Consider the following 57,671-nt stretch of genomic DNA (forward strand, 5'->3'; position numbering starts at 1 on the left):
ATTGCGCAGGTGATGCGCCGACGGCACTGACGGACGACTCAGGCGAGTCCACGCCAGAACGTCTCCAGCCACCCGGTCAGCTCGCGGGCCGGGCCCAGCGAATCGGCCGGCGCCCCCGGGACCGCGTCGCCGCGATCGCTGCCGGCAGCTCCTCCATTTCTCGGACCACGGTGGCCAGCCCGCCCGCCTCGAGCTTCTCGGCGAACGGCAGCTGGTGCTCGTCGACATGCTCGCCGAGCCGGGAGCGACGGGGGACCATCACCGGATGCTTGCCCTGCTCGATGCACAGCAAGGTCGATCCGGCGCCGGCGTGGGTGACGGCCACGGACGCGCGCCGTATCTGCTCGCATACGTCACCGAAGGACAAAAAACGTTCGAACCGGGCGTGCCGCGGCTCATAGCCGCAGGTTCCGAGCTGCACGAAGAAGTCCTCCCCGGCCGTGCCCGCCCGGGCCAGCTCGTCGACCGCACGCGCCAGCCGGTCGAACGGATGCACCTCCATGCCCATGATCACGAAGATCACACGATCCTCCCGTGGTATTCCGCGCCGGGGATGCGGTCGACCAACTCGGGCCATTGCACCAGAAATCGGGAAGCGAAAGGCTTTACCATCCGGGCGGTGAGGGAGAGTTCGGTGATGCGGGTGATCGACTCCACGAAGACAGTCGGGATCCGCAGCAGCCAGGCCAGCCAGAGGAAGGGGGCGGCCACGCCCGATCCGGTGGTCAGGATCATCGCGGGCCGGTGGCGGATCAGAAGTCGCAGCGCCAGCACCAGATTGCGCAACAGATTCGGGACGTTGCGGACGGTAGGGTGCGCCGCCCAGTAAATCTCTTCCTCGTCGCGCAGCAGGTACCGGGCGTCGGCGGTCCCGAAACTCACCCAACACCGATCCTTGTCCTGCCAGAAGTCGCGCAGGCAAAACATTTCGTAGATATGCCCGCCGGAGGACGCGATGAGGAGCAGGCGGGCCATGTCCTCCCCATCTCACGCACTCGCGACCAGACCTCGGCCGCACGACGAAAACTTTCACTCCCCGCCCCGCGGTGGATGGGCGAGGCGGCAGCTCAATGGTAATGAAGCCGCCCTCTCCCCAATCGCGTTCTCGCATATACCAACGAAACTCGGCCGGCGCGGGCCGATGTCGCGGCCGGTGGCCTCCGTCGGGCGACGGCAATGAGATCGACGAGATCGCCGAAATCCACGGCCCGCCGATGCTAACGTCATCAACGTTGCGTTGAGCGCCGCCAAGCAGGCGGTCTCACTGCGTACGAGGACAGGGATGCCCGGTATGTCTCGATAGCCGTCGGCTGCGCGGCGGCCGTGGTGCATCCACGCACACGGGCGCCGATCACCCGAGCAAAGCAAGGTCGATTCCTCCTGCCCAGCCGGCTCGACACCTTCGCTGCACACGTCGCGACCGAAGAGTGAAAGGCGCACACAATGATTCGAACGGCGCTGGTCGGTCTCGGAAAAATGGGGCTGTCGCATCTCGCGATCCTGCGCACGCACCCGGACCTCGACGTGGTGGGTATCTGTGATTCGGCCGGCTATGTCCGCGATGTCCTCGCCAAATACACCGGCCTGGACTGTTACGACGACTTCGACCGGATGCTGGCGGCCACCCGGGCCGAAGCGGTGGTGGTCGCCGTCCCGTCGCGGCTGCACGCGCCAATCGTCGAAAAGGCGCTGACGGCCGGGGCACACGTCTTCTGCGAGAAGCCGTTCGTGCTCGACGTGACGGACGGCGAGCGGCTGGTAACCCTGGCGGAGACGCGTCGGCTCGTTACCCAGGTCGGCTATCACTGCCGGTTCATCGGTTCTTTCCAGGAGGCGGCGCGGATCGTGGCTTCCGGCGCGCTGGGACGCATCCACCATGTCCGCGCCGAAGCGTACGGCCCGGTCGTGCTCCGGGCAAAGGGAAGCACATGGCGCGGCGTGAAGGCCGAGGGCGGCGGCGCCCTCTACGACTACGCTTGCCACGCCATCGATCTGATGAACTTCGTGGCCGGCGTGCCGCATTCGGTCGACGGGGTGGTCCGCCACAGCGTTTTCTCGCGGGACGTCGACGATGAGGTCTACTGCACCATGCGATATCCCGGCGGCGCGACCGGCCAGCTCTGCGTGAACTGGAGCGACGAAAGCTTCCGCAAGATGTCGACGAAGGTGTCGGTGTGGGGAACCAACGGCCGCATCACAGCCGACCGCCAGGAGTGCCAGATCTACCTTCGCGAGGCACACCCTCAGCTTCCCGGGTTCGGCAAAGGTTGGACCATCCGATACACGACCGACCTCACCGAGGAGGTGTGGTATTACCTGCGCGGCGAGGAGTATTCGGCGCAGATCGACTACTTCGCCAACAGCGTGAAACAGAACCGGGTGGACGGCCAGAACACATTTCGCTCGGCGCTGGACGTCGACCGCGTGGTCGACATGATCACCGGTAGCACGGGCACCACGGTCTCCGTGGCGCCGCCCCGGGGTGCGGCGAACGGATCCCCGCGCGGCGCATTCCGGCGTGAGATCGTCGCGCGCATCAAGAGACTCGCCACCCCGAAGGCATCGTGACCATGGACCGCGTGCTTTTCGGAGACAACCAGTTCTTCGGCGTCAATCACATGTCCGAGGACAAGGCACGGGCACAGGCGATACGGTTCCAGCATCTCCCCGCTGTGCTCGCGACCCTGGACGACGCCTATCGGGAGGGCATCCGCACGTTCGTCTGCACCACCCACGATCGGGTTGGTGAGATCTGTGACCACTTCCGCGCCAACCGAACCGAATACCCCGACTATGTCTTCTACCCGTGCATGCCGTACGCGCACAAGTATGCCAATGCCGTGACCGAGTTCGGCATCGTGGAGGCGCTCCGGAAGTTCTTGCCGGACAACGGGGCCGTGAGATCGATGTTCAAGGGCGGCGTCGCGATCGCCGGCAAGGACGTCGAGCCCTTGATGCAGCTCTTGGTCGATGCCGAGATGAAGATGTTCGCCGGAGTGTCGACGCCCGTCATCTTCATCCAGAACGTGGTCACCGATCTGCTGCTCGGGCTCGGAATGGACGAGGCCTTCCGGCTGTTCTCCGACCACGTCAGGCTCAAGTACAACGCCGAGCCGGGTTTCATCACGATGAACCTGCCCAGACTCCTCGATGCGCTCGACAGGCAGGGCATCGAAAACCCGATCGTCTGCGCTAATTTCAACAAGATCGGATTCCGGATGTGCGGGGGCGTCGAGCTTTACGAGCAAACCGTCCGCGAGCGGCAGTGCCGGCTGATCGCGATGTCCGTACTCGCCTCGGGTGCGATACCGCCACGGGAGGCGATCGAGTACGTCTGCAGGCAGCCGCAGATCCAGTCGATCGTGTTCGGCGCGTCCAGCCGCACCAACATCGCGCAGACGAAGTCGCTCATCGACGACATGTGGCAGGCTGCGACGTGATTCCTCAGGGGTAGCACCAGGGAAGAGTCAGGGCATGTCGGTGTGCGCCCCGAACTCGGATTGGCTGCACGGCTTTCGCGCGTCGGCGAGCCGCCGGGCAAGCCGTACGCCCAACGCGATCCCGACCAGCGTCGGGTTGGCCTGACTGGACGTCGGCAGCACCGACGTGCTCGCAACGTAGAGCCCGCGCACCCCGTGGACCTGTAGCTGCGGGTCCACGACGCCGTCCTGCGGCGAGTTCGACATCCGGGTGGTTCCCGCCTGATGGAAGCCGGTCCGCTTCGTCATGAACGCCCGCACCGCGCCCTCGACGTCGTCGGTCAGCCACTCCACGTGGCCCACGCCGTGGCGACGAAGGTGCTCGTCGATCGCGACGATCGCCCTGCGCACGCTCTGATAATCGGCCTCCGAGAAGTGCATGTGGGTGCGAATCCTCCTCATGCCCAACGTGTCCCGCTCGTCGGTCAACTCGACGCGGCTCTCCCAGTGCGGAAGATGCTCGCCGTGGTACTGGAGTAGGTAGCGATTGTCGGCGCTCTTGATGAAGAAACCCGGCGCCTTCCTGCCCCTGCGGAGAAACCGGGCATAGCAGAACGCGATCGCGAACCGGACAGAGGGGATCAGGTCGCGCACGATATTGCGCAGGTGCGCGACGATTCGCGGCGATCCGTCCGTCTTGGTGTGTGCCTCACGAATGGCCCCGGCCAAAAGGAACCGGCCGACCGGCGAGATGAGAGTCAGATAGACCCCCGACAGTATCCCACTTCCGTGACCCGGGTCGCTGATCGGCGGATTCACCAGCCAGACTGCGGCGTTCGGCATTCCCGCTGCACGGAGCAGATGCGGATCGAAGGTGAAGCGCCGGCGAATGTACACGCCGTCGTTGTCCCGTTCGTACGCGTAGAGGACCTTGTCCGTGGTGAATTGCACGCGCGCCACCCGGCTTTCGACGTGCGCCATATACCACCGTCCCAGGTGGCCGCCGGCATTCCCCAGCCCGCCGGGGTGATGGCGGTCCGACGCCAGCAGCAGTCGGGTGGCCTCCAGACCGCCCGTCGCGACGACGTAGTCCGTCGCGATCACTCTCCCCCGCCGCCCGTCGAGCGTCTTGACCACGAGGTGATCGACGCGGTCACCGGTCGGCGCGGCCACGATCTCGGTGCACGTGAGGCCCGTCCACAATGTGAGCCCGGGCGTGCCGCGCAATGCCGCACGGTATTCGCGCCCGAAATGCGTTGGCAAGGCCCAGCGCTCGAGGTCTGTGGTGCGCACCTGGCCGTCGGGAAGCCCATCGATCATCTCGCGGTGCGCGATTTCGGGGATATCGCGCGCATTGAAGGCCGCGTGGCCGCAGACAGCCCAGTCACAGGCCCTCTGCAGATACGGCTCGACATCGTCATGCCCGATAGGCCAGGGGGCCTGCGCGGTGATCGGCCGACTCTCGAAGTCGATGGGGTCGAACTTGACGCAGCGCCCGCCCCACAACGCCGAGGTTCCACCGACCTGCCGGCGGACCGTGAGCTCACTGCGCGAATGGAAGTAGTCGTCCTGGCGCGAATCGAAACTCGCCAACGCCTGCGTCGCCTGGTCCGAGCGTTCAAGGCCACTTTCGATGAGTGTCACCTGCACGCCCGCGGCCGCAAGCTCGAGCGCTGTCGCGATGCCGATCGGGCCGGCCCCGACGATCACCACGTCGCCCTCGATCGTCATGTCGGACGCGAAGTCCTTTGCGCCGAGGATCACGCGGCAGACCCCTCTCGAAACTCCTTGACGAGCGCGAGGAACCGCGTCACGGTTTCCGCGTCCGGCGGCGACGACACGGCGGATGCGGCCGCCGCAACCCGGTGTGGCCGGGTGCTGCTGTAAAGAATCGCCCGGCAACCCGTTGCGGTGGCGGATGATCCGAGGATCAGCGTGGCAAGCACGCCGGGAGCGAGGGGGTCGGTCTGCAGGGCTTCGCGCCAACGCCGCGCCAACACCGGATCCGCCCGCAGCGCAGCCGAGACTTTTCGGTACGGCCCGCTCAGCACGCCGAACGCGAGGTCGGCGGTTCGCGGTGCCGGATCGAGGAGATCGCTGCGCAGCTGATTGACCCCTTCGGGCGCAAAGGCTTCGGAGAAATCCGCGTCGAGCCCCTCGTCCTGCGAGACGCCCCACGCTCGAATCTTTCCCTGCCGGCGGGCGCGTTCGAAGAACTCGCGGAGTTCATCGCCGGCCACCGTGTCGCCGGGTCGCGGGGCGTGTACGAACAGGATGTCGACGTAGTCGACGCCGAGCGCGGCGAGGCTTTGGTCGAGGCTGCGTGCAGCGCCCGCCGCGTCGTACAGCCGGACGGCCGCGGAGGGCGCCTGGCGTCGCTTCACGGTGCGGCGGAGCGCGGGCGCCTTCCGAAGCAATGCCCTGGCTGGGCTTTGGAACCGCGCGAGGCGCCGAGCCGCGCCGCCGACATCGATGCCGAACTTGGTGGCGATGGTCACGCTGTCGCGATCGACCGTGCGTAAAAACGCCCCCAGCTCTGCCTCTGCCCTGCCCAGCCCGTACATCCGCGCGATGTCGAAATGGGTGATACCGCCGGCCATCGCGCTGGCCAGCACGGCCATCCGCTCCTTGCGGGAGGGCGATCGCATCAAGGCCGCGCACCCGAAACCGATTGCACTGACCGACAATTGCGGCCCGTTGAGTTCAACTTGCCGCAATGCCACAGCCCTCATAGATCTGGCGCAGCCGCGCATCGATGACCTCGGGGCTCCGGGTGGCCGCGACGTGCTGCCGACCTCGTAGCCCATCACGCTCGGCCAGGGCCGGGTCGCGTAGGTAGCGCCCGATCGCCGCGGCCAAAGCCGGCACGTCGTCGAGCGGAACGAGCATGCTCGGGTCCGGTGTGATCTGCGCCGTACCGCCGACGGCCGTCGCCACAAACGGTCGCGCACCGGCGAGGGCCTCGGTCAGGATCATCGGCATCCCCTCCGCCGACGACGGCAGCGCAACCACTCGAACCGATCGAATTAACTCACGCACGGCGTCGGGATGTACCGGGCCTTCGACGGTCAGCCGTTCCGTCGGTGGCGGCGTGTAGTCGTCGATGGGACCGACTATGCGACAACGTCCTTCGATGCCCTCGGCGAGCAGTAGTCGCCACGCCGCGACGAGCCTGTCCACGCCTTTCCGATGCCCGACGGCGCCGGCAAACAGCACCACCGGCGGCGTCGAGCCGGCCCCGGGAGCCTCTCGATCGATCATGATCGGGTTCGCCACGATGGTGGTCGGTATCGTGGGCGCCACCTCGGCAACGGCGGCGGAGGCTTCGGCCGACAAGGTGATCACGTGGTCTGTGAGCTGCAGCGTGGCGCCCACGAACCGAGGATGCGATTGGGCGAACTCAGGAAAGTCGGAGCCGTGGACGGTGGCGATCACCCGCAGACCGCGCGCTCTGGCCAGTCGGATCAACGATCCTTCCCGCAACCACGCTCCGCCGTTGGAGATATGAAAGTGTGCAATGGTCGTTCCCGCGACCCGGGCCAGCACCAATCCCGCACGCGCGGTGAGCAATAGGCTCTTCAGATGGCGACGCGGCCCTGCCCACGTCGAAAGGACCCGGATTTCGTCGGCGCCGATGTTGTGATCGCGGATGATCCGGATCACCGACTGCGTCCCGCCGATGCTGTACACATCGGGCCCCACGTGGATCACCGCGAGCTTGTCCGGCCGCCCGCTCGGTGGGCGAGCCCGATCAGCTGGAGGCGGCGGCACCGACATTGACATGAGCTGTTGGGCCTAACTCGAGAGTGGGCGCCGGAACGGGGTCGACGTCGTCCTGATTTCCGTCACCGCTTCTGCGTCGCAGGCCGGCGAATCCCATCGCCGCGCCCAGAGCCAGGCCCAGCCCCAGGGCGTCCATCGGCATCTCCGGCAACGGCCAAACGGCAGAAATCGCAAGCAGTCCGGCGGCGACCGCCGCGCTGATCTTCGCCGCCGCCGGCGCGCAGCGCAGCGCCAGGATCACCGGCGTCAGCGCGAACAGCGCGAACACCGCCATGCCCACAGCCCCGGCTTTGGCCAACCACCACAGGTAGAAGTTGTGGGAATAGGCGGGATAGAGGTACAGATGGAACTCGTCATCCCCGGTCGGCGGCTGATACACGTATCCCAGGCCATGGCCGAATACCGGGGCGGCTGCGATGGTCTCCTTGAGCAGGTTGATTTCTCGCAGCCGTTCCAGCGCCGAATCATCCACGGCGAGTGCGGTTGACGTCACCCCGCCGAGCACCCGCTGATTGAAGGCGACGAACTGGTCGCTGAGCCATGCCCCGGTCTTCGAGCGCTGCAACAAAAACAACGACCCGGGCACAGTCACCGCGATCAAGGCCATGCCGACCGCGGCGGTCGTGATCGTGCGGCGCACCGCCGCCCAGCTCAAGCTGCCGAGCAGCGCTACGGCGGCCGCCACTCCCATGGAGATCAGCGTGTTGCGGGAGAAGGACAGCAGCGAAATGCTCAACGCCGGCGGTCCCAGCGCGAGATACATTGCGGGCCTGACGCGCGCGACGATCGGGGCGGCGACCAGGGCGGACAAGATGGCGGTCGCCGGAGTCTGGGTGGTCAAAATGATTCGGACGGCCTGACCGGCACCCGTCGTGCCTTCCAGACTTTCCGCCCGGCCGGCCAGCCGGATGGCGAACAGCGAGCTCACAATTGCCATGCCGGCCGAAAACCACAGAATCACGATCATGACCCGGATCGCGAACTTGACGTGGCCGCCGTAGACGACCAACAACGCCAGGACGAATCCGATGGCCATTTCGAGCATGGCAGACGATTCACGCATCACCACCAGAGCGGCGTGTCCGGTTTCGAATCCGGTGATCGTGGACCACAAAACCGTGAGCACCAAGATGCCCGGCAACCAGAAGTCGCGCGCTCGCGGTCTCAAGGATGGGATCAGGTAGCAGATCGCGAGAAGCGCGGCCACGTGGTAGGCGTAAACCGTCACGGGGCCAAAGACTTTCCCGACATGCAAGCCTTCCGGCAGCGCCGCGAAGGCCCCGAACAGCGTAACCGCGACCATCCCTTCGGGTTTCACCCAGTAGACGACCACGCAGAACAACGCGGCGGTCAGCAGCACACCCTCGGTGGTTCGGCGCACCGAGAGCACGCCGAACGCAAAGCACCCGAACACGAATATCGCCAGCAGCGTTCCCTCCACCGCCAGGCGATGACGAGCCCGCAGGTAGAGATTCACGCCGACCCGCTCGCCTTTGACCGGTAGGCGCGGTCCGCCGCTCTGATGTGCAACGACTGACGCGCGTCGATCAGCACGGTGCCGACAACCTGTGCACCGGCCGCGCGCAGGGCCGTCAGCGCGTCGGTGAGTTCGTCGGCGGTGGTGCGGCGCGCCCGCACCACCAACACCGTGGCGTTGACGGCGCCGGCCAGCAGGCCGGCGTCGGCGGTCGCGAGGACCGGCGGCCCGTCCACCACGATTCGGTCAAAGCGCGACGACAACTCCTGCAGGACCCGGTCCACCACTTCCGGCAAATACGCGCTGACAGGTAAACTCTCGCGGCGCGCGGACCTGGACGCAAGAACGAACAGCCTCGAAATGGGGGTTGGTTTTACGGCATCGCCGGCGATCTCGGGGTTGGCCAGCGCGTTACCCAATCCCTCACCCGATTCGACCCGCAGTAATCCGGCGACGACGTGGCGGCGACTGTCGCCCTCGACAAGCAGTGTGTCCTCGCCCATTTCGGCGAGGGCGAGCGCAAGGTTCATCGCCGTGGTTGTCGTGCCTTCGCCGCCGAACGGTCCGGCCACCAGGACCCGGCGGGCTTCCGGTCCCATCGCCCTGAGCAACCTGGTGCGCATTCCCCGGATGGCGTCGTCGGATGCGGCATCGGTGCCGAACCGCGGAACCTTGCCGCGCTTTCCGGGCAGCTCCGCCAAAGTCGGCACCCCGGAGACTCCCTCCAGCTTCTCCCGGGTGCGAATGGTGCGGTCGCCGGCCTCGCGGGTCAGCGCGACCGCGATGGCAAGTAGCACACCGGCGATGAACCCGATCGCCATGTTCCGCGCCGGCACCGGCGACACCGGAACGCGCGGTACCCGCGGCGCCTCGACCACGGTCGCCCGGGCTACCGGCAACGGCTTGCCCGTCGGGCCGAGCGCGGCACCCGGCAGGTCCGAGGGCTGGCCCGGCGGAGTGGTTGTCTCGGTCACCTCGGGGCGCGGTCCGGCAGTCACCGGGGCGCCGACACCGGTCGGAACCGAAGTAGGACTGATTGTCGGAAGGATCGCGCTGAACTGATTGGCCATGGCACCCGCCAGCGCGGCAGCGCGCGCAGGATCGGTGTCCTTGACGCTGATGGTGAAAAGCTCCGATTTCGGAGTGTATTTCACTTGGGTCTGGCTCAGCACATCGTCAGCGCTGGCCGAAAGCTGGAGCTGACGGATTGCGCGCTCAGCCACGATGTGTCCGCCGGCGATTTGGGCGTACGACGACAACCGTTCTTGTGCAGCCTCCGTGCCGCTGTATAGCTCATTCAGGTCGGTCGCGCCCGAGAACGAGATGAGGACCGTGGCCGACGACTGGTAGTGCTTGGTCTGCAACGCAGTAACGAACGCGGCGCCGATTGTGCAGGCCAGCAGCGCGGTAATCGCCAGCTTCCAGTGCGTGCCGAGAATCCGGACGAAGGTACGGAAATCCATCGGCTCATAACCTTTCTAGAAGCTCATGACGCGAATCGCGTCATACAGATTCCCAGCACCGGCCGCGCTCATCCATTGCAGATTATGCAGCATCATCACGCGGGAATTGCCGAAATCGCCACTCCTGCCCTGCCGCGTGGTCAGCCGCTAGCCAAGCCTTGCCCAGCGAACCGGTACGCCCCGCGTGCCCGCATCACGGGGCACGGGTGGGCGCATCCCGCGGGAGGTCGAGTGTCGCAATCGGATAGCACCCGGAGCCGTCACGGCCCGCGCGGGCCAGCCGCATGGGCGGATAGTTGACCACATTCGACGCGCCCGGCTTGTGCTGGTGCCAGTCCACCGACGCGCACAGCGTGTAGTGCCCCGGCGCCAAGCCGGCCAGGTCGACGTGAACCGACTCGGTCGTCGAACTCGGGACGGGTTCGTTACGCGAGCCGTCTCCGAGTTGTCCCTGAACCAACGACTTCAGCGCCACCGTCGCGGGAATCGAACGGATCACCGTCCCCGAGAAATCGACAAGCCGGTAGCCGGGGACCCAGTTCTCGGTTGCCGCGGCGGCGCCAAAATTCGTCCAGGTGACGGTCAGCGTCGCATTCCCGTCGCGCACCGATGTCGATCCCTGTCCCGCATCGGCCGAATATCGGTATCCGGCCACGACGTTGGCCTGCGCCCACAGCAGGTATAACGCCGGATCCATCGGAGCGGTGGAACTGACCGCCGGAAAGTTGTAGCTCGATGTCATCGACACGTGGTACTTGACGACGTCGTGCAGGCCTTTTTCGTAATAGGCCCGCGGATCGGTACCGTCGGGCAGCTGGCACCATTCGGTGATCACCAGCGCCGACGCCATCCGGCTTTTCAGCGCGCCCACCAGCGGATCTTTTGACTGCACGTAGTGCGAGCCGTCCTTCTCCGCCCATGCAGGCAGCGGCGGCTGAACTCCGAGGCAATCCGCGCGGATACCCACTGGCGCGGACAGCTTCTTCGTGACGTCGTCGGCGAGCAACTGGCGAACGATTTCCGGGTTCAGGGCCGTCGTCACCAATTGTGTATGAGGAAAGGCATTTACGGTCGCCGTCACCAGCTGCCGAATGGATTCGGCGGTGATGCTCTGGTCGCGGAATTGGCTGTAGTACCCGAGTTTCGCGATGCTGTCGTCAGGTGCCGGTCCCGGCGCGCCCAATGTGTCACGCAGATACGAGATGTGGTTTTCGCTGAAATCGCCGTAACCGGAGAACTCGAATACGCTCAGCCGCTCGTCGCCGTCATACCGGCGGCCCAGCGCACCCAACAGCTGACCGAAGGCGTTCAGGTAGTTCGGGTCATTCCAGTTTGGAACGACCTGCGTCACTCCCGGTGTCCACCAATAGTGTTGCGGACCTGTGTAATTGGTGGCCGCGGAGCGAAGCCAGTCGGGCATGGCGATGTTGGTGTTGTTCGCATAGGTGTTGTCGCAGCAGGAATTGTAGGCGACCACGCGAAGCGTCAGCCGCATGTTGCGAGAGGCCAGTTTCGACAACGCGTCATCGATCACGCTGAAATCGAACTTGCGATCGTCTGGAGCGTCCGGTGGCAGCGTGCTCGGATCGGTGGGCTGCAACTGCCGCCACGGCACACGCAGACTGGCGTCATACGACGCCGGCCACGCCGGATACCGCTGCTGCGCGCGATTGCCTTGCGGGAACAGTGGTTGCAGGAGATCTTCGTACTGTCCGCGCAGCGGATTGGATACGTCCTGTACGGACAACGGTATGGCAGGGCTGACGATCGCGGTCAACGGCGCAGCGTCGCCGCCATGACTGCACCCGCTCAGCACCAGCGCCACGCACGCGCCAACGACGAAGATGTTTCGGTGTCGAATTGTCCGGACCATAATCTCTTGTGCTAAATGACGTTCGACGACAACGGCTCGCGGTAGGCGAGAAGCGACACCGACATGCATCGGCCTGGACACACCGTCTCCATCAAACGCATCGACTGCTGCCTCTCTGGTGATTCGCGTTTCGCTACCGTCGTTGACCCGTTGGTTGACGTCACGTTGTCGTGCGGGATGTCGAGGGTTACCACAGGCTATAGCCCGGGCTGCGACACCACAGGCAAATGCCGGGGCCTGTCCCGGAGTCCGTTACCGCGCGCGCAGGTCACCTCGGTGAGCGGCACCGTCGATTAAGCTGGTGGCTCCGCGATTCGGGCAGGAGATCACCCCAGATGGCTGTCGCACGCTCGCTGAAACGTTTTCTCGCGCCCGCGGCAACGACGCTCGCACCGCGCCTGTTCTGGCGTCGGAAGTTCCGCATCCTGCAACGCCTGGGGCAATCGCGCCCGGACATCCGGTTGGTGGCGTCGTTGTGTGATCCACGGCTGATCTCCGTGGACATCGGGGCAGATCTCGGTGAGTTCACGATCGCGATGTTGGCCTCGTCGCGCTCGGTGATCGCCTTCGAACCGCGGCCGGCCCAGGCCCGCGACCTGACAACCATGTTCGGCGTCGTCGGCGCCGCCGTCCGAGTGGAAGCCGTGGCGTTGTCGGACGAACCGGGCGTGACGGCCATGCGGGTGGTTGCGTCCGAACCGGGCCGCAGCACGATCGAGGCCGGCAACAAGCTGGGCGATGTGGACGGCGGCAACATCGAAAGCATCGACGTGCCAGTCAGACGCCTCGACGATCTGCACCTGACAGACATCGGCCTGATCAAGATCGACGTTGAGGGCCATGAACTCGCCGTGTTGCGCGGTGCCACAGAAACTCTCGCACGTCACCGCCCGGCGGTCGTGGTGGAGGCCGAGGAACGTCATCATCCCGATTCCATCGCGCAGATCACCCGGCTGCTGCATGGACTGGGCTACGCAGGTTACTTCGATCTGGATGGCGTCCGGCGGCCGATACGAGAATTCGACCCGGCACGGCATCAAGATCCGGCCAACGTCGGCAGCCAGGAGGACGGTTGGGCCGGCCGCGGCGTCTACGTCAACAATTTCGTCTTCTTGCCCGAGAACGCCTAGGCGGCGACGACCACCGTTGCGATGCTAGAGCGAACCCAGCGACGATGACTCGCGATCGGCCAGAAACGGCATCGGCATCCAGCGCGCGGACAGCAACGCCTCCATCGCATCCCCGGCGATCGGGCGCGACAGCAGGAAGCCCTGCGCCCGGTGGCAGCCGTGTTGCATCAAAGTCAGTGCGGCAGCGGGAGTCTCGACGCCCTCGGCGACCACTTCCAGGCCGAACGCCTCGGCCAGCCCGATGATCGCGCGGACTATGGCCAGGTCACCGGCGTTGGTACCCACGTCGCGGACGAACCCGGCATCAATCTTGAGCATGTCCACCGGAAGGGACTTCAGGTGGGACAGAACGGCATAACCGGTGCCGAAGTCGTCGATCGCGATCTGCACGCCCACATCCTTGAGCTCCGCCAACGTCTTTCGCGTGGTATCGATGTCGTGCACCACCGCGCGCTCGGTGATCTCCAGGCACACCGACTCGGCTTCGATGCCGAACTCGGCGATGGTGTCGGCGACGCTCTCCACGAAACCGCGGCTGATCAGCTGAATGGGCGAGACGTTGATGCGCAGCATGGCGCCCTGCCCGACACCGTTGGCCCGCCACCCGCTGAACTCGGCGCACGCGGTGCGCATCACCCACCGGCCCAAATCCGCGGCCAGGTTGGTCGATTCGGCGACACCGATGAACGCGTCGGGCAACAGCAGCCCCCACACCGGATGACGCCACCGCACCAGCGCCTCGGCGCCGACGATGGCGCCCGTCCACAGGTCGACCTCGGGCAGGTAGTGCAGGATCAGGCCTTCGCTGTCGATGTCGCCCTGCAGGTGCAGCTCGATGTCGTTGCGGAAGGCCCGTTTCAGGGACATGTCGTCGGTGGACACCGCGGTCTGGTTACCACCGGCGCGCTTGGCCGTCAGCACGGCCTCGTCGGCTCGCCGGAGCAGGTCGGCGCAGTTGTCGGTGCCCGGCGTGCCCACCGCCAGCCCGATGCTGACCGTCCGGCTGATCACGTGGCCGCCGATGGTGAGGCGGTCGCACAACATCGCCGACAGGCGACGCGCGAATGCCTCGGCGTCGTCGGAGGACATCGGCCGGTGCGGGATGACCACGAACTCGTCGCCGCCGAGGCGGGCGATCATGCTCTGGCTTCCCGCGCACTCCTCGAGGCGTTGCGCGAACATCCTGATGAACCAGTCGCCCGCGGTGTGGCCGAGGTAGTCGTTGATCGGCTTGAGGCGGTCGAGGTCGAGGTAGAAGACCGCGACTGGCCCGGGGCTGCCGGCCGCGAGGCGCTCGGTCAGATGCGCGACCAGCGCGCGGCGGTTGTAGACGCCGGTCAGGTCGTCGTGCTCGGCGAGATAGCGGAGCCGCTCCTCGGCGGCGATGCGGGCCTGCAGCTGAGCGAACAGGGCGGCGACCGCCTCGAGGGTGTTGATCTCGTCCTGTTTCCACTTGCGGGCGCCGAACTTGACGAAGCCGAGCACACCCGTGGTCGCGTCGCCGGACACCAGCGGCGCGACGGCCAGCGACGGCGACACCGGTGTCTTGCCCTGGTTCAGCGAGCGGCGAATCCAGCGGTTGGGCTGATCCGGCCGCGTCACCACCGGCTTGCGCTCGCGCTCGCACCGGGCGAGCACCGACTCGGCGCCGTGTAGGTCGAGATCGGCCACCGGATCCGGATCAGCGTCGTCGGTGCGCCGCGGCCACTCGGCCACCAGCACCGAGGCCGGGGCGTCCTGGGCGTGGTGTCGCAGGAAGCTGGCGTTTACATCGAACTGTTCGACGAGCTGCGCGAGGACCTTTTCGCTGACCTGGGTCGCGGTGGACGCCGTGGCCTCCATCAACTGGGTGGCGACGGAGGTGACCACCAGGTCCAGGCTGCGCGGCACGGGTCCTCCGATACGGGCACCTACGGCGACCCTTCCGATCACCCATCGAAGGGGTCCGATAGTTCGCTCGGTTGCTAGCTGGTCGAACGTCGAACCGCGCGGCGACGCGGCCGAAATCCGTCTGGAAACGGTATCACGCACGGCCCCGGGGATCAGGCGTTACGACAAGGCGCCGGCCGGCGCCGCGACGCGACCGCTCACTGAGCGTTTGCTGAGGCCGCGTCGCTCGGAATGTCAAGCGTGGCAATCGGGTACAGCCCGGAGCCGTCGCGGCCGTCCCGCGCCAGGGCCATCGGGGCGTAGTTCACCACGTGCGAGGCGCCCGGGATGTGCTGTTGCCAGTCGACCGAGGCGCGCAGCGTGTAGTGGCCGGGCGCCAGGCCGGAGACGTCCACGTGCACCGACTCGCTGGCCGACTCCGCGACCGGCTCCTCGCGCGACTGGCTGGATTCGTCGTGGACCAACGTCTTGAGGTTGACGGTCGCAGGCAGGCTGCGAACCACCGCGCCCGAGAAGTCCACCAGCTTGTAGCCGGGCGCCCAGCGCTCGGTGGCCGCCGCCGAGCCGTAGTTGGTCCAGTCCACCGAGATCGTCGCGACTTTGCCCTGGATCGACTGCGATCCGGGCTTCGCCTCCACCGAATACCGGTAGCCGGCGGAGGTGTTGGCCTGGCTCCACAGCTGAAACAGCTTGGGGTCCATCGCCGACGTCGCATCGCGGTCCGGGAAGTCGGCGCTCGACGTCATCGACACGTGATACCGGATGACGTCGTGCAGGCCCTTCTCGTAATACGACCGGGCATCGGCTCCGCTCGGCAATCGGCACCACTGACTGATCACCAGCGCGGTCATCAGCCGCTGCTTGATCGCGTTGACCACCGCGTCGTTGGACCGCACGTAGTGCGAGTCGTTGGCCTCGGCCCATTCCGGCAGTGGCGACTGCACGCCGAGGCAGTCGGCGCGGATGCCGACCGGGGCCGCCAATTTCTTGCTGACGTCGTCGGCGAACAGCTGGCGGACGATCTCCGGGTTCTGCGGAGCCACCACCAGCTGGGTGTGCGGGAAGGCGTTGGTGTTGGCCGCGACCAGCTGCGCGATGGAGGCCTTGGTGATGCTCTGGTCGCGGAATTGGCTGTAATAGCCCAGCTTTGCCGCGCTGTCGTCGGGGGTGGGCCCCGGCGCGCTCAGCGAATCACGCAGGTATGGAAGCTGGTTCTGCCCGAAGTCCCCGTACCCGGAGAACTCGAACACGGCCAGGCGCTCGTCGCCGTCGTAGCGGCGGCCGAGCGCGGCCAGCAGCTGGCCGACGCCGGTGAGGTAGTCGGGGTCGTTGAAGTTCGGCACCACCTGGGTGACGCCTGGGGCGGAACCGTTCGGCGGCGCCGGGTAGCTGGCGGCCGACGGGCGCAGCCAGTCCGGGATCGCGATGTTCGTGTTGTCGGCGTAGGAGTCGTTGCAGCAGGACTTGTAGACGTACACGCCCAGGGTGAGGCGCATGTTGCGGCTGCCGAGCTTGGCCAGCGCGTCGTCGATGGCGCTGAAATCGAACTTGCGGTCATCAGGTGCGTCCGGGGGCAGCGTGCGCGGGTCGACGGGCTGCAACTGCCGCCACGAGACCCGCAGGCTGGCGTCGTACGACGCCGGCCAGGCGGAGTATCGCTGCTGCGCCGAATTACCTTGCGGGAAAAGCGGATTCAGCATCTCTTCGTACTGGCCCCGCAGCGGGTTGGGGATCTCCTGCGCGGTGGCCGGGATGGCCGGGCTGACCATCGCCGACAGCGGCCCGGGGTCGCTCTTACCGCCGCAGCCGCTCAGCAGCACCGCCGCGCACACGACAGCGGCCAGCGCGCGCTTCCTCGATGAGCACACCATGCGACGTCAGATCGCGCCCGACGACAGCGGCCCGCGCCGGGTCCGCGACCGTGCCGACGCCGGTGCGGCGCCCGGCCCGGCCAAAGCGGTCATCGTCGTCAAGGTTGCTTCTCCCAATACACACCGATGCGCCCCGAAGTGGCCCCATATTTCGCGCGTTCCAGTGGTGCGTGCAGGCGGCCCGGGGCAGGCCACGAATTGGCGTAGCGCAGCGTATCACGCGCGTTTCGGAACGGCTTCGCCGCAGCTCAGCGGGGGTAGACGCGGCAAATCGGCCCGCGGCGGCCGGCGCCACGCAGTGAGACGGGTCACAATTGCCGGCGAGCATGTCACGCTCGGCGGGTCTGCGGTGTCTCAAGGGCACAGGTCCTGACGAAAAGGAGACAGCCATGAAGGCCCCCGAAAGAACCCACGTCGTTGTTGTCGGCGCCGGATACGCCGGAACGCTGGCGGCCAACCGTCTGCGCCAGCGCCCGGACATCGACATCACGGTGGTGAACCCGCGACCGGTCTTCGTCGAGCGAATCCGCCTGCACCAGTTGGTTGCCGACACCGGCGCGGCGACCGCCGACTACGCGACGCTGCTCGGCGAGGGGATCCAGCTGGTGGTCGACTCCGTCGATCACATCGACACCGCCGCACGGCGGGTCGCGCTGGCCTCCGGCGCCGAGCTGACCTACGACTACCTGATTTACGCCGTGGGAAGCACCGGCGCCACGGCCTCGACAGTGCCCGGCTACGCCGAGTTCGCGCATTCGGTCTCCGACCTGGAAAGCGCGCAGCGGCTGCACTACGCGCTCACCGACCTGCCGCTGCCCGCGGCCATCACCGTGGTCGGCGGCGGGCTGACCGGCATCGAGACGGCCGCCGAGCTCGCCGAGGGCGGGCGCCCGGTGACACTGGTCTGCGGCCCGGTGCTCGGTCCGTCGCTGAGCAAGCGGGGCCGGCGCTCGGTGGCCAAGCGGCTGCGGCGACTGGGCGTCAACGTGCTGGAGTCCGTGGCGGTGGCCGAGGTGCGCTGGGACGAGGTGGTGCTGACCGACGGCGTGGTGCTGCCCAGTGCGGCGACCATCTGGACGGCCGGATTCGCCGTGCCGGATTTGGCGGCGCGCAGCGGGCTGCACACCGACCCGATGGGCCGGCTGCTCACCGACGAGACCCTCACCAGCATCGACGACGAGCGCGTCGTCGCCGCGGGTGACGCCGCCGCGCCGTCCGGCCAGCCGTTGCGGATGAGCTGCCAGGCCGCCGGCCCGATGGGCGCCCAGGCAGCCAACACCGTGCTCGCCCGCATCGCCGGCGACACCCCCGCGGCGCTGAGCCAGGCGTTCGTCGGGCAGTGCATCAGCCTGGGCCGCACGCACGCCACGTTCCAGATGGCCCGCACGGACGACACCCCGGTGAACATGTACCTGGGCGGCCGGGCGGCGGCTTCGCTCAAGGAAACGATCTGCAAGGGCACGGTGTGGTCGATCCGGCGGGAGGCGGCCAAGCCCGGTTCGTATCGCTGGATCAAGGGCGGCAAGCGGCCCGCGCAGTCCCCGGTCGACGAGGAGGTCGCCGCGCGATGACGCAGGCGCCGACCGGCAGCGAGCACGCCGAACGGTTCACCCTGCTGCGGCCACTGCTGTTCACCATCGCCTACGAGATGCTGGGCTCGGCCACCGAGGCCGACGACGTCTTGCAGGACAGCTATCTGCGGTGGGCGGCGGTCGACTTGGCGACGGTGCGCGACACCAAGTCGTATCTGGCCCAGCTGGTCACCCGTCAGGCGCTGAACTCGCTGCGGGCCGGCGCCCGCCGGCGCGAGGATTACGTGGGGCCGTGGCTGCCCGAGCCGCTGCTGCTCGAGGAGCAGGACCCCTCGGCCGATGTCGTTCTGGCGGAATCGATTTCGATGGCGATGCTGGTGTTGCTGGAGACGTTGAGCCCCGACGAGCGGGCGGTGTTCGTGCTGCGCGAGGTGTTCGGGTTCGACTACGCCGAGATCGCCGAGGCGGTGGGCAGGCCGGCGCCCACCGTGCGGCAGGTCGCGCACCGGGCCCGCGAGCACGTGCGGGCCCGGCGCAAGCGTTTCGACGCGGTGGACCCGGAACGCAACGCCGAGATCACCGCGCAGTTTCTGGCCACCGCGGCCGGCGGCGACGTGGAAGCGTTGATGACGATGCTCGCCCCGGACGCCACGTGGACGGCCGACAGCGGCGGCGTGGTGAGCGCCGCCCGCCGGCCGGTGGTCGGGGCCGAGAAGGTGGCCCGGGCGATCGCCGGGCTGATGCGCCGGGCGGCGGCCACGGGCGCGATGCGGGTGGACATGGTGACCTGCAACAGCGCCCCGGCGGTGCTGCTCTACCTCGGCGAACGGCTCGAGGGTGTGATCACGCTGGAGATCGCCGGGGACAAGATCACCAATTTCTATGTGATGCGCAACCCGCAGAAGCTGGCCGCACTGGCCAGCGCGCGCGACATCAGCCGCGGTTGAGCCCCGCGGCACCGCGGGTGCGAAACGCCGCCGCTCTGTCAAGCTAGGGCTGTGCGAATCGAGCCGCTCGGCGATCTTGGCGCCGCACCCCGGGTGCTGGGCGCTGTGGGTGACGCCACCCGCCGGCTCGGGCTGCCGCCGCCGGCCGCGCTCACCGGCGAGTGGTTCGGCGCCCTGGCGGTGATCGCGCCGAGCCTGTCGGTGCGCCCGGTGCACGCCGACGACGTGTTCGCGGTCGAGGCACCGCGGACGCCGGAGCCCCACGCGGTGGGCGGCGGCTGGATCGGTTACCTGTCCTACCCCGACCCCGGCGCCGGGGCGCCGCCCAACCGGATCCCCGAGGCCGCCGGCGGCTGGACCGACTGCGTCCTGCGCCGCGACCGCGACGGGCACTGGTGGTACGAGAGCCTGTCCGGCGCCCCGATGCCGGGGTGGCTCGCCACCGCGCTGGCCGCACCGCCGGCCGCGCCGCGCGAATGCCACATCGATTGGGGCGTCGCCGACCGGGCGGCGCATCGCGAGGGTGTGCTGGCCTGCCTGGAAGCGATCCGCGCCGGCGAGGTCTACCAGGCCTGCGTGTGCACGCAGTTCACCGGGACGGTCAGCGGCGCACCGCTCGACTTCTTCGTCGACGGCGTCGCGCGCACCTCCCCGGCCCGGGCGGCCTACGTCGCCGGAACCTGGGGTGCGGTGGCGTCGCTGTCGCCCGAGCTCTACCTGCGACGGCGCGGCACGGTCGTCACGTCCAGCCCGATCAAGGGCACGTTGCCGCTCGACGCCTGGCCGGCGGCGCTGCGGGCGTCGGCCAAAGACGTCGCCGAGAACATCATGATCGTCGACCTGGTCCGCAACGACCTCGGCCGGGTGGCGATCACCGGCACGGTGACCGTGCCCGAATTGCTGGTGGTGCGCCGCGCCCCGGGCGTGTGGCACCTGGTGTCCACGGTGTCCGCGAAGGTCCCCACCGACCTTCCGACGTCGGCGCTGCTGGACGCCACCTTCCCGCCGGCCTCGGTCACCGGGACACCCAAACACCGTGCCCGCCAACTGCTCTCGCAGTGGGAACCCAACAGTCGTGGAATATATTGCGGCACCATCGGATTGGCCTCCCCCGTGGCCGGCTGTGAGCTGAACGTCGCGATCCGCACCGTCGAATTCGACGCCGCGGGCGCCGCGGTGCTGGGCGTCGGCGGCGGCATCACCGCGGATTCCGACCCGGACGCCGAGTGGGCGGAATGCCTGCACAAGGCATCCCCGATCGTCGGGCTGCCGTCCATCGCCGCCGCGCCCCGGGCCGGCTGAGCGACGGGCCTCAGCCGCGTCGGGACTGCAGCACCGCCTCGTAGAGCTGGCGCGAGCGCACCCCCGGGTGGGCGGCGGCCACCTGCCCGCAGGCGTCCTTGCTGCGGGCGCCGGCCGCGACCAGCTCCTCGACCTCGGCGACCAGCGACGGCAGGTCGGCGCTCGGGGTGGCGCCGGCCAGCACCACGGTGATCTCACCGAGCACACCGTCGGCCGCCCAATCCGCCAGCTCGTCGAGCGACCCGCGCACCACCTCCTCGTGCACCTTGGTCAGCTCCCGGCAGACGGCCGCCCGGCGGGTGCCGCCGAGCCGCTCGACGGCGTCCTGCAGGCAGGCGGACAACCGGCGCGGCGATTCGAAGAACACGCAGGTTCGCCGCTCGTCGGCCAGCGAATCCAGCCAGGTCCGCCGCGCCGCCTTCTTGCGCGGCGCGAATCCCTCGAAGCAGAACCTCTCGGCCGGCAGGCCGGACAGGGCCAGCGCGGTCGTCACCGCCGAGGGCCCCGGCAGGCATCCCACCGGCAGGCCGGCCTCCACGCAGGCCGTCACCAGCCGATAGCCGGGATCGCTGATCAGCGGCATGCCGGCGTCGCTGACCACCAGCACCGTCGCGCCCGCGCGGATCGCCTCGATCACCGACTCCACCCGGGCGTTCTCGACCTGGTCGAACACGCTGATCACCCGACCGGTGATGCGCACCTCGAGGGCTTTGGCCAGGGTGCGCACCCGGCGGGTGTCCTCGGCGGCCACCACATCGGCTCGGGCCAGGGCGTCCAGCAGGCGGGGGGAGGCATCCGACGGCTGGCCCAGAGGGGTCGCGCCCAGCAACAGGCGGCCGGTGGTCATGACCGACAGCCTACGATCGACACCGATGACTGCCCCGCCCCGCGAATCCCCCTTGAGCACGGAGGGTGCCGACCAGGAGCGCGTGGTGCCCGTCGTCAGCCCGGGGCCGCTGGTGCCGGTGGCCGATTTCGGCCCGACCGATCAGGTCCGCGGCTGGGTGGTGACCGGGGTGATCGCGCTCGTGGCGGCGGTGACCCGGTTCCTGAACCTGGGCTCACCCACCGACGGCGGCACCCCGGTCTTCGACGAGAAGCACTACGCGCCGCAGGCCTGGCAGGTGCTGCACAACCACGGCGTGGAAGACAACCCCGGGTTCGGCCTGGTGGTCCACCCACCGGTCGGCAAGCAGCTGATCGCCCTCGGCGAGGCGATCTTCGGCTACAGCGGCATCGGCTGGCGGTTTACCGGCGCGCTGCTCGGCGTGGTGATGGTGGCGCTGGTGATGCGGATCGTCCGGCGGATCAGCCGCTCGACGCTGGTCGGCGCGATCGCCGGGGTGCTGGTGATCTGCGACGGCGTCAGCTTCGTCGCGTCACGGACCGCGTTGCTCGACGGGATACTCACCTTCTTCGTGGTCGCGGCGTTCGGTGCGCTGATCGTCGACCGCGACCAGGTTCGCCAACGGATGCACATCGCGCTGGCCGACGGCCGCGCCGCCGACACCGTGTGGGGCCCGCGGCTGGGCGTGCGGTGGTGGCGTTTCGGCGCCGGGATCCTGCTCGGGTTGGCTTGCGGCACAAAGTGGTCCGGCCTGTACTTCGTGCTGTTCTTCGGGGCCATGTCGCTGGCGTTCGACGTGGCCGCGCGCCGCCAGTACCAGGTCACCCGGCCCTGGCTGGGAACGTTGCGGCGCGACCTCGCCCCGACCGTGTATGCGCTGGCCGTCATGCCGGTGCTGGTCTATCTGGCCAGCTACGCACCGTGGTTCGCCTCCGAGACCGCCATCGACCGGCACGAGGTGGGGCAGACCATCGGCCCGCATTCGCTGGTGCCGCTGCCCGACGCGATCCGATCGCTGTGGCACTACACCGCCAAGGCGTTCCAATTCCACGCCGGCTTAACGAATTCCGCCGGCAACTACCACCCGTGGGAATCGAAACCGTGGAGCTGGCCGATGTCGCTGCGGCCGGTGTTGTACGCCATCGACGAACAGAACGTCCCCGGGTGCGGCGCCCAATCGTGTGTCAAGGCCGAGATGCTGGTGGGCACCCCGGCGATGTGGTGGCTGGCCGTGCCGGTCCTGGTTTTCGCGTTGTGGCGCATGCTGGTACGCCGCGACTGGCGTTATGCCGCGGTGCTGGTGGGCTACTGCGCCGGCTGGCTGCCCTGGTTCGCGGACATCGATCGGCAGATGTACTTCTTCTACGCGGCGACCATGGCGCCGTTCCTGGTGATGGCCATCGCGCTGATTTGCGGCGACATCCTGTACACCCCGGGCGCGCCGCCCCGACGGCTGCGGCTGCAGGCGAATTCGGAGCGGCGCACGCTGAGCCTGATCGCGGTGTCCTGTTACGTGGCCCTGGTGGTGACCAACTTCGCGTGGCTGTTCCCGGTGCTGACCGGCCTGCCGATTTCGCAGCAGACGTGGAACATGGAGATCTGGTTGCCCAGCTGGCGCTAGCTTGCTACGCCAGCAGGTCGCGGGCGACGGGGCAGGACATGCACCGGGGCCCGCCGCGGCCGGTGCCCAGTTCGGATCCGGCGATGGTGAGCACCTCGATGCCGGCGTCCTGCAGGCGCATGTTGGTCTGCACGTTGCGCTCATAGGCGACCACCACCCCGGGGGCGAGCGCCAGGGTGTTGTTGCCGTCGTCCCACTGCTCGCGCTCGGCGACGACGGGATCGAGCCCGGTATCGATGACCCGCAGCTTGTCGATCTCCATCGCCTTGGCAGCCGCCTCCAAAAACGGGGCCTCGTCGCTGATCGCGACTCCGTCCGGGGTGCGCGCAATGGTGAACGCCGACAAGGAATCGACGATGTTGGCGTACATCACCACCGTGTCGGTGTCGACCATCGTGCACACCGTGTCCAGGTGCATCTGGGCGCGCCGCTGGGCGATCGGCACCGCGAGCACCGTGTCCGCCAAGTCGTCGTCAAACAGGCTGCGGGCCAACGCTTCCGCGCCGGCCGGCGTGGTCCGCTCCCCCACCCCGACGGCGACCACCCCGGGCGCCAGCAGCAGCACGTCACCGCCCTCGACGGGCGCGGTCCGCGACTCGTAGGCACGCCGCACGCCGGTGAACCGCGGGTGGTGGGCGTAGATGAGATCGGTCAGCGACGCCTCGCGGATGCGGGCACGCAACGCCAGCGTCGGAATCACCACCCGCTGGCCGATCCAGATGGACGAGTCGCGGGTGAAGACGAGGTTCGGCAGCGGATCGATGACGAAATCGCCGCCGTGGTGCATGCGTAGCACCAGCGACACATCGGTCCGGGTATCGGAGGGCAACTCGTTGAACGTCATGCCCGCCATCAGCACCTGGGCCAGCCGCGACGGCTCCAGCCCACGCAGGTAGCCCGAAAGTTCTTGCGCCAACGGCACTCCCAGCCGTCGTGCGTCGACGGCGGCGGCGACGCCCTGCATCCGCGCGGCCCCGCTGTGCGTCAGCGCCTCGGTGAGCAGGTCCGACAACAGCAGCACCTCGATGCCGCGGGACCGCAGCAGGGCGGAGAACTGGTCGTGCTCGTCCTGCGCGCGGGCGACCCACGGCAGGCCGTCGAACAGCAACTGGTCGACGTTGCGCGGGTTGAGGCGGAGCAGCTCGGCCCCGGGCCGGTGCAGGATGACCACGCGCAGCGCGGCGACCTCGGAATTGGTGCCCAGCTCGACAACACCCACAGCTCAACCGTAGCGGCGCCGGGCCGCGCGGTCCCGCCACACGCCCGTCGCGCGCCCCACGCGATCGAACGGATGTGCGATAAACTCGCGTCCGTGGAGATCGCGGTTCAAGGCTCCCTGTTCCAGCACACCGAGCGCAGGCAGCTCGGTGACGGCGCGTTCATCGAGATCCGCGCCGGCTGGCTCACCGACGCCGATGACCTGCTGGACGCCCTGCTGTCGACGGTGCCCTGGCGCGAGGAGCGCCGACAGATGTACGACCGGGTCGTCGACGTGCCGCGGCTGGTGAGCTTTCACGACCTCACGGTGGACGACCCGCCGCACCCGGAGCTGGCCCGGCTCCGGCGCCGGCTCAACGACATCTACGCCGGCGAGCTCGGTGAGCCGTTCACCACGGTCGGGTTGTGTTGCTATCGCGACGGCTCGGATAGCGTGGCCTGGCACGGCGACACCATCGGCCGCAGCAGTTCCGAGGACACCATGGTGGCGATCGTCAGCCTGGGCGCCACCCGCTCGTTCGCGATGCGCCGCCGCGGCGGCGGACCGTCGCTGCGGCTGCCGCAGGCGCACGGCGACCTGCTGGTGATGGGCGGCTCGTGCCAACGCACCTGGGAACATGCGGTGCCCAAGACGACGGCATCCGTCGGCCCCCGGGTCAGCATCCAGTTCCGCCCCCGCGGCGTGCGTTAGGCGGGCCGATGCCATCAAGCCCAGCGGCGGTCGCCGAGCCTCAGGTGCGCACCGCCGACACGGCCTTGACGAGCAGGTCGCGCGCCCGCTGGGTGTCAATCGCCGCGACGGGCTGGTTGGGCAGCACCAACGGGTTGGCGATCACGATCACCTGGTAGTCGCCGAATGCGGCCGAATAGTCGTACAGCTCACCGGTCCGCGGACCGCCCGGTGTCAGGGCCTGCATGACGCGGTGCACGCCCAGCGTGCGGGTGCTCTCGATCTGCGGCACGTCGACCACCTGAACACCACCCCGCATCTGCGGCCCGGTGAACGTCACCTTGTTGCAGTCCTTGCCGGGGTCGTTGAACGGCAACGCTTTTGAGGTCTCCAGCGCGATCACCACGAACCGGTTGCCGCGACCCTCGGCGGTGACCGCGGACATGTTGCCCTTCAGGTCCGCCGGCATGTCCGGTCCGGCCGCCACTTTCGCGCAGTTCGCCGGGTCGAAGGTCAACCCGTCGGGCAGTTTGCGGCCCGCCAGCAGCTTGGGGTCGATTCCCCGTTCGCTGATGTCGCTGACCTTGAACTCGGGTCCGAAGCTGGACTTCACATCGACGACTTTGTCGATGTCGACCTTTGCCGAGTGAGTGGCCGAAGAGCAGCCGGCCAGGACGCAGACGGCCACGACCGCGAGCAACATCTTGGACATCGTGGCCAATCTACCCAAGCGGCTGGCTCAGCCGCGCAACGTGGACACCGTTTTGGCGAGCAGATCCGCGGCGAATTGCGGCGGCAGCACCGGAAGCGCCGAACCCGGATCGGTGGTCAGCGTGGTGAATGCGTAGTAGTCGCCCAGGTAAGCGGTGAATGTGTAAGTGCGCGAATCTATTTCGGTACCCGATTCGACGGAGGACTTCACGTCGGCCACCATGCCGACGGTGTCGACACCCTCGACGTGCGGCGCGTCGGTGAGGTGGACGTGCACGACGGTGCGCCCGGCGGTCTCCGACCACTGCGAACAGGAGGCCACCAGGTCGTCCGGGAAATCCACCGGCTCAGGCAAAGCCACCACCACCGCATCGACGATGCCGCCGCTCCCCGACCCCGACACGCCCTGCGCCGACTGGTCGCGCCCGTTGCCGGGGTCGGCCAGGGCCCCGCATTTGGCGGGCCTGGCCTGCAGGTCGTCCCCCAGGCTCCAGATCACCCTAGGTGAGGCCGCGCTGGGAATCCCGGTGGTCACCTCGTAACCGGGCGGCAGGTCGCGAACGACCCGTTTGATGTTGGCGGGGTTGACGGCAACGGCGCGCGCCGGAGCGGATTTCGTGGTTTTGGCCGATGGTGCGTGTGCGGGCGAGTGACCGCACGCGGCGATGACCACCGTGAGCACGGCGGCCAGCGACGGGCCAATCCGGAACGGCCGCATGAGGAGTTGATAACACATCATGCGGGCATATCTGCGGAACCGCAGCCCGCACACGAGCACCGGCCGGGAAAGGCACAGGCGATTCCCCAACGTGCTAGCGCATGCGCCAGCGGATTTTGCCGTCGCCTGATGGTGCGGAGACCGGCCGTCTCCCTTGGAAGCGTCCGTGAAGAAGGCCGGCCCCGTCTCAGCCGACCGCCGCGATCACCTGCCGGGCCACCCGCTTGATCTGCTCGGCCTCCTCGCGTCTCAGGTGGCGCGGCTTGGGCACGTCGATCACGGTGGTGATCACGCCGATGTCTTCGCGCTGCCAGACGGCGCCGTAGCGGTCCATGATCGCGCGCATCGGCCCGTTGTCGGAAAGCATTCGGGCGGAGAACCTTTCGACGCCGTCCACCTCGGCGGCGATGGACAGCGCGCCGATCAGGAAGGTACCGATGCCGCGGCCCTGATAGGCGTCGGCGACGGTGAAGGCGATCTCGGCGACCGTCGGGTCGTTCGCGTCGCGCACGAAGCGCGCGTCGGCCACCGGGTCGCTGCCGTCGGTGACCACCCACACGAAGTGATCGACGTAGTCGACCTCCGACAGGTAGTGCATCAGCGCCGGGGTGGGCAGCCGCGGGGTCATGAAGCGGCGATACAAGGTGTCGCTGGAGAAGTAGACGTGTCCGTGCACGGTGCGCTCGCTGTCGCCGGGCAGCACCGGGCGCAACAACAGCAGCGTGCCGTCACGCACCCGGATCGGGATCGGCGTGATGAACGCGGCGAGGCGCTGGCGCACGGTGCGCAGCAGCCGCGGCGTGATGTCGGGGATGGTCACCAAGCTGGCGAAGGCCCTGGTGTCACCGATCCAACCGGTCAGCGGTTCGGCGGTGGTCACCGTCGCGGTCCGCGGAATGTCACGCAGCAGGGCGATCTCGCCGACGATCATGCCCGGAAACGCATGCTCGACGATCGCCACGCCGTCGTCACCCACGTGGGTGATCTCGGCGGTGCCCGAGGAGATCAGCAGGAACGAGACGGCCTGCTCGCCCTGCCGCATCAGCACCTTGCCGGCCGCGGCGCGCAGTGGCTGCAGGCGGCCGGCCAGCGGGGCGAGGTCTTCGGCGGGACATCCCTTGAAGATGTCCATCGTGGCCAGCTCGTCCACCCGCGCGCCGGTCAGTCCGGCCACCGCTATAGACCGCCGCCCGCAGCATCGCGACACCGATCTGCGCGTCGCGGTGATGCCATGACCTGCCCGCCTGCTTGTCGTCGTCTACCGCGCCGGCCCGAACACCCCGGATGCGGTCGGATGTTGCCAGGTTATGAGCAGGGTTGCGGCTGGGGCAAGGATGGACTAGGTCACGCCGGTTCGACCAGCGTCAGGAGCCGCACAGCGGCACTCGTCGCCACCTGGGCGCCGAGGGTCACAGGGCGCCGGGCTAGTGCACCGCCTGCGCGTTCAGAATCAAGTCGGCGGCCGCGGCAAGGTCGTCGACGACGAAGTCGACGTCGCCGCAGGCCCGGCCACCCGGGCGGAGCAGGATTGTCGCCGCCCCCGCCGCCCGGCCCGCCATCATGTCGATGTCGCTGTCGCCGACCATCACCGACTCGGCCAGGCCGAAGCCGTGCTCGCGCGCGGCGCGCACCAGCATGCCGGCCAGCGGCTTGCGACACTCGCAGCTGTCCGCCGCGTGCGGGCAGTGATAGGCGGCATCGAGCCGCGCGCCTTTGCAGGCCAGCAGTTCACCCAGGCGCCGCTGGATCAACGCGAAATGCGCTGGGTCGGCGCCCTTTTCCGATAGCCAGCGCTGGTTGGTCACCAGCACGGTCCGCAGGCCCGCGGCGTTCAGTGTGGCCAGCGCGGCGGCGGCGCCGGGCAACAGCACCAGCTCGTCGGGTGTTCGGATGTATTCGCCCTCGGCGGCCTTGACGTTGATCGTGCCGTCCCGGTCCAGGAACACGGCGCGCACGGTGCGCAGGTCGGGGGCGGCCATCGTCGATTCAGGACGGCCTGGAAAACAATGCCGCTTCGACCATTTCGCAGATGGAGTGGCCCAGGTGCAGGCATGCCTCCTGGATCCGTCCGGTGTCGTGGCTGGGCACCCGGATGCAGATGTCGGCGACGCCGGCCACCTTGCCGCCGTGCGCGCCGGTGAGCGTCACGGTCGTCATCCCCGCCTGGCCGGCCGCCTCGAGCGCGCGGACGACGTTGGGAGAGTTGCCCGATGTGGTCAGCCCCACCACCACGTCGCCGGGCGCCCCGCGGCGAGGACCAGACGGGCGAACACCTCGTCGTAGGAGTAGTCGTTGCCGATCGCCGTGATCGCCGCGGTGGCGTCGGGAAGGCTGATCGCCGCCAGGCCGGGGCGGTCAAAAGCGAAGCGGCCCATCAGCTCGGCCGCCAGGTGGCCGGCGTCTTGCGCGGAGCCGCCGTTGCCGAAGAAGATCACCTTGCCGCCGGCGCGCAGCGAGCCGATGATCACGCGGGCCACCTCGACGGCCTGCGCGGCGAAATCACCCTGCTGCATTTGTTGCTTGACCGCGATGGTCTCGGCAAGCCGCTGCTGCACCAGCTCCACGCTCGGTGCCACGACATCGGACTCGGTTAGGCCTGCCATGTCGTCAATCCCTTGCTCTCGAACGCGAATTCGGTGATCGTGGCGCCGGCGCCCTCGAGGGCTTCGATGAGTCGGTGCTTTTTGGCGAAGTCACAGAACAACAGGATGTATCCCCCACCACCGGCCCCGGTGAGCTTGCCGCCCAGCGCCCCGTTCTTCCTGGCGAGCTCGTACAGGTCGTCGATGCGCTCGTTGGTGATGTAGGGCGACATGCGCTTCTTCTGATTCCACGCCTCGCCGAGCAGCGCGCCGAAGTCGTTCAGCTTGCCCGTCAGCAGCGCCGCCTTCATCGCGACCGCCAGATCTTTCTGGGCCCGCAGGCCCGCCAGGGTGTCGTCGGAACCCGTTGTGGCGCGCCGGGTTTGGTCCTCGATCACGCGCGCGGAGTCGCGGGTGATGCCGGTATAACACAGCAGCAGGCTGAGCTCGAGTTCGAAGGCCGTCTCGTCGCGGATCCGCAGGGGATTGACGATCACCCGGTCGCTGAACTCGATGAAGTTGAATCCGCCGAACGTCGCGGCGTACATGTCCTGCAGGCCGCCCGCGATGCCCAGGTCGTCGCGTTCGATGGCGCACGCCAGCTGGGCGGTCTCGTACTCGCCCATCGGCACCCGGTAGTGCTCGGCGAGCAGGCCGGTGAGCGCGACCATCATCGTCGACGACGAGCCCAGCCCCGAGCCGGGTGGGGCGCTGGATCGCAGCACCAGGTCGTAGCCGTCCGTGCCGTCGCGCCCGAACCTGCGCACCGCGGCCTTGATCAGGTCGAGGCTGCCGTCGTAAAGGATTTCGCTGTCCAGCGTCATCTCGTGCGTGGTCTTGAAATCCACCGACTCGATGCTGACCCGGCGATCGGTGCGCGGCGCGAGCGATCCCTGGGCGTAGCGGTCGATGGTGGCCGACAGGACGCAGCCGCCTTCGGTCGTCGGGAACGGCGGGACGTCGGTGCCGCCTCCGGCGAACGAGATCCGCAGCGGCGCTCGTGCGCGAATTCGTGGGCGCGTCACGGGGATTCGCTGTGTTCCGGTAGCGAATCTGGAGAGACCACACGCGCCACGTGCTAATCCCATCGTTCGGCGTCCTGAAGCGCCGCCAGCCTAACAGGCTGACCAGCGCTGTCGCCGGGTTTTCAGGCGATCCTTTGACTCGGCTGCAGCACGAAATCGGCCACGATCGTGGCCATGTCGTCGAGTGCGCGGCGAGCGATGACCTCGTAGCCGTGGGTGCTCAGGGTGGGCAGGCACAGCAGGCCGGCGCGGGCGGTCAGCCCGTACGCCTTGGCGTGCGAGGCGTCGGATTCGAAGGCGCCCAGCGCGGCCGGCTGCGGCGACAGCTCGCGGTCGGTCGCGATTTTCAGCAGCCGGTCGGCGACTTCCTTGTCGTAGACGCAGAGCGCGTCGCTGTAACCGATGATCGGACCGCCGGTGACGCTGGTGTTGTATTCGCGTTCGGTGGGGCCGACCTCGAGGGCCAGGGTGAGGTCGCCGGGCAGGTGAGAGCTGGCATAGCTGCCGCCGACGCCGCCGATCTCTTCGTTCGTGGTGAACACCAGGTACACGTCGTCGGCGGGCCGCTGCCCGCGCTCGTGCAGCAGGCGCGCGGCCCGCAGCAGAGCGGTCACCGCGGCACGGTCGTCGAGGAAGTAAGCGCCAACGTAGTCGCCGATCTCGACCAAATCCCTCTTGCTGCGCTCCACACACACCCGGGTGCCCGCGTGCACTCCCGCCGCGCTCAGCTCCTCGGTGCTGCGTCCGGTGAAGACGTAGACGTGCTGCCAGTCCAGCGCACGGTCACCCTGATCGGGCTTGGTCTCCCAGATCCGCGGGCTCTCCTTGGTGGTGTGCTCGGAGCCGAGAGTCAGTACCGCGGTGAGGGTTTCGTTGTCACCGAGCACAGCGACCGGGCCCAGGCCGAAGTTGCCCGGATACATTGTCCCGAGCTGCGTCAGATGCAGTGTGCCATCGGATTCCACGCGCTTGACGACCATGGATATCTCGTCCATGTGCGCCATCACCCGGGTTGCGGTACCGGGGTCGGACGTCGTCCGGTGGCGATGATCGTGCGTGCCGGCATCGGCGGCCGAGGGATCGGCGGCGAAGTAGCCGATCAGGTTGCCGGCGTCGTCGGTCCACATGTCGTCGGCCAGGGGCTGCAGTTCGCGGGCGATGACCGCGCGGACCGCGTCCTCCTGGCCGGGCGGCCCGTAGGTCCCAACTAGTTCTTGCAGCAACTCGTCGGTGGAGTCGCGGTCGGGGTGCGCCATGAGATCCTCTCCGTCGGTGGGTTCAGAGGATCAGTACCCGCGATAGCCTGCGCCTATCGCAACGGTATGAAAACGTCGTCAAGCCAGCGCGACGCCCAGTTCTTGCGCGAACACCTTGATCATGTGCTGGACGGCGATTTCGTTGCGTCCGATGATCATGTGGTCGTGCTGGCCGTGCCGGACGCCCTCGCCGCACTGGGGCAGCATCGCGAAGTCCTCGTCGCGCACGGCGGCGTGCACCCCGTCGAAGACCGTGTCGTAGGCCGTTCTCATCTCGTCGTTGGTGGCCGGGATGCGGCCCATCCAGCTGTGCCGGACCGTGCAGCGGGTCGGTTCACCGGCGGGCAGCATGTCGATGATCTCCACACCGACCGGGCTGTTGGCCAGGATGAGGTTCGGATACACCCAATAGATCACGCCCATGTTCGTCGAGGGGTCGAGCGACGCGGAGGGGTCGGTGTCCGCGTCGGTGATCCAGGTGAACGGGAACCCGATGCGGTGGTGCTTGCCGAATTCGTCGTAGACCATCGTGTTGGCCAGGGTGTTCTGCCCGATGAGGCTCTCACCGTGCACGTAGGGGAAGTGGTAACCCTCGGCGAACGCTTCCAGGGCGCCCTTCCACGACACCTCGGACGTGAATTCGCGTTGCGTGTGATAGCCGTACGATTCGTAGTTCCACAGCGCCAGCTCGGTACCGAAGTCGCCGAGGTGCGCGTCGAGGTCGATGGTCGCGTCGGCGGTCAGCACCGCCCAGATGAAGCCGTGCCGCTCCTCGGAGGGCAGCTCCACCAGGCCGTACGCCTTGAAGTCCATCGAATCGAAGCCCGCCCTGCCGGGGACGCTGAACAGTTCGCCGGTGTTGCGGTAGGTCCAGGCGTGATACGGGCAGACGAACCGTGAGGCGTTGCCCGAGCCGCAGGCCGGCATCGCCCCGCGGTGCCGGCAGTAGTTGAGCAACACGTGGCTGGCGCCGGTGCGGTCGCGGGTGACCAACAGCGAATCGCCCAGCACCGAGCGCACCACGTAGTCGTTCTTGTTGGCCACCTGCGCCGACGGGACGATCGCCAGCGGCACCCGGCGCAGGATCTGCGATTCCTCGATCTCGGTGATCTTGGGGTCGCGGTAGTAGTGCAGCGGCACCCGCAGTTCGCGTTCGGCCAGGTCGGTCGTCTTGTCCCGGGCGTGACGCAGGCCCCGCCGCGTCAACGCCTCGTCGGTGCCGCTCACCGGCTTGTCGATCGTCGTCACCCTGGTCTCCTTCGCCTCGCCGCCTCGGACCATACAATCACTATCATTTGTATTGTCAAGATGGGCGCCCGGGGTGTGCGACGATCACGCCATGCGCCGGCACGGCTGGTCGGGTGACATCCCGGCCGACGACGATGAGGCGATCGCGCGCATCCTGCGCGCGACGCGCAGCGCCATCGACGCGCGCGGAACCGTGAGCGTCTCGGAGGTCGCGTCGACGCTCGGCGTGACACGGCAGACGATCTACCGGTACTTCCCCACCCACGAGGCACTGCTTGGCGCGACGGCACTGTCCGCCGTCGACGGGTTCCTGGATCGCCTTGCGGCGCATCTTGGTTCGATCACCGACCCGACCGAGGCGGTGGTCGAGGGCATCGCCTACACCTTCGAACAACTCGCGCACGACAAATACCTCGGCCTGGTGTTCCAGCCCGGCAAGGCCAGCGCCTTCACCGCGGGCGTCACCTCCGACATGGCCATCTCGTTCGGCCGGTCGATCCTGCGGCGATTCGACGTCGATTGGGCCGCAGCGGGATTCGCCGAGCGCAGGTTCGACGAACTGGTCGAGATCATGCTGCGGACCCTGCAGTCGCTCATCGTCGACCCCGGCCGGCCGCCGCGCAGCGCCCCGCAGCTGCGACGGTTCCTGGACGACTGGATCGCGCCGTCGGTGCGCGCCCACGCCGCGGTCGAGCGCTGATCGGCAGGGGGCGGCGGCAATCATGGCCTCCGTCAACGGCTTACGGCGCGGCTAGCTCGCCGACCCAGGAAACGATTCAGCTGCCGGATGACTTCGTACGCTACTATCTACGTATGAACGCAGGTAATAGTTCTCTGGGCCCGCTCCCTGGAGACTCCACCCATGCTCACCGTGGCCATGGGCATTCGCATGACCATGACCATGACCACGGCCATCCGGCGGGCGTTCGCGGGGCCATCAAAGAAATGTTCGCGCCACACTCGCACGACGCCGCCGACAGTGTCGACAGCGCGCTGGAATCCAGTGCGGCAGGCATTCGCGCCGTCAAAATCAGTCTGCTGGTGTTGGGCGTTACGGCGATCGCGCAGGTCGTCATCGTGATCGCCTCCGGATCGATCGCGCTGGCCGCCGACACGATTCACAATTTCTCCGACGCCCTGACCGCCGTGCCCCTGTGGATCGCGTTCGCACTCGGCACCAAGGCCCCCACCCGTCGCTACACCTACGGGTTCGGCCGCATTGAGGACCTTGCCGGGTTGTTCGTCGTCGCAATGATCACGTTGTCGGCCGTCATCGCGGGTTACGAAGCCATCCAGAGACTCATCCGCCCCCAGCCCATCGATCACGTCGGCTGGGTCGCTCTCGCCGGTCTGGCCGGATTCATCGGAAACGAATGGGTGGCGTTCTATCGCATCCGAGTAGGACGGCGCATCGGCTCAGCCGCCCTGACCGCCGACGGTCTGCACGCCCGCACCGACGGGTTCACCTCGCTGGCCGTGCTGGTCGGAGCCGGCGGCGTCGCACTCGGGGTCCCGCTGGCCGACCCGATCGTCGGCCTGGTCATCACCGTGGCAATCGTGGCCGTGTTGCGCACGGCCGTGCGCGACGTGTTTCGCCGCCTCATCGACGGCGTCGACCCCCGATTCGTTGACACCGCCGAAGCCGCCTTGGCCGCCCGACCGGGGGTGCGATCGGTGCACAGCGTCCGCATGCGCTGGATCGGCCACCGCCTGCACGCCGACGCCGAACTCGACATCGACCCCGCCCTCAGCCTGGCCGACGCGCACCGCATCGCCCACGACGCCGAGCACGACCTGATTCACGCCGTCCCAAAACTCACCACCGCGATAATCCACGCGTATCCGGCCCATGACGGCAACGCCGCAGAAGAGCATTGGCGCGCAGCCGAATCCGCACACCATCCGCACGAGCACCAGTGACGCCGCAAGGTCGCCAGCGGGTTTCAGCTCACGGCGTCCGGGTCCACCAACGAGACGAGCAGGTGCGACGGCGTCGGCCCGCCCTGGTGCAGTTGGTAGCGCCCGCCGGCCAAGGCCCGGCGGGCCGGCTTGCTGGGCACCAGATGCGGAAAGTCGTAGGTGGTGATCGTCAGGCGCAGCCGGTGGCCGGCCTCGATCAGCGCGGCCGTCGGAAAGATCTCCACGTCGTAGCGGGTCAGCTCGCCCGGCACGACGGGCTGCGCGGCCGAACGGGTGCTGAGGTGTTGCGGCCGCAACACGGTGCCGTCGGGCAGGTACCAGGTGCGGTCGGGATCCAGCTTGCGGTGCGAGCCCAGCAGCGCGCCCTGGGTCAACGGGCGGCTGGCCCCGTCGGGCGCGACGGCGTCGAGGTGGGCGACCCACACGGTCTCGGTGGTGGTGGCCGTGGCGTGGAGGGTCAGCGCGATCGGCCCGGCCACCAGCTTGGCCGCGTCGAACGGCTCGGTGGTGTAGGTCAGCGCGCCTCGTTGCAGGCGCCGGTTGTCCTGGTCGTAGCGAATGGCGCGGCCGCGTTGGGAGAACATAAAGCTGTTCAGGCCCAGCGACCATTGCTCCAGGCTGCGACCGGACAGGGGTCCGCGCGGCACGTAGGTCAATGGCGCCGCGGTGGTGTGCGGCGAGGCGTCCGAACTCAGCCGGCCCGGGTCGGACAGGTAGTAGCGGGTGGGCGTCTCCTCGGCGAGCGGATAGTTGTCGGCGCGATACCACCGCGGGCCGCCGATCGCCTGGAACGTCAACGGCTTTCCCGAAATGGCCGCGGCGGCATCGTCTTTGAGCCAGTGGTCGAACCAGCGCAACTGCAGGGCCTGCAGGTGCAGCCCGCCGTGGTTCGACACGTGATACCACGGGCCCATCATCAAGCGGATCCGGTCCGACACCGGCTGACCGGGTTCCATCGGTGCGTCCTCCGGCCGGCCGGCGGCCGCGTTCTGCAGCGCCGCGTAGTTCAGTGGCGCCCCGCGCTGGAACGCGTCGTGCCATCCGCCGACGAGAAAGGTCGCGACGCCGTTGGCGGCGATTCGGGACAGCACCAACCCCGGGCTCATCGCGTCCCAGAACGCGCCGTCGTAGGCGGTTTCGCCGCCGGCGACAACCTCGGCGATCAGGGGCCGGAAGTAGCGTCGCTGGTCGCGCCCGCGCTGCCGCACCGCGGCGAGGCCACCGGAGCGCGGCCGGGCGTGGCCGCCGCGGGCGAGCAGCTCCAGCGTCGGGTTGACCACGTTGAGCAGCGTGTAGACGGACCCGTATCCGCGGACCGCGTGCAGGTGCGGCACGCCGCCCATGGTGGCGGCGTCTCGGTAGAAATCGCGCGCCGCCATCACCGGGAAGATGGCTTTGAGCGGCGAGTCGGGGCCCACCGCGGCCGCGGTGAATAGCTGGTTGATCGCCAGGTAGGACAAACCGACCATGCCGACGCGACCGTTGGCCCTGGGCAGCGTGGACGCCCACTGCACCAACTCCACGCCGTCCCGCGTCTGCCGCTCGCCGCACATCTCGAAGGAACCGCCCGAGGATCCGGTCCCGCGAACGTCGACCATCACCTCGATGTAGCCGCGCTTGATCAGATAGGGAGCCGCGCCGCCGCCGATCTGCGCGGCGGGCGGGGGCGCCTTCTTGCCGTAGGGAGTGATCGACAGCAGCACCGGGAACGGACCCGCCGCGGGCCGGCCGGTCTCGGGCACCGTGGGGTAGTGGATATCGGCGCGCAGCTCCACACCGTCGGTCATCGGCACCGCGACGTTGTGTTCCACGCCCACGCCATACAGCGCCGGGGGCGGCGTCCACTCCGGCGTGAAGGGCGACGGAATGGTCTTGCGGACACGGCGCGCGGCTTTGCGCCTGGATCGCAGGCGGGTCATCGATTTCACCATCGGCAATGCTCCCCCTGAAGCCCGCGGCGGCGTCGCCGCGAATCACTGAAGAGAATTTAGAGCACCGCGCTCAGTGGGGCTAAGGGGTGTCGAGGGCCCCAGCCCGCATGTCGTCAGACTGCCTCGTCCTCGACGTCTGCCCCGAAATGGGTGATGCTCGGACGCAGATGTCGCAGTAGCTCCTCACGGGAGAACTGCAAGCGATCAGCCTCCACCAGGAAATCAGGCTGCGCGGCTGAGGATTCGTAGACCAATCGGGTGTTGTTCGGTGTACTCCGCTCGCGCACACCCCTGCGCTTCTTCAAGCGCATCAGTTCGGGATGCATTTTCTTCCGCTGCGACGGAGCGACCAGCCCACCACGATTGACGACCCTCATGCCGAGTTGGTCGGCGACCTCACAAACCTGAGAAGTCTTCAACCGGTAGCGGAAGGCGATTTGCGAGATCGTGTACCACCCCCGTGGCATCCGCCAGACCCAGCCGGCGACGGTGATCACCGTCAACACGATCGCGAGGGTCGCTTCAGCGCGGAACAGTTTTCCGGAGAACACGATTGCCGCGATCACGACTAGCGGCATGACGACGAGAGCTGAGACGAAGACAATGTGATGCGGGCTCACGCCGCCTCCTTGCGTTCCATCGCGAGCATGTCCAACGGTCTCAGAACCGACCTGCGGTGAAACCGCGACACGCCGTAGCGTCACCGGCTCGAGACCTGCTCCGGCACGTCCCGGGTGCGCGGACGACGGCTTCGGATCCGTGGCGCCAAGGGGAATCGACCCCGACGGCGATCAGCAGATACGGCGAGTCACGGGGTGTACTGCGGGCAGTAGTACTCAATTGCAAGGTCCACGAACGCGGCGGCGTTGCGGAATTCCGCTACGCGGCCTGTACCTGCAATCGCTTCGGTCGCTCTTCCGTTCTTCCGGTCGGTGCAGACGCCGTCCGCAGTCTGGATCGGATCTACATCCAGGGGCACCACGACGTTGTTGTCGCGGAGCGCGACGAGGAAGCTGTCATCGTTTGGCGACCCGCTGGCGTGGCCGGGTATGCAAACGGCCACCGTGCAGCACGCGATGGGGGCGATTAGGTATTTCTTCATGAACGGTTCCCTTCGCCTCCGCGTGCCGCGAAACCGAAACTCCATTCCGCATGCCTTTTTATGTTAAGCGCGAATACGCTCTGAGTTCCGCGAACACATTTTCTGCGGCACGGATTGGTCGGCAGACTAATGGCCGGTTCAATCCAGCACTACCGTGGTCCCGCGTCCCGGCACGTGGGTGATCGACCGGCGGTGTATCGGCTCGGATTTGACGTCGACGGGGCGCACCCGGGTGGTGCTGAACAGCGCGCCGAGCACGATCCGCATCTCGCATTCGGCGAAAGTCGCACCCAGACAACGTCGCACGCCCCCGCCGAAGGGAATCCACGTGTACGTTCCTGCCCGGTTCTCGAGAAATCGCTCGGGACGAAACCGCTCCGGGTCGGGATAGACGTCGGGACGCCGGTGCATGAGGTAGATCGAGGGCGCGACCTTCACCCCGGCGGGCAACGAGAACCCGTCGAGCTCCATCGGTTCCGTGAGCCGTCTGCTGACCAGGGCGAGCACCGGCCGCATCCGCAGCGTCTCCTTGACCACCGCGTCGACATAGCTCTGGCCGTCGCCGGAGTGCGTCTCTGCGATGAGCCGCGAATGCACATCCGGATGACGGATGATCCGCTCGACCGCCCAGGCCAGTCCCGATGCCGTCGTTTCGTGGCCCGCCAGGAGCAACGTGACGAGTTCGTCGCGAATCTCTTTGTCGCTCATCGGGTTACCGTCTTCGTGCTCGGCCTTCAGCAGCATCGACAAGACGTCGGTGCGGTCATCCAGATCAGCTTGGCGTCGGCGAGTGGTGATCTCGTCGTGGAGCAGCCGATCCACTTCGGCCAGGAATCGGTTGGTGAGCGCGGTCCTCAGCTTCTGGGGGCCGAGGACCAAGAGAAACATCTGCGCGACGGCGTGGGTGGTGAGAGCGAGCATCCGCTGCAGCGCCTGGCGTAGCCGGTCCATTTTTTCCCCGCGCTCGAGGCCGAACACGAGATGCAGGATGACTTCGAGGGTCAACGCCTGCATGCGAGGGTGCAGCCGAATCGGCACCCCACGGGGCCAGCCGGCCATCTCGGCCTCGACGATGGCGGTCATCGTGCTCATGTAGTTCTGCAAGTGGTTGCCGCGAAAGGCGGGCATGAGGAGCCGGCGCTGTTCTTTGTGCGCGTCGCGGTCGAGCAGGAGAACCGAGTTCCGGCCCACCACGGGCAGCAGGATGCGGTTGGCCTCCCCGGCGAGGGCCAGTTCGGGAGACGCGGTGAAGATCTGCCGCACCGCGTCGGGATGCGAGACCATCACGATGGGTCCTTCACGGAGCAACTTCATGGTGAACGTGTCGCCGTATCGGGCTGCGGCGCGTTCCATGAATTCCCACGGCCTTGCTATCCACTCGGCGGTTTGGACCGCGATGGGTTGTCGAGGACCGGGCGGCAGGGTGTCGGGAGCCATCTATTACCCCCATCGGGGACGACGCGTGATGGGTCGCTGTGAGCACTGCAACTTTATGTGCTGGGACTGCGGACCACCAGTCCCCTCGATGCGGCCTAGACAACGCCTGACCTGTTCAAATTCTGTGGAGCTAAGGGGAATCGAACCCCTGACCTACTCGATGCGAACGAGTCGCGCTACCAACTGCGCCATAGCCCCTGACCGCTAGCAGGCTACCAGCCGCGGCACCAACTACCGAACTGCCGGCACTATTCGCCGACGGCGCGGGGCAGGTCCCGCGGCCAACCGAAGGTCCGCATCGCCATCGCGTAATCCAGGTGCTCGAAGACGGGGTCTTCGTCGTCGATCTCCAGGACCACCGCGCCGGGGCGGCGCAGGCGCGACGGGACCACGTCGTAGTCGCGGTCGTAGGCGTTCTCCACGCCGAGCCGCGCCCGCGCCATCCGCTTCATCCGACGGTTGCGCACCTTCTCCTCGATGCGGGTCTGGCGCCGCAGGTAACCCAGGTACATGAGGGTGATCGCGGTGGCGGTGCCGCACACCCACCACGCGGTCGGCGAGATCTTGAAGGCCGCGGTGGCCGAGCCGACCAGCACGAACGCCATTACCAGCAGGACCTTCTTGCGGAAGGCGTACTTGCGGGCGCTGACCGCGGCGGCGGTCTTGTTGTCGAACCGGCGCCGCCGCGAGGCGTTGCGCGGCATCGGCGCCGGCGCCTCCTCGTCGGCGTCGTCAGCCTCGGCGGCGGGCTCCAGACCGGACGAGTCCTCGACGTACTCGTAGCCGTCCTCGTCCTCGGCCTCGTCGTCGCGCTTGGCGACGGCCTCGGTGTCCGCCTCGTCCTCTTCGACCGGCTCGATGCCGGCGGTCTCCGGCTCGGCGGCAGAACCGCTGGCCCCCGCCGGAAGTACGTGGGAATCCTCGACGACGTCGACGTCGAGGTAGTCGGGCTCGGTGGGCTCGGCGGGATCGGCAGTGGCCATCCTCATCACGACCGGACGCCGGCGGCTCAGCTCGTCGGTGTCGGCGTCGTCGTCCGCCTCGTGGTCGCGGTCCTCATCCTCGGCGAGGTCGCGCTCCTCGTCGAGGTCGGTGTCGGCCGACTCTTCCGGCGGTGTCCAGTCGGGGTCGCTGCGGTGCCCGGCGGCCGGTCCGCTGCGCTTGATCAGCCGGGAGTTGCCCCCGCCGTTGAGCACCCGGGTCGCCAGCGCCACGTCGCTGGTGCGCCGCACGGCGTCGCGCTTGCTGACAAGCATCGGCACCAAGACGAACAGCCACAACACCACGAGCGATATCCACAACAATGACTGCGGGATGCTTGGCATGATGACCTGCTCTCTTCGGTGTCCATCCCCCGCGAAGCCCATTGGTGGCCAACGCGGCCGGGTCGTACTGACCAGGACAATTACACACCTGTAATTTGCCTCTCACAAGCACCACGAGTCACTCGTGTCGCGCCAGTCCCAGAATGGCAACGATTCGGACTCCCCCGCGAGCCCTCGGAGACCCCTGCACGAGACGGCGAAAGCGCCTCGGCAGACGAGCGCGGTCAGACCCAGCTGGCGTTACCCGCGCGGACCAGCGCCGATGCCACCGATCCGTCCACCTCCTCGACGGTGATGGCCATCAGCAGGTGGTCACGCCAGGCCCTGTCGACTTCCAGGTAGCGCTGCAGCAGCCCCTCCTGACGAAAGCCGACTTTGGCCAGCACGGCCCGGCTCGCGGCGTTTTCCGGGCGCACGGTGGCCTCGACCCGGTGCAGCATCACCGGACCGAAACAGTGATCCAGCCCCAGCGCCAGCGCCGCGGTGGCCACGCCGCCGCCGGTGGCCGACCGCGGCACCCAGTAGCCGATCCACGCCGACCGCAGTGCGCCGTGGGTGACATTGCCGATGGTCAGCTGCCCGCAGAACCGGCCGTCGAGCTCGATGACGTAGGGCAGCATCCGGCCCTGCCGCGCCTCGGCGCGCAGACCGGAACACAACGCCGGCCACGCCGCCACCGCATGACGGGTCGTCCAATCGCCCTCGGAGCTGGGCTCCCACGGTTCGAGATGCGCACGATCGGTCAACCGGATCCGGCTCCACTGCGCGCCATCGCGCAGCCGCACCGCCCGCAACCGCACGACGCCAGCCGGAACCCGTAGTGGCCCAACGCTCATGGGCCAACCAGGATGACGGGAATTGGCGCGCAACAGATTCACCGCGAATGAAGCCGTTTCGCTCAGCCGCGCTGAGCCAGGAAGGCGACGTCGACGATCTCGCCGGTGCGGATCTGCTCCGCGCCGCTGGGCACCACGACCAGACAGTTCGCCTCGGCCAGGGTGGCCAGCAGGTGCGAAGACACCCCCGGGGCCCCGCCGAGCGCCTGCACCAAGTACTCCCCGCTCTCCTGGTCGCGCATCAGCTGGCCACGCAGGAAGCCCTTGCGCCCGGCCACCGACGTGATGGGCGACAGCGTCCGCGCCTGCACGATGCGGCGCATCGGCTGACGCTTGCCCAGCGACAACCGGATCAACGGGCGGACCATCACCTCGAAGACCACCAGCGCGCTCACCGGGTTGGCCGGCAGCAGGAAGGTCGGCACCCCTTCGCGGCCCAGCTGCCCGAAGCCCTGGATGGATCCTGGATGCATGGCGACCCGCACGACCTCTAGGTCGCCGAGCTCGGCGAGCACCTGGCGCACCGCCTCGGCCGCGGCGCCGCCGACCGCACCGGCGATCACGATCACCTCGGCGCGATTGATCTGGCCCTCGACGATCTCGCGGAGCTCGCGGGGCCCGCCGCTGACGATCCCGACGCGGTTCACCTCCGCACCGGCATCGCGGGCCGCTGCCGCCAGCGCATAGGAGTTGACGTCGTAGACCTGCCCGTTGCCGGGGGTGCGCGAGATGTCGACCAGCTCGCCGCCCAGCGCCATGATCGTCACCCGGGGCCGCGGGTGCACCAGCACCCGCTCGCGGCCGACCGCGGCCAGCAACCCGACCTGCGCCGCACCGATCACCGTCCCGGACCGCACCGCGACGTCGCCGGGCTGGACGTCGTCACCGGCGCGGCGCACGTAGGCGCCCGACGGGGCGCCGCGCAGGATCCGCACCCGCTGCGTCCCGCCGTCGGTCCACCGCAACGGCAGGACCGCGTCGGCCAGGGTCGGCAGCGGCGCGCCGGTCTGCACGCGCACGGCCTGGCGCGGCTGCAACCGGCTCGGCGTGCGCGACCCCGCCTCGACCATGCCCATCACCGGCAGCACCAGGCCCTCGCGCCCGTCGCCCTCGCCCGACTCGTCGAACGGCCCCGGCAGAGCTTCGCTGCCCACCTCGCCGACACCGAGAACGTCGACGCTGCGCACCGCGTAGCCGTCGATCGCGGCCTGGTCGAAGCCGGGCATCGGGCGCTCGGTCACCACTTCCTCGGCACACAACAACCCCTGCGCCTCGGCGATCGCCACACGTATCGGCCGCGGCGCCACCGCGGCGGCCGTGATCCGGGCCTGCTGCTCTTCCACCGAACGCACAGCGCGCCTCTCTGCCCTCAAACCCGACGAGCGCCGCGCGTACGGCGACCCGCTCACTGCGCAGGCGGGGGCATCCCCGCCCGGGACCGCTACGCGTTGCGCCGGCCCGCCGTCGTCCGCCGGCCGGGTCAGCGCCCGGCTACTGCTCGGCCAGGCCTAATCGCGCCACCAACCACTGCCGCAAATCCGGGCCGTAGTCGTCACGATCCAATGCAAAGTCAACCGCAGCCTTGAGGTAGCCGCCAGGATTTCCCAAGTCGTGTCGAGATCCGCGGTGCACGACCACGTGCACCGGGTGGCCCTCCGCGATCAGCAACGCGATGCCGTCGGTGAGCTGCACTTCGCCGCCGGCCCCACGCTCGATGCGGCGCAACGCATCGAAGATCGCCCGGTCGAGCACGTAACGGCCGGCCGCGGCGAACAGCGACGGCGCGTCCTGGGCCCGCGGCTTCTCGACCATGCCGTTGACCTTGAGCACGTCGGGATTGTCGTCGCCGGGAATCGGTTCGACGTCGAAAACGCCGTAGGCGCTGACCTCTTCGGGCGTCACCTCGATGGCGCACAACACCGTGCCGCCGTAGTGGGCGCGCACCTTCGACATCGTGCCCAGCACGCCGGTCGGCAGCACCAGGTCGTCGGGCAGCAACACCGCGATGGCGTCCTCGTCGTCGGCCAGCCGCGACTCCACGCAGCCGATCGCGTGCCCCAGGCCCAGCGGCTCGCTCTGCACCACGGACTCGACCTTGATCAGCTGCGGGGCGCGGCGGACCTTGTCGAGCATCGCGGTCTTGCCGCGTTCCTCCAGCGTGCTCTCCAGCACCAGGTCCTCGACGAAGTGCGCGACGACGCCGTCCTTGCCCTCCGAGGTGATGATCACCAGCCGCTCGGCACCGGCCTCGGCCGCCTCGGCGGCCACCAGCTCTATGCCCGGCGTATCGACGACCGGCAACAGCTCCTTGGGGACCGTTTTGGTCGCCGGCAAGAAGCGCGTCCCGAGACCGGCGGCGGGCACGACCGCAGTGCGTGGCACCACCACGTTTGGGCTTGACATTGTTCACACGATAACCCGCATCCCCTTCGTCGGGTGATGTGGCGCGGGCAAAGACCGGGCTGTCATGGTTGACGCATGGCGACCACCAGCAAAGCCGCGTTGCGCGACCAGCTGCTCGCCGCCCGGCGCCACGTCGCCGACGACGTACGCGCCGCCGAAGCGCACCAGCTGTGCGAGCGGCTGGAGGCCCTGGAAGGCGTCGTGACCAGCGACAGCACGATCTGCGCCTACGTGCCCGTGGGCACCGAGCCGGGGTCCATCGAGATGCTCGACATGTTGCTGCGCCGCACCCGACGGCTGCTGCTGCCGGTCGCGCGCACCACGGCCGACAACACCCCGCTGCCGTTGTCCTGGGGCGAATACCGGCCCGGCACGCTGACCACCGGGCGGTGGGGGCTGCTCGAACCACCGCGGCCGTGGCTGCCGTCATCCGCGCTGGCGCAAGCCGGCGTGGTGCTGGTGCCGGCCCTGGCCGTGGACCGCCGCGGCGTGCGGCTGGGCCGGGGCCGGGGCTTCTACGATCGCTCGCTGGGCGGCCGGGGCCCCCACGCGCGGTTGATCGCGGTCGTGCGCGACGCCGAGGTGCTCGACGAGGTACCGGCTGATTCGCACGACATTCCGATGACCCACGCGCTCACGCCCCGACAGGGACTGATCGATCTCACCGGCCGCTGACATATCGGGAATGAGACATGTCACGTGGCGGTTCTAGCACTTGAAACGCTAGAGTGCTAACCAGGTTTGCAATCATCCGGAGGTTTTCGTGCCGACTTACAGCTATCAGTGCACCGAGTGCGACGATCGCTTCGACATTGTGCAGGCCTTCACCGACGACGCGTTGACCACGTGTAAACGCTGCTCCGGGCGGTTGCGCAAGCGCTTCAATTCCGTCGGCGTGGTGTTCAAGGGCAGCGGGTTCTACCGCACCGACAGCCGCGAGTCCGGCAAGAAGTCGTCGAGTTCGACCAACGGCTCCTCGTCGAGCGATTCGGGCTCCAACGGCTCGAGCGGCGGCGACAAGTCCGCCTCGAGCTCAAGCGACAAGTCCGGCTCCGGCTCGAGCGACAAGTCGAGCAGCAGCTCCACGGCGTCCACCGCCGCCGCGACCAGCTGACGGTTATCCACACCGGCCTCGCCGGTGGTGACCCCCGGCGCCGGGTTACGCCTACCGTTGCCGCGTGGGCGAATCATCGCTGAACCCAAGCCTATTGAGCCGGCTGTCGCTGTGGTTGCGCCCGGACTGGACCCGGACCGTGCTGGCACGCCGCGTCGCCGCGGGCGGGCTGGTGATGCTGGCCGGGATCGCGACGCTGCGGTCCAACCCCGACGGTGACTACGCCCAAGTCGTGGTGGCCGAGCACGACCTGCGCCCCGGCGCCGCGTTGACTCCCGCCGATGTTCGGCTCGAAAAGCGCTTGGCCGCAACCATTCCCGATGGGGCACGGACGGACCTGGCCGCGGTGGTGGGCTCGACGCCGGCCGGCCCGACCCGGCGCGGAGAGGTGCTCACCGACGTCCGATTGCTGGGAAGCCGACTGGCGGAGGCCGCCATCGGGTCGAAGGCCGGGCCGGGGGCCCGGATCGTGCCGCTGCATCTGGCCGACGGCGCGCTGATCGACCTCGTGCGGGTCGGTGACGTGGTCGACGTGCTGGCCACACCGGCCACCAGCGCGCCGGACAACGCCCATACCGCCCCCAAGGTGCTGGCCACCGACGCCGTGGTGGTGCTGGTATCGGCCAAGGAAAAAATTCAAGCGGCCGACAGTGACCGCGTAGTGTTAGTTGCGCTGCCGGCTCGTGTGGCGAACACGGTGGCGGGGTCGGCGCTGGGCCAGACCGTGACGCTCACCCTGCACTGAGTGCCTGGCCGTTGTTGGTCTGCGGGTCGACGGCAAACTCTGTCCAGTCCCAGAAAGGCCATCCCCAATGCTCAAAGGGTTCAAGGAGTTTCTCTCGCGGGGCAACATCATCGATCTGTCCACCGCGGTGGTCATCGGTACCGCGTTCACCGCCCTGGTCACGCAGTTCACCGACAACATCATCAAACCGTTGATCAACCGCATCGGCGTCAACCAGCAGTCCAACTTCGGCATCCTGCGGATCGGCATCGGTGGCGGCCAAGCCATCGACCTCAACAACGTGTTGTCGGCCGCCATCAACTTCGTGATCATCGCCGCGGTGGTCTACTTCCTGGTCGTGCTGCCCTACACCACGCTGCGCAAGCGCGGAGAGGTCGAGCCGGCCGATGACGCGCAGGTCGTCCTGCTCAAGGAGATCCGCGACCTGCTCGCGCAAACCAACGGCGATTCGTCGGGCAAGCACGGGGGCGTGAGCACCACGCCGCCGCCGGAGCACGGGCCCCGCGCGGAAGCCGAATCGAAATAGCTCGCGAGACAGCCCCGGAGTTTAGATCTCCAGGCTCGACAGCTGCCCGATGATCTGGGCCGCCAACGGATTCAGCGTCGCCATGCCGTCGCGCACGGCGTAGCGGGAGCCGGCCAGGTTGACCACCAGCGTGCTGCCGGATACCCCAGCCAGACCGCGGGACAATCCGGCGTCGATGATCCCCGCCGACAGCCCCGAGCCGCGGATCGCCTCGGCGATACCGAGGATTTCGCGATCCAGGATCTCGCGGGTGGCCTCCGGGGTGACGTCGCGCGGCGTGACGCCCGTGCCGCCGACCGAGACCACCAGGTCCACCCCGCCGATCACCGCGGTGTTCAGCGCGTTGCGGATCTCGATCTCGTCAGCGGAGACCGCGACCACACCGTCCACGACGAATCCCGCCTCGGTCAGCAGCTCGGTCACCAACGGACCGCTATGGTCCTCGTCCCCGTGAGCGGTGCGATCGTCGACCACCACGACCAGAGCCCGGCCAACTACCAATTCCGCACCCGTTTCCATGGGAGCAACCGTATATCCGAGCTCAGACAATCCCGTCGCCGAGGGTTCGTCCACCTTCACTACTGATCCGCCTTCCCGAGGGTGACCGGCAACGTCCGGCTGCCGCCACCAGCGGGATCCTGGAACGTCAGCGAAATCTTGTCGCCCGGCGCCTTGGACCGCACCGCAGCGACGAGCGCGTCGGCGCTGTTGATCGGCCGGTCGTCGACCTTGGTGACGACCACGTTCTTGGGCACGCCGGCCGATGCCGCCGCACCGCCCGCGACGACGTCGACGACCTTGGCGCCGGGGGTGCCCTTGTCGTTGGTCACCTGCACGCCGAGCGAGGCGTGGGACGCCTTGCCGGTGGCGATCAGCTCGTCGGCGATGCGCTTGGCCTGGTCGACCGGAATCGCGAAGCCCAGGCCGATCGAGCCGCTCTGGGCATCCGGCGAGTCGCCGCCCAACGTGGCGATGGCCGAGTTGACGCCCACCAGCTGGCCGCTCATGTTGACCAGCGCACCACCGGAGTTACCGGGGTTGATCGCGGCGTCGGTCTGGATCGCGTCCAGGACGGTGTTCTGGTTGCCCGACTCACCGGTGGTGGACACCGGCCGGTTCAACGCGCTGACGATGCCCGTGGTCACCGTGCCCGACAGACCCAGCGGCGACCCGATCGCGACGACCGGCTGGCCGACCCGAAGGTCCGACGAGGAGCCCAGCGAGATGGGCGTGAGCCCGGACATGCCCTGCACCCGAATCACGGCGATGTCGCTGGTGGGGTCCGCGCCGACCACCGTGAACGGTGCGGTGCGACCGTCAGAGAACGTCACCGTCGTCTTGGGCGTTGGTGAGCCGGCACCGGCGCCGCCCGGACCACCCGGGATGCCGGGGGGCACGGGAGCCGCGGGCGGAGCTCCCGAAGGGCCGCCGGGGCCCTTGGGCGGCCCCGCCGCGGCGGCGATCACGTGGTTGTTCGTCAGGATGAGTCCGTCGGTGGACAGGACGATGCCGGAGCCCTCTTCGGACTGGCGCCCGATGTCGGTCTCGAGCATCACGACGCTGGGCACCACCTTGGAGGCGACCCCCTCGACGCTGCCGGGCGGCATGTTCGCCGCCGGGACGCTGGGCGCCGCCCCGATGACCCGTCCGCCGCCGTTGCCGGTGGCGTGCGTGCCCAGCTCGACGGCCGTCGCCGCGGCACCGCCGATACCGGCCGACACCACCGCGATGGCCAATGCACCAACAACCAAAAGGCCAGTGCGAGAACGCTTTTGGGGTTCGGGCGGGACTGGCATTCCGGGCAGCATGCCGGGCATCGGACCCGTGCCGGCGCCTCCCGGGATCGGGCCCGCGCCGGTTCCCCCCGGGATCCGACCCGGTCCGGTGGTGCTGAAGGGCTCGTAGGGCGGACGGAACTGCGTCGTCGGCGACGACGACGGCTGCGAGGGCTGCGACCGATAGCGCCAGTCGTATTGCTGGTTGTACGGCTGCTGTTGCCCCGGGGCGTAGCCGGAAGACCCCGCGTGGCTCGGGACGTGCGCAGGCTGATTCGGCGGGGGTGGGTATCCCGGCTGCTGCGGCGGTGGCGAATACCTCGGGTCATTCGTCATGTCGCTAAGTCGCTCTTCCTCTATCTCAGTGTTTCGGCAAGTCGACGGCTGGGTTCAACAGTAGCCGCAGACCTACCTTGCCCGCGCGGACTGAGAGTCCACTGAGATAACGTTCGCCGATTCCCGAGAGTTCGCCTCGTCCCCGGCCACCGTTTGGGTGGGGCCGGTAGGCGCGTCTACCTGGTCGGTTTCCGAGTCGGCCGCGGCCGTGGCGTACGTCGACGCGGGCAGGGGCCGGCCGGGCAGCAGCACATAAAAGGATGTGCCCGGGGGCTGGCCGCCCGGAACGGTGTCCTCGACGCGCAGCAGCCCCCCGTGGTTGAGCACGACCTTTTTGACGATGGCCAGCCCGAGTCCGGAGCCCGGCATCGCGCGGGCCGTCGTCGAGCGGTAGAACCGCTCGAACACCAGGCGGCGCTCCTGGGGCGGGATCCCGGGCCCGTGGTCGGCGATCACCAGCTCCGCGTGCGACGGATCGAGCTGACGCATCGTGACACCGACGTGGCCACCGGGCGGGCTCCACTTGGCGGCGTTGTCCAGCAGGTTCAGCACCGCGCGCGACAGCCCGGCGGCGTCGCCGTGCATCTGCCACGGCGTCACGTCGACATCGAAGTGAATGTCGTTGCGCCGCCGCCTGACTCGCTCCAGACTGCGATCGACGACCTCGGACATGTCGACGGGCTCATGCACCACCTGGCCGGCGTCATCCCGGGTGAGGTCCACCAAATCGCCGACCAGCGTTGACAATTCCTCGATCTGCGCGATCACATCGGTGCGCAGGTCCACCATCTCCTGCTCGGGCAGGCGCGGCGCCCCCGGTTCCATCGCGGCCATCAGCAGCTCGACATTGGTCCGCAGCGACGTCAGCGGGGTGCGCAGTTCATGCCCGGCGTCGGTGACCAGCCGCGCCTGCCGCTCCCGGGACTCGGCGAGCGCGCGCAGCATCAGGTTGAACGACTCGGTGAGCCTTGCCAATTCGTCGCTACCGAACACGGGGATGGGCCTCAGGTCATCGGTGCGCGCCACCCGCTCGGCCGCCTCGGTCAGCCGGGCCACCGGTCGCAGCCCGGCCCGGGTGACCATGCCCCCGCCACCGCGGCCACCGCGACACCAACCCCGCCGACGATCAGCAGCACCCAGCGCAGCCGGTTCATCACCGCCTCGGTCGGCTTGAGGCTCTTGGAGATCAGCAACGAGGTGCCGTTCTGCAGGTGCACCGCGAGGATCCGCTGATCGCCGGCCGTGCGCCGCGACATGAACAGATCACCGTGGATGACCGCCTTTTCCGGTGCGCCGACCGGCAAGGTCTGACCCGGCTGCTGGGCGGTGTAGATCGCGTGGCCCGGGTTCACCAGCATCGCGTTGACGTCCGAATAGGCGGTGCCCTCGATGGCTTTGCCGGGGTCGGCGGCCAGTGATCCGCTGGCGATCAGCAGTTGCGCCCGGCTTTGCAGCTGGTTGTCGATGTCGCTGTACAGCGCGGCCGAGATCACGGCGTAGACGGCGAAGGCCATCAGCACGACGACCATGGCCACCATCGACATGGCCAGCAGCATCACCCGCCATCGCAACGACAACGAGGGCGTCGCGCGCAACGGCGGGCGCAGCGGTGGGCGTTGGGGCCGGGGGAACCGGATCATCCAGGGACCCGCATCGTCACGGGGGCGTCTCCCGAAGGACGTAACCCACACCGCGCACGGTGTGGATCAGCCGCGGCTCCCCGTCGGCTTCGGTCTTGCGCCGCAGATAGCCCACGTAGACCTCCAGCGCGTTGCCCGAGGTGGGGAAGTCGAAGCCCCAGACCTCCTCGAGGATGCGGCTGCGGGTGAGCACCCGGCGCGGATTGGCGATCAGCATTTCCAGCAGCGCGAATTCGGTGCGGGTCAGGCTGATCCTGCGCTGTCCGCGGGTGACCTCGCGGGTGACCGGGTCCAGCGTCAGGTCGGAGAACGTCATCGCCACCGAGTCGGCGTCCTCGTCCTCCGGCTTGGTGCGGCGCAACAGCGCGCGCATCCGGGCCAGCAGTTCTTCCAGGGCGAACGGCTTCGGCAGGTAGTCGTCGGCGCCGGCGTCCAGGCCGGCGACCCGCTCCGACACCGAATCGCGCGCGGTCAGCACCAGGATGGGCAGATCGTCACCGGTGCTGCGGAGCTGACGGCACACCTCGAGGCCGTCCAGGCGCGGCATCATCACATCCAGGACGAGCGCGTCCGGACGATCGCTCGCGATCAGTTCGAGGGCTTCGACCCCGTCATGGGCCAACTCAACCGAGTAGCCATTGAAGGACAACGACCGACGCAGCGACTCGCGCACCGCGCGATCGTCGTCGACGACCAGTATTCGCACGGCCCCTAGTTTCGTCTCATCGCCTGAGACTGGCCTGAGAGGCGCGCCGTGCGGTGGTCAGCGGCGAGCGCAGCGGGCCGCCGCCATCGGGTCAGCGGCGGTCGCAAGCGCGGCGAAGCCGGGCGCAGCGGGCCGCCGCCATCGGGTCAGCGGCGGTCGAGGTCGATCAGACCGAGGCGGGCCGCCTTGAGCAGCCGCCGGGGCACTTTGTGCCGCTGACCTGCGACCGTCACACCGACGAGTTCGGTCTTCTCGGCCTTCCACTGCGCGCGCCGGCTACGGGTGTTCGCGCGCGACATTCTGCGCTTGGGTACGGCCATGGTCGGGCCTGACTCCTCGTGTTGCTTCGATAATTCGACGTGCATGCCGCGCTACGTGGCCGGTGGGCCGAACGGGCGACGATCGCACATCAGGATAGTCGCTGGTCCGCTTGTCGCCAAAATGGACGCCCGCGCTCGATCGCCGGCCCCCCGCACGCGCCGCGGACACCCCGCTCCGAAGTGGGATCCTTGACGTGGCACCGACGGTACCCGCTAACCTACCGGTTGGTTGGTTGGTCCGAACCGGTGAATCCCCGAATGGAGGACAGGCATGGCCTCTGCTTCCGGCGCTTCCGGCGCCTTGGGCAGCTCCGGCGCCGTCCGGATCGCGAACTGTTCGGGGTTCTACGGCGACCGGCTGTCGGCCATGCGCGAGATGCTCACCGGCGGTGATGTCGACTACCTCACCGGCGATTACCTGGCCGAACTCACGATGCTGATCCTGGGCCGCGATCGGATGAAGCACCCGGAGCGCGGCTACGCGAAGACCTTTCTGACCCAGCTCGAGGACTGCCTGGGCGAGGCCCGCGACCGCGGCGTCCGCATCGTCGCCAACGCCGGCGGCCTCAACCCGGCCGGTCTGGCCGATGCGATACGCGCGCTGGCCGAGCGGCTGGGCATCGACGCCCGGATCGCCCACGTGGAGGGCGATGACCTGTTGCCGCGCGCCGCCGAACTCGGCCTGGGCAGCCCGCTGACCGCGAACGCATACCTGGGCGCCTGGGGGATCGTCGACTGCCTCGACGACGGCGCCGACGTGGTCGTCACCGGCCGCGTCACCGACGCCTCGGTGATCGTCGGGGCGGCCGCCGCCCACTTCAACTGGGACCGCACCGACTACGACCGGCTCGCCGGCGCCGTGGTCGCCGGCCACGTCATCGAGTGCGGGGTGCAGGCCACCGGCGGCAACTACTCGTTCTTCACCGAGATCGCCGATCTCACCCACGCCGGCTTCCCCCTGGCCGAGGTCAGCGCCGACGGATCCTCGGTGATCACCAAACACCCGGGCACCGGCGGCCTGGTCAGCGTCGACACCGTCACCGCGCAACTGCTCTACGAGATCACCGGGGCGCGCTACGCCAACCCCGACGTCACCGCGCGGATGGACAGCGTCGAGTTGTCGTCCGACGGCCCCGACCGGGTGCGCATCAACGGGGTGCGCGGCGAAGCCCCGCCGCCCACCTACAAGGTGTCGATGAACAGCATCGGCGGGTTCCGCAACTCGATGACCTTCGTGCTGACAGGACTGGACATCGAGGCCAAGGCCGACCTGATACGCCGGCAACTCGACGCCGCGCTGACGGTGAAGCCCGCCGAACTGCAGTGGTCGCTGGCCCGCACCGACCACCCCGACGCCGACACCGAAGAGGCCGCCAGCGCCCTGCTGCACTGTGTGGTGCGTGACCCCGACCCCGCGAACGTGGGACGCCACTTCTCTTCGGCCGCAGTCGAATTAGCGTTGGCCAGCTATCCGGGCTTCCACGTGACGGCCCCGCCTGGTGACGGCCAGGTCTACGGTGTGTTCACCCCGGGATACGTCGCCGCCGATCAGGTACCGCACGTCGCGCTGCACGCCGACGGGTCCCGTGTTGACATTCCCTGCGCCACAGAGACTTTGGAGTTAGCCCCGGCCGCCGCGGCACCGCTGCCCGAACCGCTGCCCGCCGGCCCGACCCGGCGGGCACCGCTGGGTCGCATCGCCGGGGCGCGCAGCGGCGACAAGGGCGGCTCCGCGAACGTCGGGGTCTGGGTGCGCACCGACGAGCAATGGCGCTGGCTGGCCCACACCTTGACCGTCGAACTGCTCAAAGAGCTGCTGCCCGAGGCGGCGGACTTCGACGTCACCCGCCACCTGCTGCCGAACCTGCGGGCGGTCAACTTCGTCATCGACGGCATCCTCGGCCAGGGCGTCGCCTACCAAGCCCGATTCGATCCCCAGGCCAAGGGGCTGGGCGAATGGCTCCGCGGCCGCTACCTCGACATCCCGGAGAGTCTGCTGTGAATCTTTGGACCACGCCCGAGCGCGAACAGTTGCGAAAGACGGTGCGCTCCTTCGCCGAACGCGAGATCCTGCCGCACGTCGACGAGTGGGAGCGCACCGGCGACCTGCCGCGCGAACTGCATCGCAGCGCCGGGGTGGCGGGCCTGCTGGGGGCGGGCTTCCCCGAATCGGTCGGCGGCGGTGGCGGCGACGGCGCCGACGCGGTGATCATCTGCGAGGAGATGCACCAGGCCGGAGCGCCGGGCGGGGTGTTCGCGTCGCTGTTCACCTGCGGCATCGCGGTACCGCACATGATCGCCTCGGGCGATCAGCGGCTGATCGACGAGTTCGTCCGCCCGACGCTGGCCGGCGAGATGATCGGTTCGCTGGCCATCACGGAACCCGGTGGCGGTTCCGACGTCGGGCATCTGCGGACCAGCGCGGTGCGCGACGGTCATCATTACGTCGTCAACGGAGCCAAGACCTACATCACCTCCGGGGTCCGCGCCGACTACGTCGTCACCGCGGTGCGCACCGGAGGCGCAGGCGCAGGCGGGGTTTCGCTGCTGCTGGTCGAGAAGGGCACACCGGGCTTCGAGGTGACTCGCAAGCTGGACAAGATGGGCTGGCGGTCCTCGGACACCGCCGAGCTGTCCTATACCGACGTTCGCGTGCCGGTGGCCAACCTGGTCGGCGCCGAGAACAGCGGCTTCGCCCAGATCGCGCAGGCCTTCGTCTCCGAGCGGATTGGCCTTGCCGCACAGGCCTATTCGAGCGCGCAGCGATGCCTGGATTTGACGGTGCAATGGTGTCGCGACCGCGAAACGTTCGGCCGCCCATTGATATCGCGGCAGTCGGTGCAGAACACCTTGGCCGAGATGGCGCGCCGCATCGACGTCGCCCGGGTCTATTCGCGCAGCGTGGTCGAGCGGCAACTCGCCGGCGAGACGAACCTGATTCCGCAGGTGTGTTTCGCCAAGAACACCGCCGTCGAGGCCGGCGAATGGGTGGCCAACCAAGCCGTTCAGCTGTTCGGCGGGATGGGCTACATGGCCGAATCCGAGGTCGAGCGCCAGTACCGGGACATGAGAATCCTGGGCATCGGCGGCGGGACCACCGAAATCCTCACCGCACTGTCCGCCAAACTGCTGGGATTCCAATCATGACTGCGCCGGCGACGATGCAGAGCGCAGCGATGAGGAGGAGCGGCGCCAAATGACCAAGCTGCAGTCCACCCTCGACCGCGAGGCCCCCGTCTTCGCCGACGCGGCGGCGGCGGCGATCACGAAACTCGAGGAGATCGACACCGAGCTGGCCAACGCGCTGGCCGGCGGTGGGACCAAATACGTTGAGCGCCACCATGAACGCGGCAAGCTCACGGCGCGCGAACGCATCGAATTGCTCGTCGACGCGGACTCGCCGTTCCTGGAGCTGAGCCCGCTGGCGGCCTGGGGCAGCGCCTTCAAGGTCGGCGCGAGCACGGTCACCGGCATCGGCGTGGTCGAAGGCGTCGAGTGCATGATCGTCGCCAACGACCCGACGGTCAAAGGCGGCACCAGCAACCCGTGGACCCTGAAGAAGATCCTGCGGGCCAACCAGATCGCCTTCGAGAACCGGCTACCGGTCGTCTCCCTGGTGGAATCCGGCGGCGCGGACCTGCCCACCCAGAAGGAGATCTTCATTCCCGGCGGGCGGATGTTCCGCGACCTGACCCGGCTGTCGGCGGCCGGGATCCCCACCATCGCATTGGTGTTCGGCAACTCGACCGCGGGCGGCGCCTACGTCCCGGGCATGTCCGACCACGTGGTGATGATCAAGGAGCGCTCCAAGGTCTTCCTCGCCGGTCCCCCGCTGGTCAAGATGGCCACCGGTGAGGAATCCGACGACGAATCGCTCGGCGGCGCCGAAATGCACGCCCGGGTCTCGGGTTTGGCCGACTACTTCGCCGTCGACGAACTCGACGCGATCCGGATCGGCCGCCGCGTGGTGGCCCGGTTGAACTGGGCCAAGCAGGGGCCGAAGCCCAAACCGGTCACCGAGCCGCTGTTCGACACCGAGGAACTCATCGGCATCGTGCCCGCGGATCTGCGCATCCCGTTCGATCCCCGGGAAGTGATCGCCCGCATCGTCGACGGCTCCGAATTCGACGAATTCAAGCCGCTGTACGGGTCGTCGCTGGTGACCGGCTGGGCCCGGTTGCACGGTTACCCGATCGGCATCCTGGCCAACGCGCGCGGCGTGCTGTTCAGCGAGGAGTCCCAGAAGGCCACCCAGTTCATCCAGCTGGCCAACCGCTCGGATACGCCACTGTTGTTCCTGCACAACACCACCGGCTACATGGTGGGCAAGGACTACGAAGAGGGCGGGATGATCAAGCACGGCTCGATGATGATCAACGCCGTGTCCAATTCGACCGTCCCGCACATCTCGCTGCTGATCGGCGCGTCCTACGGCGCGGGCCACTACGGCATGTGCGGCCGCGCCTACGACCCGCGGTTCCTCTTCGCGTGGCCGACCGCCAAGTCCGCGGTGATGGGTGGCGCCCAGTTGTCGGGCGTGCTCTCGATCGTCGCCCGCGCCGCCGCGGAGGCCCGCGGCCAGCAGGTCGACGAGGAGGCCGACGCGGCCATGCGGGCCGCGGTCGAAGGCCAGATCGAAGCCGAGTCGCTGCCGCTGGTGCTGTCCGGGATGCTCTACGACGACGGCGTGATCGACCCGCGCGATACCCGCACCGTATTGGGAATGTGTCTGTCCGCCATCGCCAATGGCCCGATTAAGGGGACGTCGAACTTCGGCGTCTTCCGGATGTGAGCCCCATGATCACACGAGTCCTTGTCGCCAACCGGGGCGAGATCGCCCGGCGGGTATTCGCCACCTGCCGTCGGCTCGGCCTGGGCACCGTCGCCGTCTACACCGACCCCGACGCCGGCGCGCCGCACGTCGCCGAGGCCGACGCCCGCGTGCGGCTGGACAAGACCAACGACTACCTCAACGCCGCGGCCATCGTCTCTGCGGCCCGCGCCGCGGGCGCCGATGCGATCCACCCCGGCTACGGGTTCCTCTCGGAGAACGCCGAATTCGCCGCCGCCGTCGCCGACGCCGGCCTGACGTGGGTGGGCCCGCCGGTGGATGCGGTGCGTGCGATGGGCTCCAAGATCGAGTCCAAGAAGCTGATGGCCGCCGCCGGGGTGCCGGTGCTCGACGAGCTCGACCCGGAGACGGTCACCGAGGCGCAGCTGCCGGTGCTGGTCAAGGCCTCCGCCGGAGGAGGTGGCCGCGGCATGCGTGTCGTTCGCGAATTATCTTCCCTCGCAGGTGAAGTCGCCGCGGCGAGCCGCGAGGCGCAGTCCGCGTTCGGTGATCCGACCGTGTTCTGCGAGCGCTACCTGCCGACCGGGCATCACATCGAGGTTCAGGTCATGGCCGACACCCATGGCACCGTCTGGGCGGTCGGCGAACGCGAATGCTCGATTCAGCGCCGCCACCAGAAGATCATCGAGGAAGCGCCCTCGCCGCTGGTCGAGCGCACACCCGGCATGCGCGCCAAGCTGTTCGACGCGGCGCGGCTGGCCGCCGAAGCCATCGGCTACACCGGAGCCGGGACGGTGGAGTTCCTGGCCGACGACGCCGGCGAGTTCTACTTCCTGGAGATGAACACCCGGCTGCAGGTCGAACACCCGGTCACCGAGGAAACCACCGGGCTCGACCTCGTCGAACTGCAGCTCTCCGTCGCCGACGGCCAGCGCCTGGCCGCGGAACCGCCGGTCCCCCAAGGACATTCGATCGAGGCCCGGCTCTACGCCGAGGATCCCGCCCGCAATTGGCAGCCACAGGCGGGCCTGGTGCGCGCGTTCGAGGTGCCGTCGGTCCGCGCGGAGTTCGGCTCGCTGGGCCACCGGACCGGGATCCGGCTGGATTCCGGCATCGTCGACGGGTTCACCGTCTCGATCCACTACGACCCGATGCTGGCCAAGGTCATCTCCTACGCCCCGACGCGCCGCCAGGCGACGCTGGTCCTCGCCGACGCGCTGGCCCGCGCCCGCGTGCACGGGGTGCGCACCAACCGCGATCTGCTGGTGAACGTGCTGCGGCATCCGGCGTTCCTCGACGGTGCCACCGACACCGCGTTTTTCGACACCCACGACCTCGCGCGGCTGGCGGCGCCCCTCGGCGACGCCGCGGTGCTCCGGCTGTCCGCCATCGCCGCCGCGCTCGCCGACGCCGCGCACAACCGCGCCCTCGCCCCGGTGCTGGCCGCCGTTCCCAGCGGCTGGCGCAACCTGGCTTCGGGTCACCAGGCCAAGGACTATCTCGACGACCAGGGCGACCAACATAGGGTTCAATACCGGTTCACCAGAACCGGATTGGCGCTCCCCGACGACCCCTCGGTGCAGCTGGTGTCGGCCACGGCCGATGACGTCGTACTGCGGGCCGACGGGGTCGACCACGGCTTCTCGGTGCGGCGCTACGATTCCGACGTCTACGTCGATTCCGCACGCGGGTCCGTGCACCTGATCGCGCTGCCGCGTTTTCCCGAGCCCGGTTCGACCGTCGAAAAGGGCTCGCTGGTGGCGCCCATGCCCGGCAGCGTCATTCGGCTCGGCGCCGCGATCGGCGACACCGTCACCGCGGGTCAGCCGCTGATCTGGCTGGAAGCCATGAAGATGGAACACACCATCGCCGCCCCGGTCGACGGGGTACTCGTTGAACTCAACGTCAAGACCGGTCAGCAAGTCGAAGTCGGCGCCGTGCTGGCAAGAGTGGAAGCGCCGCAATCAGAAGGGGATCAAGCATGACCGACACCAGCTTCATCGAGAGCGAGGAGCGTCAGGCCCTGCGCAAATCGGTGGCGGCGTGGGCCGCCAACTACGGCAGCGAGTACTACCTGCGCAAGGCCCGCGCCCACGAGCACACCGACGAATTGTGGTCCGAGGCCGGTAAACTCGGCTTCCTCGGGGTGAACCTGCCCGAGGAGTATGGCGGCGGCGGCG

50 protein-coding genes, 1 tRNA gene and 3 pseudogenes (2 of these 54 cut by a window edge) are annotated in these 57,671 nt (G+C 68.3%); 20 read left to right on the forward strand and 34 right to left on the reverse strand.

Annotated elements, in window-relative coordinates:
* Nucleotides 1–30 carry the end of a glycosyltransferase gene (locus B9D87_RS13875; protein ID WP_007776829.1) on the forward strand. The gene continues 1,014 nt to the left of window position 1, outside the view, so the window shows 30 of its 1,044 coding nt (coding positions 1,015–1,044); its start codon lies off the left edge, out of view; its stop codon occupies nt 28–30.
* Between the two features lie 8 nt (nt 31–38).
* On the opposite strand, the pseudogene B9D87_RS13880 reads toward B9D87_RS13875, so the two are convergent.
* Together B9D87_RS13880 and B9D87_RS13885 are read right to left on the reverse strand one after the other, a co-directional pair.
* A pseudogene (locus B9D87_RS13880) lies at nt 39–523 on the reverse strand (glycosyltransferase).
* Entirely contained in the window at nt 520–975 is a 456-nt protein-coding gene (locus B9D87_RS13885) for a glycosyltransferase family protein (protein ID WP_007776834.1), read from the reverse strand. Before B9D87_RS13885 ends, B9D87_RS13880 begins: the two are co-directional and overlap by 4 nt.
* A 468-nt stretch (nt 976–1,443) precedes the next feature.
* On the opposite strand from B9D87_RS13885, the gene B9D87_RS13890 reads away from it, so the two are divergent.
* Nucleotides 1,444–2,568: a Gfo/Idh/MocA family protein gene (locus B9D87_RS13890; RefSeq protein ID WP_007776837.1), complete on the forward strand. Its 1,125-nt coding sequence runs from the start codon at nt 1,444–1,446 to the stop codon at nt 2,566–2,568.
* Nucleotides 2,565–3,440 (forward strand): hypothetical protein, encoded by an 876-nt coding sequence (locus B9D87_RS13895; protein ID WP_007776840.1) that lies wholly within the window; start codon nt 2,565–2,567, stop codon nt 3,438–3,440. Before B9D87_RS13890 ends, B9D87_RS13895 begins: the two co-directional genes overlap by 4 nt.
* Before the next feature lie 27 nt (nt 3,441–3,467).
* Here B9D87_RS13895 and B9D87_RS13900 read toward each other — a convergent pair whose 3' ends face one another.
* The 6 genes from B9D87_RS13900 to B9D87_RS13925 form a co-directional block, all read right to left on the reverse strand.
* Nucleotides 3,468–5,183 carry an FAD-dependent oxidoreductase gene (locus B9D87_RS13900; RefSeq protein ID WP_007776842.1) on the reverse strand — a complete coding sequence of 572 codons (1,716 nt, stop codon included), beginning with the start codon at nt 5,181–5,183 and terminating at the stop codon, nt 3,468–3,470.
* The gene (locus B9D87_RS13905; RefSeq protein WP_040632061.1) at nt 5,180–6,106 is read right to left on the reverse strand and encodes an aldo/keto reductase; all 927 of its coding nucleotides are present in this window, start codon (nt 6,104–6,106) and stop codon (nt 5,180–5,182) included. The genes B9D87_RS13900 and B9D87_RS13905 overlap by 4 nt, the downstream gene beginning before the upstream one ends.
* Before the next feature lie 16 nt (nt 6,107–6,122).
* Nucleotides 6,123–7,196 carry a glycosyltransferase family 4 protein gene (locus tag B9D87_RS13910; RefSeq protein ID WP_080598658.1) on the reverse strand — a complete coding sequence of 358 codons (1,074 nt, stop codon included), beginning with the start codon at nt 7,194–7,196 and terminating at the stop codon, nt 6,123–6,125.
* A complete protein-coding gene (locus B9D87_RS13915) occupies nt 7,171–8,679 on the reverse strand; it encodes an O-antigen ligase family protein (RefSeq protein WP_007776850.1) in 1,509 nt (502 codons plus the stop codon). Before B9D87_RS13915 ends, B9D87_RS13910 begins: the two co-directional genes overlap by 26 nt.
* Nucleotides 8,676–10,142, reverse strand: coding sequence for a tyrosine-protein kinase domain-containing protein (locus B9D87_RS13920; RefSeq protein ID WP_007776853.1), 1,467 nt, complete (start codon nt 10,140–10,142; stop codon nt 8,676–8,678). Before B9D87_RS13920 ends, B9D87_RS13915 begins: the two co-directional genes overlap by 4 nt.
* A 193-nt stretch (nt 10,143–10,335) precedes the next feature.
* Entirely contained in the window at nt 10,336–12,015 is a 1,680-nt protein-coding gene (locus B9D87_RS13925) for a hypothetical protein (RefSeq protein WP_052002590.1), read from the reverse strand.
* Nucleotides 12,016–12,350: 335 nt separating this feature from the next.
* On the opposite strand from B9D87_RS13925, the gene B9D87_RS13930 reads away from it, so the two are divergent.
* Entirely contained in the window at nt 12,351–13,145 is a 795-nt protein-coding gene (locus B9D87_RS13930; RefSeq protein WP_007776857.1) for an FkbM family methyltransferase, read from the forward strand.
* Nucleotides 13,146–13,169: 24 nt separating this feature from the next.
* On the opposite strand, the gene B9D87_RS13935 is transcribed toward B9D87_RS13930, so the two are convergent.
* Together B9D87_RS13935 and B9D87_RS13940 are read right to left on the reverse strand one after the other, a co-directional pair.
* Nucleotides 13,170–15,035 carry a putative bifunctional diguanylate cyclase/phosphodiesterase gene (locus B9D87_RS13935; protein ID WP_007776860.1) on the reverse strand — a complete coding sequence of 622 codons (1,866 nt, stop codon included), beginning with the start codon at nt 15,033–15,035 and terminating at the stop codon, nt 13,170–13,172.
* Between the two features lie 197 nt (nt 15,036–15,232).
* On the reverse strand, nt 15,233–16,906 hold the full coding sequence (locus tag B9D87_RS13940; RefSeq protein ID WP_007776863.1) for a hypothetical protein: 1,674 nt from the start codon (nt 16,904–16,906) through the stop codon (nt 15,233–15,235).
* Between the two features lie 389 nt (nt 16,907–17,295).
* Here B9D87_RS13940 and B9D87_RS13945 point away from each other — a divergent pair, with 389 nt between their 5' ends.
* The 3 genes from B9D87_RS13945 to B9D87_RS13955 are packed head-to-tail and all read left to right on the forward strand — an operon-like array spanning nt 17,296 to nt 20,687.
* On the forward strand, nt 17,296–18,477 hold the full coding sequence (locus tag B9D87_RS13945) for an NAD(P)/FAD-dependent oxidoreductase (protein WP_007776865.1): 1,182 nt from the start codon (nt 17,296–17,298) through the stop codon (nt 18,475–18,477).
* Entirely contained in the window at nt 18,474–19,385 is a 912-nt protein-coding gene (locus B9D87_RS13950; protein ID WP_007776870.1) for an RNA polymerase sigma-70 factor, read from the forward strand. Before B9D87_RS13945 ends, B9D87_RS13950 begins: the two co-directional genes overlap by 4 nt.
* A 51-nt stretch (nt 19,386–19,436) precedes the next feature.
* Nucleotides 19,437–20,687, forward strand: a complete 1,251-nt coding sequence (locus tag B9D87_RS13955) for an aminodeoxychorismate synthase component I (RefSeq protein ID WP_007776873.1) — start codon at nt 19,437–19,439, stop codon at nt 20,685–20,687.
* Between the two features lie 10 nt (nt 20,688–20,697).
* Here B9D87_RS13955 and rsmI read toward each other — a convergent pair whose 3' ends face one another.
* Nucleotides 20,698–21,534 carry a 16S rRNA (cytidine(1402)-2'-O)-methyltransferase gene (gene rsmI, locus B9D87_RS13960; protein WP_007776876.1) on the reverse strand — a complete coding sequence of 279 codons (837 nt, stop codon included), beginning with the start codon at nt 21,532–21,534 and terminating at the stop codon, nt 20,698–20,700.
* Between the two features lie 82 nt (nt 21,535–21,616).
* On the opposite strand from rsmI, the gene B9D87_RS13965 reads away from it, so the two are divergent.
* A complete protein-coding gene (locus tag B9D87_RS13965; protein WP_007776878.1) occupies nt 21,617–23,155 on the forward strand; it encodes a dolichyl-phosphate-mannose--protein mannosyltransferase in 1,539 nt (512 codons plus the stop codon).
* Nucleotides 23,156–23,159: 4 nt separating this feature from the next.
* On the opposite strand, the gene arcA is transcribed toward B9D87_RS13965, so the two are convergent.
* A complete protein-coding gene (gene arcA / locus B9D87_RS13970) occupies nt 23,160–24,374 on the reverse strand; it encodes an arginine deiminase (RefSeq protein WP_007776880.1) in 1,215 nt (404 codons plus the stop codon).
* A gap of 93 nt (nt 24,375–24,467) precedes the next feature.
* On the opposite strand from arcA, the gene B9D87_RS13975 reads away from it, so the two are divergent.
* Nucleotides 24,468–25,064 (forward strand): alpha-ketoglutarate-dependent dioxygenase AlkB, encoded by a 597-nt coding sequence (locus tag B9D87_RS13975; RefSeq protein WP_193787403.1) that lies wholly within the window; start codon nt 24,468–24,470, stop codon nt 25,062–25,064.
* 40 nt (nt 25,065–25,104) lie between these two features.
* Here the strand turns inward: B9D87_RS13975 and B9D87_RS13980 are convergent, their stop codons facing one another.
* The 8 genes and pseudogenes from B9D87_RS13980 to B9D87_RS14015 all read right to left on the reverse strand — a co-directional run bounded on the left by B9D87_RS13980 (nt 25,105) and on the right by B9D87_RS14015 (nt 32,616).
* Nucleotides 25,105–25,755: a DUF5642 family protein gene (locus B9D87_RS13980; RefSeq protein ID WP_007776887.1), complete on the reverse strand. Its 651-nt coding sequence runs from the start codon at nt 25,753–25,755 to the stop codon at nt 25,105–25,107.
* A 27-nt stretch (nt 25,756–25,782) separates the two neighbouring features.
* The gene (locus B9D87_RS13985; RefSeq protein WP_007776890.1) at nt 25,783–26,472 is read right to left on the reverse strand and encodes a DUF5642 family protein; all 690 of its coding nucleotides are present in this window, start codon (nt 26,470–26,472) and stop codon (nt 25,783–25,785) included.
* Between the two features lie 187 nt (nt 26,473–26,659).
* Nucleotides 26,660–27,604 (reverse strand): acetyltransferase Pat, encoded by a 945-nt coding sequence (pat, locus tag B9D87_RS13990; protein ID WP_085977901.1) that lies wholly within the window; start codon nt 27,602–27,604, stop codon nt 26,660–26,662.
* Between the two features lie 292 nt (nt 27,605–27,896).
* On the reverse strand, nt 27,897–28,451 hold the full coding sequence (locus tag B9D87_RS13995) for an HAD family hydrolase (protein ID WP_007776894.1): 555 nt from the start codon (nt 28,449–28,451) through the stop codon (nt 27,897–27,899).
* 7 nt (nt 28,452–28,458) lie between these two features.
* Nucleotides 28,459–29,075, reverse strand: a pseudogene (locus B9D87_RS14000) (D-sedoheptulose-7-phosphate isomerase).
* On the reverse strand, nt 29,063–30,079 hold the full coding sequence (locus B9D87_RS14005; protein ID WP_007776900.1) for a GHMP family kinase ATP-binding protein: 1,017 nt from the start codon (nt 30,077–30,079) through the stop codon (nt 29,063–29,065). Before B9D87_RS14005 ends, B9D87_RS14000 begins: the two are co-directional and overlap by 13 nt.
* A 122-nt stretch (nt 30,080–30,201) precedes the next feature.
* Nucleotides 30,202–31,335 carry a M42 family metallopeptidase gene (locus tag B9D87_RS14010; protein ID WP_007776902.1) on the reverse strand — a complete coding sequence of 378 codons (1,134 nt, stop codon included), beginning with the start codon at nt 31,333–31,335 and terminating at the stop codon, nt 30,202–30,204.
* A gap of 78 nt (nt 31,336–31,413) precedes the next feature.
* Nucleotides 31,414–32,616: an aromatic ring-hydroxylating oxygenase subunit alpha gene (locus B9D87_RS14015; protein ID WP_007776905.1), complete on the reverse strand. Its 1,203-nt coding sequence runs from the start codon at nt 32,614–32,616 to the stop codon at nt 31,414–31,416.
* A 58-nt stretch (nt 32,617–32,674) separates the two neighbouring features.
* Between B9D87_RS14015 and B9D87_RS14020 the strand changes: the two genes are divergently transcribed.
* Both B9D87_RS14020 and B9D87_RS14025 read left to right on the forward strand, forming a co-directional pair.
* Nucleotides 32,675–33,283, forward strand: coding sequence for a TetR/AcrR family transcriptional regulator (locus tag B9D87_RS14020; RefSeq protein ID WP_040632067.1), 609 nt, complete (start codon nt 32,675–32,677; stop codon nt 33,281–33,283).
* Between the two features lie 245 nt (nt 33,284–33,528).
* A complete protein-coding gene (locus B9D87_RS14025; protein WP_007776911.1) occupies nt 33,529–34,503 on the forward strand; it encodes a cation diffusion facilitator family transporter in 975 nt (324 codons plus the stop codon).
* Nucleotides 34,504–34,526: 23 nt separating this feature from the next.
* Here the strand turns inward: B9D87_RS14025 and B9D87_RS14030 are convergent, their stop codons facing one another.
* The 9 genes from B9D87_RS14030 to B9D87_RS14070 form a co-directional block, all read right to left on the reverse strand.
* Nucleotides 34,527–36,320 (reverse strand): CocE/NonD family hydrolase, encoded by a 1,794-nt coding sequence (locus tag B9D87_RS14030; protein ID WP_040632072.1) that lies wholly within the window; start codon nt 36,318–36,320, stop codon nt 34,527–34,529.
* A 227-nt stretch (nt 36,321–36,547) separates the two neighbouring features.
* Complete coding sequence (locus tag B9D87_RS14035) at nt 36,548–37,054, reverse strand: hypothetical protein (protein WP_007776914.1); 507 nt, start codon at nt 37,052–37,054, stop codon at nt 36,548–36,550.
* Between the two features lie 188 nt (nt 37,055–37,242).
* Nucleotides 37,243–37,536, reverse strand: a complete 294-nt coding sequence (locus tag B9D87_RS14040; protein WP_040631968.1) for a DUF732 domain-containing protein — start codon at nt 37,534–37,536, stop codon at nt 37,243–37,245.
* A 138-nt stretch (nt 37,537–37,674) separates the two neighbouring features.
* Entirely contained in the window at nt 37,675–38,973 is a 1,299-nt protein-coding gene (locus B9D87_RS14045) for a cytochrome P450 (RefSeq protein ID WP_080598660.1), read from the reverse strand.
* Nucleotides 38,974–39,098: 125 nt separating this feature from the next.
* Nucleotides 39,099–39,171: transfer RNA gene (locus B9D87_RS14050), tRNA-Ala, on the reverse strand.
* A gap of 50 nt (nt 39,172–39,221) precedes the next feature.
* Nucleotides 39,222–40,298, reverse strand: coding sequence for a divisome protein SepX/GlpR (gene sepX, locus B9D87_RS14055; RefSeq protein WP_052002597.1), 1,077 nt, complete (start codon nt 40,296–40,298; stop codon nt 39,222–39,224).
* Between the two features lie 224 nt (nt 40,299–40,522).
* The gene (locus B9D87_RS14060; protein ID WP_193787404.1) at nt 40,523–41,176 is read right to left on the reverse strand and encodes a GNAT family N-acetyltransferase; all 654 of its coding nucleotides are present in this window, start codon (nt 41,174–41,176) and stop codon (nt 40,523–40,525) included.
* Between the two features lie 20 nt (nt 41,177–41,196).
* Entirely contained in the window at nt 41,197–42,486 is a 1,290-nt protein-coding gene (gene glp / locus B9D87_RS14065) for a molybdotransferase-like divisome protein Glp (RefSeq protein ID WP_007776925.1), read from the reverse strand.
* A gap of 139 nt (nt 42,487–42,625) precedes the next feature.
* A complete protein-coding gene (locus tag B9D87_RS14070; RefSeq protein ID WP_007776926.1) occupies nt 42,626–43,537 on the reverse strand; it encodes a UTP--glucose-1-phosphate uridylyltransferase in 912 nt (303 codons plus the stop codon).
* A gap of 75 nt (nt 43,538–43,612) precedes the next feature.
* Between B9D87_RS14070 and B9D87_RS14075 the strand changes: the two genes are divergently transcribed.
* The 4 genes from B9D87_RS14075 (at nt 43,613) to mscL (ending at nt 45,922) form a co-directional block, all read left to right on the forward strand.
* Nucleotides 43,613–44,212, forward strand: coding sequence for a 5-formyltetrahydrofolate cyclo-ligase (locus B9D87_RS14075; protein ID WP_007776927.1), 600 nt, complete (start codon nt 43,613–43,615; stop codon nt 44,210–44,212).
* Nucleotides 44,213–44,300: 88 nt separating this feature from the next.
* Complete coding sequence (locus B9D87_RS14080) at nt 44,301–44,651, forward strand: FmdB family zinc ribbon protein (protein ID WP_007776930.1); 351 nt, start codon at nt 44,301–44,303, stop codon at nt 44,649–44,651.
* 64 nt (nt 44,652–44,715) lie between these two features.
* Nucleotides 44,716–45,396: an SAF domain-containing protein gene (locus tag B9D87_RS14085; protein WP_007776932.1), complete on the forward strand. Its 681-nt coding sequence runs from the start codon at nt 44,716–44,718 to the stop codon at nt 45,394–45,396.
* A gap of 67 nt (nt 45,397–45,463) precedes the next feature.
* Nucleotides 45,464–45,922, forward strand: coding sequence for a large-conductance mechanosensitive channel protein MscL (gene mscL / locus B9D87_RS14090; protein ID WP_007776934.1), 459 nt, complete (start codon nt 45,464–45,466; stop codon nt 45,920–45,922).
* Nucleotides 45,923–45,943: 21 nt separating this feature from the next.
* Here mscL and B9D87_RS14095 read toward each other — a convergent pair whose 3' ends face one another.
* From B9D87_RS14095 to rpmF, 5 genes and pseudogenes are all read right to left on the reverse strand, one after another.
* Nucleotides 45,944–46,441: a MogA/MoaB family molybdenum cofactor biosynthesis protein gene (locus B9D87_RS14095; protein ID WP_052002591.1), complete on the reverse strand. Its 498-nt coding sequence runs from the start codon at nt 46,439–46,441 to the stop codon at nt 45,944–45,946.
* A gap of 59 nt (nt 46,442–46,500) precedes the next feature.
* Nucleotides 46,501–48,033, reverse strand: a complete 1,533-nt coding sequence (locus B9D87_RS14100) for a S1C family serine protease (RefSeq protein WP_040631972.1) — start codon at nt 48,031–48,033, stop codon at nt 46,501–46,503.
* Between the two features lie 72 nt (nt 48,034–48,105).
* A pseudogene (locus B9D87_RS14110) lies at nt 48,106–49,673 on the reverse strand (HAMP domain-containing sensor histidine kinase).
* Between the two features lie 16 nt (nt 49,674–49,689).
* Nucleotides 49,690–50,379, reverse strand: a complete 690-nt coding sequence (gene mprA / locus B9D87_RS14115) for a two-component system response regulator MprA (RefSeq protein WP_007776944.1) — start codon at nt 50,377–50,379, stop codon at nt 49,690–49,692.
* 146 nt (nt 50,380–50,525) lie between these two features.
* Complete coding sequence (rpmF, locus tag B9D87_RS14120) at nt 50,526–50,699, reverse strand: 50S ribosomal protein L32 (RefSeq protein ID WP_003872812.1); 174 nt, start codon at nt 50,697–50,699, stop codon at nt 50,526–50,528.
* Nucleotides 50,700–50,970: 271 nt separating this feature from the next.
* Between rpmF and B9D87_RS14125 the strand changes: the two genes are divergently transcribed.
* The 5 genes in view from B9D87_RS14125 to B9D87_RS14145 are tightly spaced (at most 49 nt apart) and all read left to right on the forward strand, a layout consistent with a single transcriptional unit that may run on beyond the window.
* Nucleotides 50,971–52,701: an acyclic terpene utilization AtuA family protein gene (locus B9D87_RS14125; RefSeq protein ID WP_007776959.1), complete on the forward strand. Its 1,731-nt coding sequence runs from the start codon at nt 50,971–50,973 to the stop codon at nt 52,699–52,701.
* Nucleotides 52,698–53,846 (forward strand): acyl-CoA dehydrogenase family protein, encoded by a 1,149-nt coding sequence (locus B9D87_RS14130; protein WP_007776961.1) that lies wholly within the window; start codon nt 52,698–52,700, stop codon nt 53,844–53,846. The genes B9D87_RS14125 and B9D87_RS14130 overlap by 4 nt, the downstream gene beginning before the upstream one ends.
* Nucleotides 53,847–53,895: 49 nt before the next feature.
* On the forward strand, nt 53,896–55,491 hold the full coding sequence (locus tag B9D87_RS14135) for an acyl-CoA carboxylase subunit beta (protein WP_007776964.1): 1,596 nt from the start codon (nt 53,896–53,898) through the stop codon (nt 55,489–55,491).
* 5 nt (nt 55,492–55,496) lie between these two features.
* Nucleotides 55,497–57,476, forward strand: coding sequence for an acetyl/propionyl/methylcrotonyl-CoA carboxylase subunit alpha (locus B9D87_RS14140; RefSeq protein ID WP_007776966.1), 1,980 nt, complete (start codon nt 55,497–55,499; stop codon nt 57,474–57,476).
* Nucleotides 57,473–57,671, forward strand: the 5' end (the start) of a protein-coding gene (locus tag B9D87_RS14145) for an acyl-CoA dehydrogenase family protein (RefSeq protein WP_007776970.1). Its footprint extends 968 nt past the window's final position; only the first 199 of its 1,167 coding nucleotides appear in the window; it begins with the start codon at nt 57,473–57,475; the stop codon falls past the right edge of the window. Before B9D87_RS14140 ends, B9D87_RS14145 begins: the two co-directional genes overlap by 4 nt.

Source organism: Mycobacterium colombiense CECT 3035 (genome assembly GCF_002105755.1).
GTDB classification, from domain to species: domain Bacteria; phylum Actinomycetota; class Actinomycetes; order Mycobacteriales; family Mycobacteriaceae; genus Mycobacterium; species Mycobacterium colombiense.

Bases quoted from the DNA above. Each gene is read 5' to 3' on its own strand.
- B9D87_RS13885 (WP_007776834.1), bottom strand. From the start codon at position 975: ATGGCCCGCCTGCTCCTCATCGCGTCCTCCGGCGGGCATATCTACGAA.
- B9D87_RS13890 (WP_007776837.1), top strand. From the start codon at position 1,444: ATGATTCGAACGGCGCTGGTCGGTCTCGGAAAAATGGGGCTGTCGCAT.
- B9D87_RS13910 (WP_080598658.1), bottom strand. From the start codon at position 7,196: ATGTCGGTGCCGCCGCCTCCAGCTGATCGGGCTCGCCCACCGAGCGGG.
- B9D87_RS13920 (WP_007776853.1), bottom strand. From the start codon at position 10,142: ATGGATTTCCGTACCTTCGTCCGGATTCTCGGCACGCACTGGAAGCTG.
- B9D87_RS13925 (WP_052002590.1), bottom strand. From the start codon at position 12,015: ATGGTCCGGACAATTCGACACCGAAACATCTTCGTCGTTGGCGCGTGC.
- B9D87_RS13930 (WP_007776857.1), top strand. From the start codon at position 12,351: ATGGCTGTCGCACGCTCGCTGAAACGTTTTCTCGCGCCCGCGGCAACG.
- B9D87_RS13940 (WP_007776863.1), bottom strand. From the start codon at position 16,906: ATGGTGTGCTCATCGAGGAAGCGCGCGCTGGCCGCTGTCGTGTGCGCG.
- B9D87_RS13945 (WP_007776865.1), top strand. From the start codon at position 17,296: ATGAAGGCCCCCGAAAGAACCCACGTCGTTGTTGTCGGCGCCGGATAC.
- B9D87_RS13950 (WP_007776870.1), top strand. From the start codon at position 18,474: ATGACGCAGGCGCCGACCGGCAGCGAGCACGCCGAACGGTTCACCCTG.
- rsmI (WP_007776876.1), bottom strand. From the start codon at position 21,534: ATGACCACCGGCCGCCTGTTGCTGGGCGCGACCCCTCTGGGCCAGCCG.
- B9D87_RS13980 (WP_007776887.1), bottom strand. From the start codon at position 25,755: ATGTCCAAGATGTTGCTCGCGGTCGTGGCCGTCTGCGTCCTGGCCGGC.
- B9D87_RS13985 (WP_007776890.1), bottom strand. From the start codon at position 26,472: ATGCGGCCGTTCCGGATTGGCCCGTCGCTGGCCGCCGTGCTCACGGTG.
- pat (WP_085977901.1), bottom strand. From the start codon at position 27,604: ATGGACATCTTCAAGGGATGTCCCGCCGAAGACCTCGCCCCGCTGGCC.
- B9D87_RS13995 (WP_007776894.1), bottom strand. From the start codon at position 28,451: ATGGCCGCCCCCGACCTGCGCACCGTGCGCGCCGTGTTCCTGGACCGG.
- B9D87_RS14010 (WP_007776902.1), bottom strand. From the start codon at position 31,335: ATGGCGCACCCCGACCGCGACTCCACCGACGAGTTGCTGCAAGAACTA.
- B9D87_RS14015 (WP_007776905.1), bottom strand. From the start codon at position 32,616: ATGGTCCGAGGCGGCGAGGCGAAGGAGACCAGGGTGACGACGATCGAC.
- B9D87_RS14020 (WP_040632067.1), top strand. From the start codon at position 32,675: ATGCGCCGGCACGGCTGGTCGGGTGACATCCCGGCCGACGACGATGAG.
- B9D87_RS14025 (WP_007776911.1), top strand. From the start codon at position 33,529: ATGTTCGCGCCACACTCGCACGACGCCGCCGACAGTGTCGACAGCGCG.
- B9D87_RS14040 (WP_040631968.1), bottom strand. From the start codon at position 37,536: ATGAAGAAATACCTAATCGCCCCCATCGCGTGCTGCACGGTGGCCGTT.
- B9D87_RS14045 (WP_080598660.1), bottom strand. From the start codon at position 38,973: ATGGCTCCCGACACCCTGCCGCCCGGTCCTCGACAACCCATCGCGGTC.
- sepX (WP_052002597.1), bottom strand. From the start codon at position 40,298: ATGCCAAGCATCCCGCAGTCATTGTTGTGGATATCGCTCGTGGTGTTG.
- B9D87_RS14070 (WP_007776926.1), bottom strand. From the start codon at position 43,537: ATGTCAAGCCCAAACGTGGTGGTGCCACGCACTGCGGTCGTGCCCGCC.
- B9D87_RS14075 (WP_007776927.1), top strand. From the start codon at position 43,613: ATGGCGACCACCAGCAAAGCCGCGTTGCGCGACCAGCTGCTCGCCGCC.
- mscL (WP_007776934.1), top strand. From the start codon at position 45,464: ATGCTCAAAGGGTTCAAGGAGTTTCTCTCGCGGGGCAACATCATCGAT.
- B9D87_RS14095 (WP_052002591.1), bottom strand. From the start codon at position 46,441: ATGGAAACGGGTGCGGAATTGGTAGTTGGCCGGGCTCTGGTCGTGGTG.
- B9D87_RS14100 (WP_040631972.1), bottom strand. From the start codon at position 48,033: ATGACGAATGACCCGAGGTATTCGCCACCGCCGCAGCAGCCGGGATAC.
- rpmF (WP_003872812.1), bottom strand. From the start codon at position 50,699: ATGGCCGTACCCAAGCGCAGAATGTCGCGCGCGAACACCCGTAGCCGG.
- B9D87_RS14125 (WP_007776959.1), top strand. From the start codon at position 50,971: ATGGCCTCTGCTTCCGGCGCTTCCGGCGCCTTGGGCAGCTCCGGCGCC.
- B9D87_RS14135 (WP_007776964.1), top strand. From the start codon at position 53,896: ATGACCAAGCTGCAGTCCACCCTCGACCGCGAGGCCCCCGTCTTCGCC.
- B9D87_RS14140 (WP_007776966.1), top strand. From the start codon at position 55,497: ATGATCACACGAGTCCTTGTCGCCAACCGGGGCGAGATCGCCCGGCGG.